Below are 57,671 nucleotides of genomic sequence, written 5' to 3' on the forward strand. Positions count from 1 at the left end.
ACGTTAAGAATCCATGTCACTTTGAGTGCCCACACAGATTGTCTGATAAATTGTTAAAGAGCAGTGCCGCTTCGTTTTCGCTGCGGCGCGGGGTGTGCATATTACGCCTTCCCGCTTCAGAGTCAAGCGTTTATTTTCGCTATTCTCTGCTGACCCGGCGGCGTGTGTGCCGTTGTTCCGTGTCAGTGGAGGCGCATTATAGGGAGTTATTCTGATGTGACAAGAGGAAATTTAAAAAAAGTTTCCATCCGCGTTTTTTTTCACCAATAGAGGTGAAATCAAGCTACAAATTGTTCTATTTGATGTATCTGCAACCACAATCACATTCACGGTGGCATAATTATCAGCATGAATCTTTAAGGAATAAAAGCGATGCCATTAAGCGCGCAACAGCTGGCCGCCCAAAAAAACCTGTCTTATGTGCTGGCCGAAAAGCTGGCTCAGCGGATTTTAGCGGGTAAATATGCCCCGGGAAGCATCCTGCCGGGTGAAATGGAGCTGGGTGAGCAGTTTGGGGTGAGCCGTACCGCCGTGCGCGAAGCGGTGAAAACCCTGACGGCGAAAGGAATGGTGCTTCCGCGTCCTCGTATTGGCACACGCGTGATGCCACAGAGTAACTGGAATTTTCTCGATCAGGAGCTGCTATCCTGGTGGATGACAGAAGACAACTTTCATCAGGTGATCGATCACTTTCTGGTAATGCGCAGTAGCCTTGAGCCTCAGGCATGTCTGCTTGCTGCCACGCTTGGAACAGCGGAGCAGAAAGCGCAGCTTAATGCGTTGATGGAAGAGATGGTGTTCCTGAAAAAACACTTCAACCGCGAACGCTGGGTTGAGGTCGATATGGCCTGGCATGAACATATCTATATGATGAGCGCCAATCCGTTCCTCACCTCTTTTGCCTCGTTATTCCATTCGGTGTACCACACTTACTTTACCTCTATTACACAAGACGACGTGGTAAAACTGGAATGGCACCAGGCGATAGTGGATGCCATTCAGGAAAGCGACGGGCAGCGAGCCCTGAGTGCGTGCCAGGCATTGCTGGCTGCGCCAACCCACCAGCAGGTAAATAAATGACAAAGAAAAAAGCGCGCAGCATGGCCGGATTGCCGTGGATTGCAGCCATGGCGTTTTTTATGCAGGCACTGGATGCCACCATCCTCAACACCGCGCTTCCCGCTATTGCGCAAAGCCTCAACCGTTCCCCGCTGGCGATGCAGTCCGCCATCATCAGCTATACCCTGACGGTCGCGATGCTGATCCCTGTTAGCGGCTGGCTGGCCGACCGCTTCGGCACCCGCAGAGTTTTCATGCTGGCCGTAACGCTCTTTACGCTCGGTTCGCTGGCCTGTGCGCTCTCCTCGTCCTTAACGGAGCTGGTTATCTTCCGCGTATTACAGGGCATTGGCGGCGCGATGATGATGCCCGTGGCGCGCCTTGCCTTATTACGAGCCTACCCTCGAAGCGAACTGCTTCCCGTGCTTAACTTCGTCACCATGCCGGGTTTGGTAGGGCCGATACTTGGCCCGGTACTCGGTGGCGTGTTTGTCACCTGGGCAAGCTGGCACTGGATCTTCCTGATTAATATTCCGATTGGCGTAGCGGGGCTGCTGTATGCCCGCAAATATATGCCGAACTTCACCACGCCAAGGCGCAGTTTCGATATGGGCGGCTTCTTCCTGTTTGGCCTGAGCCTGGTGCTCTTCTCCAGCGGGATGGAGCTGTTTGGCGAGAAGATCGTCGCGACGTGGATGGCGCTCTCCGTTATCCTCGCCGGGATTCTGCTTTTCCTTCTTTATATACGTCATGCGCGCCGCCATCCGATGCCGTTAATCTCTCTTGGGCTCTTCAACACCCGAACGTTTTCCGTCGGGATCGCGGGAAACATTGCCTCGCGTCTGGGGACGGGCTGCGTACCGTTCCTGATGCCGCTGATGCTGCAGGTTGGTTTCGGCTATCCGGCACTGATTGCCGGCTGCATGATGGCGCCCACGGCGATGGGCTCGATTCTGGCAAAATCGACCGTGACGCAGGTGCTACGCTGGTTTGGCTATCGCAAAACGCTGGTTGGCGTGACGGTCTTTATCGGTCTGATGATTGCGCAGTTCTCGCTGCAGTCCGCCTCGCTTCCCGTCTGGATGCTGATCCTGCCGCTGTTTGTGCTGGGCATGGCGATGTCGACGCAGTTCACATCGATGAACACCATCACCCTTGCGGATCTGACCGACGAGAACGCCAGTAGCGGCAACAGCGTGCTGGCAGTCACACAGCAGCTGTCGATCAGTTTAGGGGTTGCAGTGAGCGCGGCGGTACTGCGGTTTTATGAAGGTTTCGACAGCGCGAACACCGTCGAGCAGTTCCACTATACCTTTATCACCATGGGCGCACTCACCGTCGTTTCAGCGCTGGTCTTTATGCTGTTAAAACCGAAAGACGGCCGAAACCTGATTAAAGAGCGTCACAAAGAGAAAGCTAAACCGAACCGCGTTCCATCAGAACAGGAGTAAGCTGCAGGCGCTGCTGCTGCAGCGTGGGCTGAGCCATTCGGTGGATCAACACATCGATGGCCAGCTCGCCCAGTTCATCTTTTGGCTGATGAATGGTGGTGAGCGGCGGCGTCATATAGCTGGCCAGCTCGATATCATCGTAGCCGATTACCGCCATATCATGGGGAACGCGCAAACCGGCCTGATATAACGCCTGATAGGCGCCAAACGCCATGGCGTCGTTGCCGATAAACACCGCCTGCGGACGCTGCGGTTGCGCCAGCAGCGTCTGCATCGCTTCAAAACCACCGTGAAACTCAAAATCACCGGTAATACGATACCCTTCCGGCACGGAAAGTCCCGCCCGCGCCATCGCGGCGAGATATCCTTCCAGACGCAAACGCGCCGGGGTTTTGTCCAGCGGACCGGTAATGCAGGCAATGCGGGTATAGCCTTTATCGATCAGATACTGGGTGGCCATATCACCCCCCAGCAGAGAATTATCCTGAATGAGGTCGCTGGTGCCGTCGAACGGCGCCCAGTCCATCATCACCGTGGGAATGGAGGGATAGCGCTGGATAATCTCTTTCGACGGCTGGTGCGTTTCGGTACACAGCAGCAGTAGCCCGTCGACGCGTTTTTGCATCAGCGTTTCCAGGTTACGGTTCATGCGCTGCTCGTCCCCTTCGGTATTGCACAGCACCAGGCTGTAGCCACGCTCGAAGCAGCTGCGCTCCACGCCGCGAACCAGCTCAGAATAAAAGGGGTTGGTACTGGCGGTGATCAGCATACCGATCGTACGCGTCTGGTTGAGCTTAAGGCTGCGCGCCAGTGCAGACGGCGCATAGTTGAGATCTTTTACTGCCGCTTCGACTTTTTCCCGAATCGCCTCGCTGACGAAGCGATCGTTATTAATGACGTGAGAAACCGTCGAGGTAGAAACGCCCGCCAGGCGGGCGACATCTTTCATTGTGGCCAAGCGTTACCCCTGCTGACTTAAGAATTCATCGATCTCTTTACGCCACGGAACGGATGGCTGAGCGCCCTTGCGCGTCACCGCAATCGCGGCAGCGGCATGCGCGAAGCGGATCGCATCATCCATTTTCTTGCCTTCCAGCAGCGCGGTCACCAGCGCACCATTGAAGGTGTCTCCCGCTGCGATGGTATCAATCGCCTTCACCTTAAAGCCCGGCACGCGACGGCCTTCACCGTTTACGCTTGCCCATACCCCACGGCTGCCCAGGGTGATGATCACGGTTCCGATGCCTTTGTCGTGCAGCGCACGCGCGGCTCGCGCGGCATCGTCATCGTTTTCTACGCGAATGCCCGTCAGCTTTTCGGCTTCGGTTTCGTTCGGCGTGATGATATCCACCAGCGCCAGCAGCTCGTCAGATAATACACGGGCAGGGGCCGGGTTAAGTACGACAGTGGTATGATTTTCATGCGCAATTTTGGCCGCGGCCAGCACGCTTTCAACCGGCGACTCCAGCTGCATCAGCAGGGCCTCGGCGCCGCCAATGATTGCACGTTGCGCTTCCACGCGCTCCGTCGTCAGCGCTGCGTTAGCGCCAGCATGAATACCGATGACATTCTCACCTTCTGCGTTGACGAAAATCAGCGCCACGCCGGTAGATTCCCCTGCAACAACGCTGACAGGTGCGATATCGATGTTGTCGCTCGCCAGCTGCTTGCGTACGCGCTCGCCGGTATCGTCATCACCCGTGCAGGCGATAAACGCAATATTCGCCCCGCTGCGACCGGCAGCGACGGCCTGGTTTGCCCCTTTACCGCCGAATGCGACCTGATACTGGTTACCCGTGACGGTTTCGCCCGGTGTAGGGAACGATTCAAGGTTAAGAATGTGATCGGCATTGATACTGCCAAGGACGACGAGGTTGCCTGCGGTTTTCATGGTTGGGTTGTCCATCTGAGAGCGCCACCGGTGTTACCCGGTGGCGTATGCCACACTTTTCTTTATTGGTGTCCCTCAGGCCGCCAGTGACGGCCTGATTCGCCTTTTACTGCTTGATAACCAGTTTCAGGTCAACAGGGTATTTAGCCTGAACTTTTTCGCCCTTCAGCACTTTGTCGGCAGTTTCAACGCCAGTCGCGCCAATCTGCTCAGGCAGCTGAGCGATGGTCGCAGCCAGTTTGCCATCGTTTACTGCTTTTTCACCATCCGGCGTGCCGTCAAATCCGACAACCATCACATCAGATTTACCTGCAGTCTGCAGAGCGCGCAGCGCACCCAGCGCCATTTCGTCGTTCTGAGCGAATACCGCCTGCACGTCAGGATGTGCGGTCAGCAGGTTCTGCATGACGTTCAGACCTTTAGTACGGTCGAAGTCTGCCGGCTGGCTAGCCAGCACGTTGAATTTGTGCGCTGCAACCGCCTGCTGGAAGCCTTCGCCACGCTCGCGGGCGGCAGACGTACCGGCAATCCCCTGCAGTTCGATGACTTTCGCGCCTTCACCGGCTTTCTTCGCAATGTAGTCACCCGCGATTTTGCCGCCCAGCACGTTGTCAGACGCGATATGGCTCACTACGTCGCCTTTGGTTGCCTGACGGTCCAGGGTGATCACAGGAATTTTCGCCTGGTTTGCCATCTTCACGGCGTTGCCTACGGCATCAGAATCGGTTGGGTTGATCAGCAGAATTTTGGTACCACGAACGGTTAAGTCCTGAACGTTAGCCAGCTCTTTCGCCGGGTTGTTCTGTGAATCCAGTACCACCAGGTTGTAGCCCAGTTTATCCGCTTCTTTCTGCGCTCCATCCTTCAGGGAGACGAAGAACGGGTTGTTCAGGGTAGAGACAACCAGCGCGATGGTATCTTTCGCCATGGCGTTAGCACTTACGGTTGCGCTCAGCGCGACAGCAGAAACCAGGGTAGCCAGTTTTTTCATGTTCATATCTAAGATGTCCTGTAGTGTCGTCAGTTACTGTTTTTTGTTGTCTACCAGTACCGCCAGCAAAATCACCACTGCCTTAACGATCATCTGGTAATAGGAGGAAACACCTAACAAATTCAAACCATTATTCAGGAAACCGAGAATCAGTGCGCCGATCAATGTCCCAACAATGCGACCTTTACCGCCCGCCAGACTCGTACCGCCCAGAACCACTGCTGCAATAGCATCCAGCTCATACCCCGTACCCGCCGTCGGCTGCGCGGAAGAGAGGCGCGCCACTTCGATGATGCCCGCCAGTGACGCCAGCAGACCGCACAGGGAGTACACGATAACTTTGACTTTATTAACGCTAATCCCGGACAGGCGCGTTGCCGCTTCGTTACCGCCCAGCGCATAGATATAACGACCCAGACGGGTATGGTGCAGCATGTACCACGCCGCCAGGAAGACGATAGCCATGATCCAGACCGGGGTCGGGACACCCAGCGGGCGACCGATACCGAACCAGCCAAACAGATCGGCGTTATCGGTGAAGCCGGTATTGACCGGGCTGCCGTTGGTATACACCATGGTCACCCCGCGCAGCAGCAGCATCATCACCAGCGTCGCGATGAACGCCTGAACGCGGCCTTTTGCCACAATCACGCCGGTGACGGCGCCAATCGCCGCGCCTGCCGCCAGAGCCGCGGCCACGGCCACCAGCGCGTTGACTTCAATCCCGACAAGCGAAGCGGCGATCGCACCGGTGAGCGCCAGCAGGGAACCGACGGACAGATCGATCCCTGAGGTCAAAATCACCAGCGTCATGCCGACCGCCATAATGGCGTTCACAGACGTCTGCTGCAGAATGTTGAACAGGTTATTTACGGTGAAGAAATTCGGGCTCATGGTCGACACAATCGCGATCAGCACCAGCAGGGCAATGAGCGATTTTTGTTCCATCAGCCACGCCTTTGTGAAATAGCGGCGACCAGAAACAGCCTGGATAGTCATCTTCTTACTCCTGATTCACGCGATTAAGCTTGCCCACAGCGGCAGCCATCAGAACTTCCTGGGTGGCCTGCTCGCGAGTGAATTCACCGCCGAGATGCCCTTCATGCATGACGATAATGCGATCGCTCATGCCCAATACTTCTGGCATCTCGGAAGAGACCAGAATGATGCTCAGACCGTCGGCCTTGAACTGGTTAATCAGCTGATAGATCTCTTTCTTCGCCCCCACGTCTACGCCGCGGGTTGGCTCATCAAGGATCAACACTTTCGGGCGCGTCATCAGCCCGCGCGCAATTGCCACTTTCTGCTGATTCCCGCCGGACAACAGGCCAATCGCCTGCTCCATCGACGGCGTTTTAACATTAAAGAGACGGATAAAATCACTGACCGCCTGCTGCTCGTCTTTATGCTTCAGGCTGCCGCCGCTATGGCTGAAATAGCGCAGCGCGGTCAGGGACATGTTCTCTTTTACCGACATGCCCAGCACTAAGCCGTCGCGTTTGCGGTCTTCGGAGATATAGACGATGCCGTTCGCCAGACCATCCTGCGGGGAGCGGGTGACCACTTCATGGCCGTCGAGGGTGACATAACCGCTGGTGCGCGGCAGTGCGCCGTACAACACTTTCATCAGCTCGGTACGTCCCGCGCCCATCAGGCCCGCCACGCCCAGGATCTCGCCCTGGCGCAGGGTAAAGGTCACGTCGTTCACACCCGGGCCGCAGAGGTTATCCACCTTCAGGCGGATCTCACCCGGCGCTTTATCCAGATGCGGATACTGATCTTCAAGCTTGCGTCCCACCATCATTTCGATGAGCGTATCTTCCGTCAGCGTGGCCACTTGTCGCTCGGCAATAAACTGCCCGTCGCGGAAGACGGTGACGTCATCGCAGATTTCAAAGATCTCTTTCATGCGGTGAGAAATATAGACAATCCCGCGCCCCTGCGATTTCAGCTCGCGGATAACGCGGAACAGGGATTCGGTTTCGGTATCGGTCAGGGCGTCGGTCGGTTCATCCATAATGATGACCTTCGACTCAAAGCTCAGCACCTTCGCGATTTCCACCATCTGCTGATCGCCGATGGAGAGATCGCCGACCAGCCGGTCGCTCTTAAAGCGCAGGTTCAGCTTCGCCAACAGCTTGTCGGCTTCGGCATACATGGTTTTCCAGTCGATCTTGCCGAAGCGGTTCACGAACTCACGGCCGAGGAAGATGTTCTCCGCAATGGTGAGCTGCGGGATCAGGTTCAGCTCCTGGTGAATAATGCCGATACCCGCTTCCTGAGAAGATTTCGGGCCAGTGAAGGTGGTTTCTTTACCCAGCCAGAGGAGTGAACCGGCATCGCGTTGATAGATACCGGTCAGCACCTTCATCATGGTGGATTTGCCGGCGCCGTTTTCGCCCACCAGCGCCATTACGCGCCCGGGGTAGACGTTCAGCGCCGCGCCGGAGAGGGCTTTTACGCCTGGGAACGACTTATCGATCCCTTTGAGTTGCAGTAATGCGTCCATGATGGCCTCAGAAGGTGACGCCAGCACAGAGAATGATATTCGCATACGGGGAACACTCCCCGCTGCGAATCACCGCCTGACTGTCTGCGGTTTGTTGTTTGAATTGTTCGTGCGTTGTGTAACGAATTTCGATGGTGTTTCCCTGGTGTTGTTGCAGCTGCTCAAGATGGCTGAGCAACGTTTCGTGGAGCTGCGGATTATGTTGTTTGATTTCCGCCGCGAGAATGGCCGCCTCAACCTGCATCTCCGCGGTCACCACGTCCAGTACTTGCATAAACGAAGGAACACCCTGCGTTAACGCCATATCAATACGGGTTGTGCTGCGCGGAACCGGTAAGCCTGCATCGCAAACCACCAGCGTATCGGTATGCCCAAGACGGGAAATAACCGACGAAATTTCTGAGTTGAGTACAGTGCCTTTCTTCATTTTCTTGCTCCACTGGCGAAACGTTTCGCTAAAAGGAGTGTAGCGCCAGAAATGTTCAGAAAACCACCATGACGTAACAGATTTGTGATCGACGTCGAAACGTTTCGCTAAGTGAAATATTGTGGGGGAAATTGCCCGGCGGCGCTTCGCTTGCGCGGGCCTACGGGTTTGGTAGGCCGGGTAAGCGCAGCGCCACCCGGCATTTTGGAAAGGACTTAAATCTCGACCTGCGTACCCAGCTCTATCACGCGGTTAGGCGGGATCTCAAACTGGTCAGGCGCACGCAGGGCGTTACGCTGCAGGATGAGATACAGCTTGCCGCGCAGGCGCAGGTACCACGGGCGCTTACCGATGATCAGCGACTCGTGGGACATAAAGAACGACGTCTCCATCATGCGGCAGCTTAAGCCTTCCAGACCACAGCGGTGGAACACCTCTTCCACGTTCGGCGTTTCGCGCCAGCCGTAGCTTGCCACCACGCGCCAGAAGGTCGGGGAGAGCTGCTCGATTTGCACGCGACGCACGTTATGAACGTAAGGCGCATCTTCGGTGCGCAGCGTCAGCAGGATCACGCGCTCGTGCAGCACTTTGTTGTGCTTGAGGTTATGCATCAGCGCGAACGGGATGACGTTCAGGGCGCGAGACATATACACCGCGGTGCCCGGCACGCGGACCGGCGGAGATTTCTCCAGAGAAGCGATCATCGCCTCCAGAGAATTCCCGTGCTCATGCATACGGCGCAGCAGGCGGAAGCGCTCGCTTTTCCACGTGGTCATGACGATGAACATCACCAGCCCCAGCGTCAGCGGCAGCCAGCCGCCGGAGACAATCTTGTCGAGGTTCGCGGAGAACAGCGGTACGTCAATGCACAGGAAGCCCACCAGAATCATCGCCACGAGGAATTTATTCCAGTGCCAGTTACGGTACGCCACCGTGGTGGAGAGAAGCGATGTCAGCACCATGGTGCCGGTTACCGCAATACCGTACGCCGCCGCCAGGTTGCTGGAGTGCTCGAAGCTGACAATCACAATCACAACAGCGAAGTAGAGCAGCCAGTTAACGAACGGGATGTAGATCTGGCCCGATTCCATCTCTGAGGTATGAATGATGCGCATCGGTGAGAGATACCCCAGACGCACGGCCTGGCGCGTCAGAGAAAACACGCCGGAAATCACCGCCTGAGAGGCAATGACGGTCGCCAGCGTCGCCAGGATCAGCATCGGCACCAGCGCCCAGTCAGGTGCCAGCAGGAAGAACGGGTTCTTGATCGCTTCTGGATTTTTGAGCAACAGCGCGCCCTGGCCGAAGTAGTTGAGCACCAGCGACGGCAGCACAACCAAAAACCAGGCCACGCGGATAGGCAGCTTTCCGAAGTGACCCATATCCGCATACAGCGCTTCCACACCGGTGATGGAGAGCACGACCGCCCCCAGCGCCACGAAGGAAACTACTTTGTATTCGAGGAAGAAATGCACGGCCCAGTATGGGTTCAGCGCATGCAGCACTTCCGGGTTCGCGATAATGCTGCGTAAACCGAGCGCCGCCAGGATCAGGAACCAGGCCAGCATAATCGGCGCAAACAGTTTTCCCACCAGCCCGGTACCGTGCTTCTGGATCACAAACAGCAGCGTCAACACGATTATCGCCAGCGGGACCACCCACGTATCAAGCTGTGGCGCGATGATCTCCAGCCCCTCTATCGCCGAGAGGACCGAAATCGCGGGCGTGATAACCACCTCTCCGTAGAAGAAGCTGCCGCCAATCAGGCCGATAATCACCAGCACGGAGGTCATTCTGGCGGAGGTGTTGCGCCCTGCAAGGGACATCAGGGTCAGGATACCGCCTTCGCCCGCGTTATCAGCGCGCATAACGAAGGAGAGATACTTAACGGAAACGACCAGAATCAGCAGCCAGAAGATGAGGGACAGGAAGCCAAACACGGCATCGCGCTCAACACCAAAGCCAAACTGGCCGGACAAACATTCACGAAGCGTATAAAGCGGGCTGGTGCCGATATCACCGTAGACAACCCCGATCGCCGCAAGCGTAATTGCGGGTAATGATTGCTTATTATCAGTGCTCATAGACTAGTCTTTTCGTTTAAATAACAAATGTGTTCCTGGTCCCTTGGCCCACAAAAAGCGCACAGTATGCACGATTCATTGCAAAATCGTACCCCTAAATGCAACCGCATTAATGTAGCGCAAAGAAAATTGCGCCGCACTTCAGCCTATTACCAGCCCTGACTGAAACGTCTATACTCGCTTCAATTGGCCGCCACGACGGCGAAAGGATGCAAAACTATTATGGCTCACTCACATTTATTAGCAGAAAGAATTTCCCGCCTCAGCAGCGCGCTGGAGAAAGGCCTTTTCGAGCGTAGCCACGCCATTCGCCTCTGTTTACTGGCAGCATTGAGCGGTGAAAGCGTGTTTCTGCTTGGGCCGCCGGGCATCGCCAAAAGCCTGATTGCCCGCAGGCTTAAGTTTGCTTTTAAGAACGCCCGCGCGTTTGAATACCTGATGACCCGCTTTTCCACCCCGGAAGAGGTGTTTGGCCCCCTTTCCATTCAGGCGCTGAAAGATGAAGGACGCTACGAGCGCCTGACGACGGGGTATCTGCCTGAGGCAGAAATTGTCTTCCTTGATGAGATCTGGAAAGCCGGCCCGGCCATTCTGAACACCCTGCTCACGGCGATAAACGAACGTCGGTTCCGCAACGGCGCCAGTGAAGAGAAAATCCCGATGCGCCTGCTGGTGGCCGCCTCAAACGAACTGCCTGAAGCCGACAGCAGCCTGGAAGCGCTGTATGACCGTATGCTGATCCGCCTGTGGCTGGACAAAGTGCAGGATAAGTCCAACTTCCGTTCCATGCTGGTCAGCCAGCAGGATGAGAACGAGAACCCGGTAGCAGCGTCATTGCAGGTATCAGACGAGGAGTATTACCAGTGGCAGGAAGAGATCGGTAAAATTAAGCTGCCTGATTCCGTCTTCGAGCTGATCTTCATGCTGCGCCAGCAGCTTGATTTACTGCCCTCTGCCCCCTATGTCTCCGATCGCCGCTGGAAAAAAGCGATCCGCCTGCTGCAGGCCAGCGCCCTGTTCAGCGGTCGCGATGCCGTTGCGCCCATCGATCTGATCCTGCTGAAAGACTGCCTCTGGCACGACGCGGAAGGCATGAATCTGATGCAGCAGCAGCTCGACGTTTTGATGACCGGACACGCCTGGGGACAGCAGACGATGCTCAATCAGCTGGGGGCGATTGCCCAGCGGCGCATCCAGCTTCAGCAGCAGCAAAGTGATAAAACCGCGCTGAAAGTGAATCGCCTGGGGGGGATGTTCGCCCGCAAACCGCACTATGAATTACCCGCCGAACTCACCAGCACGACGCTGACCCTGCTGCTCCAGCAGCCGCTCAAGCTGCATGACATGCAGGTGGTGCACGTGACGATTGAGCGCGAGGCGCTGGCGCAGTGGCTGGATAAGGGCGGAGAGATCCGTGGAAAGCTCAACGGCATCGGTTTCGCGCAGCCGCTGACCATGGAAGTGGACAGCAGCCAGCACCTGGTGATCCGCGACGTCAGCCTGCAGGGCTCGCGTCTTGCGCTTCCGGGAACCGCCTCTGAGAGCGTCCCCGAAGAGATTAAGCAGCAGCTGGACGCGCTGGACACCGAATGGCACCAGCAGCACACCCGCTTTAGCGAACAGCAAAAATGCCTCTTTATCCATAGCGACTGGTTAGGCCGCATCGAAGCCAGCCTGCAGGACGTCAGCGCGCAGATCAAACAGGCGCGTCAATGCTAACCCTGGATACGCTTAACGTCATGCTGGCCGTCAGCGAGGAAGGGTTGATCGAAGAAGTGGTGATCACCCTTCTGGCTTCACCGCAGCTGGCGGCCTTCTTTGAAAAATTTCCGAAGCTCAAAAAGGCGATGACCGACGATCTTCCGCGCTGGCGGGATAACCTGCGTCAACGGTTTAAAGAGACCGAAGTCCCCCCTGAGTTAACGGAAGAAGTGGCCTGCTATCAGCAGTGCCAGCGACTTTCCACGTCGCAGTTTATCGTCCAGCTTCCGCAAACCCTGACGTTGCTCGACAAGGTCCACTCCCCGTTTGCCAGCCAGGCCCGGGGGCTGGTCACGGACAACGCCACGTTCACTCCCGCACTGCACACCCTCTTCTTACAGCGCTGGCGTCTCAGCCTGGTGGTGCAGGCCACGACGCTAAACCAGCAGTTGCTGGATGAAGAGCGCGAACAGCTGCTCAGTGAAGTTCAGGAACGCATGACCTTAAGCGGCCAGCTTGAGCAGGTGCTGGTGGAAAATGAGAACGCGGCAGGGCGTCTCTGGGACATGAGCGCGGGCCAGCTTCGGCGCGGGGACTATCAGCTGATCGTCAAGTACGGCGATTTTCTGGCGCAGCAGCCCGAGCTGATGAAGCTTGCAGAACAGCTGGGACGTTCAAGGGAGGCAAAGTCGGTTCCAAAGAAAGATGCCCCGATGGAAACCTTCCGTACCCTGGTGCGTGAGCCGGCCACCGTACCGGAGCAGGTCGACGGGCTCCAGCAGAGCGATGATATTCTGCGCCTGCTGCCCACGGAGCTGAGCACGCTGGGGATGACCGAGCTGGAGTATGAGTTTTACCGTCGGCTGGTGGAAAAACAGCTCCTCACCTACCGGCTGCACGGCGAAGCCTGGCGCGAGAAAATCAGCCAGCGGCCGGTCATTCATCAGGATTTTGACGAACAGCCGCGCGGGCCATTTATTGTCTGCGTGGATACGTCCGGCTCCATGGGCGGGTTTAACGAGCAGTGTGCAAAGGCGTTCTGTCTGGCGCTGATGCGCGTGGCGCTCGCCGATCGCCGTCGCTGCTTCATTATGCTGTTCTCCAGCGAAGTCGTGGGCTATGAGCTGACGAACCAGCAGGGGATCGAGCAGGCAATCCGCTTCCTGAGCCAGCGCTTTCGCGGCGGAACCGATCTGGCCAGCTGTTTTCGCAGCATCGTAGAGCGGATGCAGGGCGGCGACTGGTATGACGCTGACGCGGTAGTGATATCCGATTTTATTGCCCAGCGGCTGCCGGATGACGTGGTCAATAAAGTGAAGGAATTACAGCGTGTGCATCAGCACCGTTTTCATGCGGTGGCGATGTCCGCCCATGGAAAACCCGGCATCATGCGCATCTTCGATCATATCTGGCGCTTTGATACCGGGTTGCGTAGCCGCCTGCTCAGACGCTGGCAGCGTTAATTACAGAAGAGAACCGACGCTTTCACGCACCTGCTGCGGCCAGACGCCACACTGCACCTGACCAATATGGGGCAGCTGAAGCAGCAGCATGGTCAGACGGGACTGGCCGATACCGCCGCCAATCGTCTGCGGCATTTCCCCACGCAGCAGCGCCTGGTGCCACTCCAGTTTGAGACGATCTTCATCTCCAGTCACCGCCAGCTGGCGCTTCAGCGCCTCAGCATCCACGCGGATCCCCATAGAAGAAAGCTCGAATGCGTCTTCCAGCACCGGGTTCCAGACAAGAATATCGCCGTTCAGACCGGCAAATTCCCCCTCACCGGTGGTGCTCCAGTCATCATAATCCGGCGCACGAACGTCGTGGCGTTTGCCATCAGACAGCTTGCCGCCGATCCCAATCAGGAACACCGCCCCGAGCTCTTTGGCGATCGCCCGCTCGCGGCCTTTGGCATCCAGATCCGGGAAACGGGTCAGCAATTCCTGGCTGTGTACAAAGTGGATCGTTTCCGGCAGGAACGGTGCCAGACCAAACGCTTTGCTTACGGCCGCTTCGGTCGCTTTGATCCCGGCGTAGATCGCCTCAACGGTAGACTTCAGCGTGCCAACGTGGCGCTCGCCATCACCCATCACGCGCTCCCAGTCCCACTGGTCAACGTAAACGGAATGAATGGGAGACAGGCGGTCTTCATCGGGGCGAAGGGCTTTCATGTGCGTGTAGAGCCCTTCGCCCGCGCTGAAGTCATGTTGTCCCAGGGTCTGACGCTTCCACTTCGCCAGTGAATGAACCACTTCGAACTGGGCGTCTGGCAGCGTTTTCACTTTCACCTGTACCGCTTTTTCGCATCCAGAGAGGTTATCCTGCGTTCCGTCACCCACGCGGCTGAGGATCGGTGCCTGGACTTCAATCAGCCCAAGCTTCTCTTCAAGCTGGCGGGAAAAATGGGATTTTACGAAACTGATCTGGCGTTGTTTTGCGATGTAAGCGGTTTTCATTATTTATACTCCTGCGTCCTGTTGATATTGATTAAGCAACAGAAATGGCACCTTATTCAATAACCCATCAACAAAAAGCCGCCTTCACTTTTGATTCGATAAAATAAGGCGCTAGAATAGAGTGATTCATTAATCTTCATAAGAAAAAGCTATGGAAAATTATCAGATCGACAATCTCGACCGCGGCATTCTGGAGGCGTTAATGGCCAATGCCCGTACCGCCTACGCCGAACTGGCGAAGCAGTTTGGCGTCAGTCCGGGCACCATCCACGTTCGCGTAGAGAAGATGAAGCAGGCGGGGATCATTACCGGCGCGCGCATTGACGTCAGCCCGAAGCAGCTGGGTTACGACGTCTGCTGCTTCATCGGCATCATTCTAAAAAGCGCAAAAGACTACCCCTCCGCCCTGGCGAAGCTAAACGCGCTGGATGAAGTCACCGAGGCGTACTACACCACCGGGCACTACAGCATCTTTATTAAGGTCATGTGCCGATCCATCGACGCCCTCCAGCAGGTACTTATCAACAAGATCCAAACAATCGATGAAATTCAGTCCACCGAGACACTGATCTCCCTGCAAAACCCGATCATGCGTACCATCCGCCCGTGATCGGGCAAATCCATTCCCACATTTTCCACAGGTAGATCCCAGCTCGTTCACAGCGTACAATGGCCGTCTCTTTATCTGAGCGAGCGATCAATGGCGGACATTACCCTTATCAGCGGCAGCACCCTGGGTGGTGCAGAATACGTAGCGGAACATCTGGCTGAAAAGCTGGAAGAGGCGGGCTTTTCTACGGAAACCCTGCACGGCCCGTTGCTGGAAGATCTCCCGACTGACGGGGTCTGGCTGCTGATCACCTCCACGCACGGCGCGGGCGATCTGCCGGACAACCTGCAACCTTTATATGACGAACTGCTGGAACAGCAGCCCGACCTGTCAAACGTCCGTTTTGGCGCAGTGGGGATCGGCAGTCGTGAATATGACACCTTTTGCGGGGCAATAGAGAAAGTCGAAGCCGCTGTGACCTCCTGCGGAGCAAAACAGCTGGGTGAAACGCTCAAGATCAACATCCTCGATCATGACATTCCGGAGGATCCAGCCGAGATCTGGCTCGCGGAATGGAAAAATTTACTCAAAAACGATTAAAGATCGCGCGAACAGATGTGGATAACTCTGGTTAAAAGCTCGTATTAACCCGTAGTTATCCAAAGAACAACCGTAGCGCCGTTTTTGGCCTGTGTATAAAGTCGCGATCTGATCCCAGCTTATACGGTCCAGGATCACCGATCATTCACAGCAAACGATCCTTTCTAACTGCATGATCTTCTTTATGAGATCGCACTTATCCACACGGGTTCGCGATCCTAATAAGAGATCACAATAGAACAGATCTCTAAATAAAAAGATCTTCTTTTTAATAGCCCAGGATCCCAATGCTTTCTCGAAAGACTAAAGTTGAGTAGAATCCACGGCCCGGGCTTCAATCCATTTTCTTACCGCTTTACGCGAGGCAGACCACCATGTTTTATCAGGATCCTTTTGACGTCATCATCATTGGCGGGGGTCACGCAGGCACTGAGGCCGCAATGGCCGCAGCGCGAATGGGTCAGCAGACCCTGCTTTTGACACACAATATCGACACGCTGGGACAAATGTCCTGTAATCCGGCGATTGGCGGCATTGGGAAAGGACACCTGGTAAAAGAAGTGGATGCACTTGGCGGCCTGATGGCGAAAGCGATCGATCACGCAGGCATTCAGTTTAGGATACTAAACGCCAGTAAAGGCCCCGCTGTGCGTGCGACCCGTGCTCAGGCAGACCGCGTACTTTATCGCCAGGCGGTACGTACCGCGCTGGAGAACCAGCCGAACCTGATGATCTTCCAGCAGGCGGTTGAAGATCTTATCGTTGAGAACGATCGCGTCGTGGGCGCCGTGACCCAGATGGGCCTCAAATTCCGCGCTAAAGCCGTGGTGTTGACCGTGGGTACCTTCCTTGACGGTAAAATTCATATTGGTCTGGATAACTACAGCGGCGGCCGTGCAGGCGATCCGCCGTCTATCCCATTGTCTCGCCGTCTGCGCGAGCTGCCGCTGCGCGTCAGCCGCCTGAAAACCGGTACGCCGCCGCGTATTGATGTGCGCACCATCGATTTCAGCGTGCTGGCGCAACAGCAGGGTGATAACCCAATGCCGGTCTTCTCGTTTATGGGCAATGCGGCACAGCATCCGCAGCAGGTGCCGTGCTACATCACGCACACCAACGAGAAAACCCATGACGTGATCCGCAATAACCTCGATCGCAGCCCGATGTACGCCGGCGTGATCGAAGGGATCGGTCCACGCTACTGCCCGTCGATCGAAGACAAAGTGATGCGCTTTGCCGATCGCAACCAGCACCAGATCTTCCTGGAGCCGGAAGGGTTGACCTCAAACGAAATTTACCCGAACGGCATCTCCACCAGCCTGCCGTTCGACGTACAGATGCAAATTGTTCGCTCAATGCAGGGTATGGAGAACGCAAAAATCGTTCGCCCTGGCTACGCTATTGAGTACGATTTCTTCGATCCGCGTGACCTGAAGCCGACCCTGGAGAGCAAATTCATCCACGGTCTGTTCTTCGCGGGTCAGATTAACGGCACCACCGGCTACGAAGAAGCGGCTGCACAGGGCCTGCTTGCCGGTCTGAACGCCGCGCGCTTCTCTGCTGAGAAAGAGGGCTGGGCTCCGGCGCGTTCTCAGGCTTATCTGGGCGTGCTGGTTGACGATCTCTGCACGCTGGGTACCAAAGAACCGTACCGTATGTTTACCTCTCGCGCGGAATATCGCCTGATGCTGCGTGAAGATAACGCCGACCTGCGTCTGACCGAAATGGGTCGCGAGCTGGGTCTGGTCGATGACGAGCGCTGGGCGCGCTTCAACGAGAAGCTGGAGCGCATTGAGCAGGAACGTCAGCGTCTGAAAACCACCTGGGTGAATCCGCAGGCGGAAACCGCTGCTGAAGTGAACGCTCACTTAACCGCGCCGCTGTCGCGCGAAGCCAGCGGTGAAGATCTGCTGCGCCGTCCAGAAGTCACCTACGAGAACCTGGTCAAACTGACCGCGTTCGCGCCGGGCCTGGAAGACGCTGAAGCGGCAGAGCAGGTCGAGATCCAGGTGAAGTACGAAGGTTACATCGCCCGTCAGCAGGATGAGATCGAAAAACAGCAGCGTAACGAAAACACGCTGCTGCCGGAAATGCTGGACTACCGCCAGGTGACGGGCCTTTCCAACGAAGTGATCGCCAAGCTGAACGATCACAAACCGGTGTCGATCGGTCAGGCATCCCGCATCTCGGGCGTGACCCCGGCGGCGATTTCGATCCTGCTGGTGTGGCTGAAAAAGCAGGGCATGCTGCGCCGTAGCGCGTAATTGACATTGCTTTTGGCGGGTGGCGCTTCGCTGACCCGCCCTACTTATTCGTAGGCCCGGTAAGCGGCAGCGCCACCGGGCAAAAAAACTCTCAACAGGTATTCACCGTGCTCAACAAACTCTCTCGTCTGCTGGATCAGGCAGGTATTTCGCTCACCGATCACCAGAAAAATCAGCTGGTGGCCTATGTCGATATGCTGAACAAATGGAACAAAGCGTACAACCTGACGTCTGTTCGCGACCCCAACGAGATGCTCGTTCGCCACATTCTCGACAGCATCGTGGTTGCTCCCTGGCTGAAAGGTGAACGCTTTATCGACGTGGGGACGGGCCCTGGTCTGCCGGGTATTCCGCTGTCGATTGTTCGCCCTGAGAGCCATTTCACGCTGCTGGATAGTCTTGGCAAACGCGTGCGCTTTTTACGCCAGGTACAGCATGAGCTGAAGCTTGAAAACATCACGCCCGTGCAGAGCAGGGTAGAGGAGTTCCCGGCAGAGCCGCCGTTTGACGGGGTTATCAGCCGCGCATTTGCGTCGCTCAACGATATGGTGAGCTGGTGCAAGCACTTACCTGCGGAGAATGGCCGCTTTTATGCGCTGAAAGGGCAGTTGCCAGGCGATGAGATTGAACAGCTTCCGGACGGTTTTGCTGTCGAGTCTATTGAGAAATTACAGATTCCTCAGCTCGAAGGCGAACGTCACCTGGTGATAATTAAGCCAAACAATTTTTAAAAAATTAATAAAAAATGTGGAATTCGTGCTGTTCTTATCATGTTAAAAAACAGCACAACTACCAGGGATTTACCGAGGAGCTTTTAACCTCTGCTTCACTAAGGTTTTTCTTCCGGTTAACGAAGCAATCGTTATTCACCGAGAAGATAGTCATCTTTGAAAATATAAGTCTGCTAAAAGTGGAAGGCAGTAACCAGAACGCAATGTTAATTATTTATTAAGAATGTCAATAAATGGTTTTTATTGTGTACTGGGCTGTTTTGAAAATAGTTGCGACATTTTGCGTTTACTTTCATAAGGATAAATTTCTGCGATTTGCGCCTTTGATAAATACAACCTTATCGCAAATGTGTGTTTTGTGATCTCGTGCACGCTTTATCGACAACGTTTTCGCGCTGTTTGCAGTTTTGGGCGAAGGTTGACGCTTTCAGCGAAAGTTAAAAAATAGCGGTGGGGAAAAATATTTAAACATTTATTCACCTTTTCGCTACTTAATGTTTGAAATCACGGGTGCGCACCGTATAATTTGACCGCTTTTTGATGCTTGACTCTGAGCCTTAAAGGACGTTTTATACGACACGCGGCATACCTCGAAGGGAGCAGGAGTAAAAACGTGATGTCTGTGTCGCTCTTGAGTAGAAACGTTGCTCGTAAGCTTCTGTTCATTCAGTTTCTGGCTGTGATAGCAAGTGGACTGCTGTTTAGCCTCAAAGACCCCTTCTGGGGCATCTCCGCCGTGTGCGGGGGTTTGGCGGTTGTGCTGCCAAACGTGTTGTTTATGATTTTTGCCTGGCGTCATCAGGCGCATACACCTGCCAAAGGCCGCGTGGCCTGGTCCTTCGCCCTCGGCGAAGTGTGTAAGGTGTTGCTGACCTTTGCTCTACTGGTGATGGCGCTGGCGGTTTTGAAAGTGGTCTTCATGCCGCTGATAGCAACGTGGGTTTTGGTGCTGGTGGTACAAGTTCTGGCTCCAGCTGTAATCAATAACAAAGGGTAAAAGGCATCATGGCTTCAGAAAATATGACGCCGCAGGATTACATAGGTCACCATCTGAATAACCTTCAGCTGGACCTGCGTACATTCTCGCTGGTGGATCCACATAACCCCCCGGCCACCTTCTGGACGATCAACATCGACTCCATGTTCTTCTCGGTGGTTTTGGGTCTTCTGTTCCTGGCCATGTTCCGCGGTGTTGCTAAACGAGCGACCAGCGGTGTACCAGGGAAATTCCAGACCTTCATCGAAATGATCATCGGCTTCGTCCATGGCAGCGTCAAAGACATGTACCATGGCAAGAGCAAGCTGATTGCTCCGCTGGCGCTGACCGTGTTCGTTTGGGTCTTCCTGATGAACCTGATGGACCTGCTGCCAATCGATCTGCTGCCGTTTATTGGCGAGCACATCTTCGGCCTGCCTGCACTGCGTGTTGTACCGTCTGCGGACGTGAACATCACCCTGTCGATGGCGCTGGGCGTGTTTATCCTGATTCTTTTCTACAGCATCAAAATGAAAGGCGTAAGCGGCTTTGTGAAAGAGCTTACCTTGCAGCCGTTCAACCACTGGGCGTTTATTCCGGTCAACCTGATCCTGGAAGGCGTTAGCCTGCTGTCCAAACCTGTTTCACTGGGTCTGCGACTGTTCGGCAACATGTATGCGGGTGAGCTGATTTTCATTCTGATCGCGGGTCTTCTGCCGTGGTGGTCACAGTGGGTTCTGAATGTGCCGTGGGCCATTTTCCACATCCTGATCATTACGCTGCAAGCCTTTATCTTCATGGTTCTGACGATCGTCTATCTGTCGATGGCGTCTGAAGAGCACTGATTTTTTACCAACACTACTACGTTTTAATTGAAACAAACTGGAGACTGTCATGGAAAACCTGAATATGGATCTGCTGTACATGGCTGCCGCTGTGATGATGGGTCTGGCGGCTATCGGTGCTGCGATCGGTATCGGCATCCTCGGGGGCAAATTCCTGGAAGGCGCTGCGCGTCAACCTGATCTGATTCCTCTGCTGCGTACTCAGTTCTTTATCGTTATGGGTCTGGTGGATGCTATCCCAATGATCGCTGTAGGTCTGGGTCTGTACGTGATGTTTGCTGTCGCGTAGTAGTAGTTTTAAAACCCTAAGCCACAGATATTAAAGAGGTATTGTGCTGTGAACATGAACGCAACAATCCTCGGCCAGGCCATCGCGTTTATTCTCTTTGTCTGGTTCTGCATGAAGTATGTATGGCCGCCTTTAATGGCAGCCATCGAAAAACGTCAGAAAGAAATTGCTGACGGTCTGGCTTCTGCAGAACGCGCTAAGAAAGATTTGGACCTTGCACAGGCCAACGCGACAGACCAGCTGAAAAAAGCGAAAGCGGAAGCTCAGGTTATCATCGAACAGGCTAACAAACGCCGTTCGCAGATCCTGGACGAAGCGAAAGCTGAAGCAGAACAGGAACGTACTAAAATCGTGACACAGGCTCAGGCTGAAATTGAAGCTGAGCGTAAACGTGCTCGTGAAGAACTGCGTAAGCAGGTTGCGATTCTGGCTGTTGCTGGCGCCGAGAAGATCATCGAACGTTCCGTGGATGAAGCTGCTAACAGCGACATCGTGGACAAACTTGTCGCTGAACTGTAAGGAGGGAGGGGCTGATGTCTGAATTTGTTACGGTAGCTCGCCCCTACGCCAAAGCAGCTTTTGACTTTGCTATCGAACACCAAAATGTCGATCGCTGGCAGAATATGCTGGCGTTTGCCGCTGAGGTGACGAAAAACGAACAAATGGCCGAGTTGCTTTCCGGTGCGTTAGCACCTGAAACTCTCGCCGCGTCGTTTATCGCCGTGTGCGGAGAGCAACTGGATGCCAACGGCCAGAACCTGATTAAGGTGATGGCAGAAAATGGTCGTCTCCGTGTGCTCCCGGATGTTCTCGAGCAGTTTGAGCACTTACGTGCCCTTAGTGAAGCTACCGCTGAAGTCGAAGTGACTTCTGCGACTGAACTGAGTGACGAACAGCTTGCGAAAATTACCGCCGCGATGGAAAAACGTCTGTCACGCAAAGTTAAGCTGAATTGCAAAATCGATAAGTCTGTAATGGCAGGCGTAATCATCCGTTCGGGTGATATGGTCATTGATGGCAGCGTACGCGGCCGTCTTGAGCGCCTTGCAGACGTCTTGCAGTCTTAAGGGGACTGGAGCATGCAACTGAATTCCACCGAAATCAGCGAACTGATCAAGCAGCGCATTGCTCAGTTCAATGTTGTGAGTGAAGCTCACAACGAAGGTACTATTGTTTCTGTAAGTGACGGTGTTATCCGCATCCACGGCCTGGCCGATTGTATGCAGGGTGAGATGATTTCCCTGCCGGGTAACCGTTACGCTATCGCACTGAACCTGGAGCGCGACTCCGTTGGTGCAGTTGTGATGGGTCCATATGCTGACCTCGCCGAAGGCATGAAGGTTAAGTGTACTGGCCGTATTCTGGAAGTACCGGTTGGCCGTGGCCTGCTGGGTCGCGTTGTTAACACCCTGGGTGCGCCAATCGACGGTAAAGGTCCGGTTGAGCACGATGGCTTCTCCCCAATCGAAGTTATCGCACCAGGCGTTATCGACCGTCAGTCCGTAGATCAGCCTGTTCAGACAGGTTATAAGTCCGTTGACGCCATGATCCCAATCGGTCGTGGTCAGCGTGAACTGATCATCGGTGACCGTCAGACCGGTAAAACCGCGATGGCAATCGACGCCATCATCAACCAGCGTGACTCCGGCATCAAATGTGTGTACGTGGCTATCGGCCAGAAAGCGTCCACCATTTCTAACGTGGTTCGTAAACTGGAAGAGCACGGCGCGCTGTCTAACACCATTGTTGTTGTGGCGACCGCTTCTGAATCTGCTGCACTGCAATACCTGGCACCATACGCCGGTTGTGCAATGGGCGAATACTTCCGTGACCGCGGTGAAGATGCGCTGATCGTATACGATGACCTGTCTAAGCAGGCTGTTGCTTATCGTCAGGTTTCCCTGCTGCTCCGTCGTCCACCTGGACGTGAAGCGTTCCCTGGCGACGTATTCTACCTCCACTCTCGTCTGCTGGAGCGTGCTTCCCGCGTTAACGCGGAATACGTCGAGAACTTCACCAAAGGTGAAGTGAAGGGTAAAACGGGCTCTCTGACCGCGCTGCCGATCATTGAAACCCAGGCGGGTGACGTTTCTGCGTTCGTTCCGACCAACGTAATCTCCATTACCGATGGTCAGATCTTCCTGGAAACCAACCTGTTTAACTCCGGTATTCGTCCGGCGGTTAACCCGGGTATCTCCGTATCCCGTGTGGGTGGTGCTGCACAGACCAAGATCATCAAGAAACTGTCCGGTGGTATCCGTACCGCGCTGGCACAGTATCGTGAACTGGCTGCGTTCTCTCAGTTCGCATCCGATCTGGACGAAGCAACCCGTAAACAGCTGAGCCACGGTCAGAAAGTGACCGAGCTGCTGAAGCAGAAACAGTACGCACCAATGTCTGTTGCTCAGCAGGGCCTGGTACTGTTCGCGGCTGAACGCGGTTACCTCGAAGATGTGGAACTGGCGAAAATCGGTAGCTTCGAAGCCGCTCTGCTGGCTTACGTCGACCGTGATCACGCTCCGCTGATGCAAGAGATCAACCAGACCGGTGGCTATAACGACGAAATCGAAGGCAAGCTGAAAGCTATCCTCGATTCCTTCAAAGCAACCCAATCCTGGTAATCGTCCGGCGGCTTGTCTCAGGACAAGCCGCCTGGCATTGAGGAGAAGCTCATGGCCGGCGCAAAAGAGATACGTAGTAAGATCGCAAGCGTCCAGAACACGCAAAAGATCACTAAAGCGATGGAGATGGTCGCCGCTTCCAAAATGCGTAAATCGCAGGATCGCATGGCGGCCAGCCGTCCTTATGCAGAAACCATGCGCAAAGTGATTGGTCACCTTGCAAACGGTAATCTGGAATATAAACACCCTTACCTGGAAGAACGCGACGTTAAGCGCGTGGGCTACCTGGTGGTGTCGACCGACCGTGGTCTGTGTGGCGGCTTGAACATTAACCTGTTCAAAAAACTGCTGGCGGATATGAAAGCATGGTCTGAAAAAGGCGTTCAGTGCGATATCGCAATGATCGGCTCTAAAGGCGTCTCTTTCTTTAACTCCGTTGGTGGCAACATTGTCGCTCAGGTGACCGGTATGGGTGATAACCCGTCCCTGTCCGAACTGATCGGCCCGGTTAAAGTGATGTTGCAGGCCTATGATGAAGGCCGTCTGGACAGACTGTACGTTGTCAGCAACAAATTCATTAACACCATGTCTCAGGTTCCAACGCTCACTCAGATGCTGCCGTTACCGGCATCAGAAGATGACGAGCTGAAGCAAAAAGCCTGGGATTACCTGTATGAACCCGATCCGAAACCGCTGCTGGATACCCTGCTGCGTCGTTACGTTGAATCTCAGGTTTATCAGGGCGTTGTAGAAAACCTGGCCAGCGAGCAGGCCGCACGAATGGTGGCGATGAAAGCCGCGACCGATAATGGCGGCAGCCTGATTAAAGAGCTGCAGTTGGTTTACAACAAAGCTCGTCAGGCCAGCATTACTCAGGAACTCACCGAGATCGTCTCGGGGGCCGCCGCGGTTTAACCAGGTTTACGAATTACGTAGAGGATTCAAGATGGCTACTGGAAAGATTGTCCAGGTAATCGGCGCCGTGGTGGACGTCGAGTTCCCTCAGGACGCCGTACCACGCGTGTACGACGCGCTTGAGGTACAGAATGGTAACGAGAGCCTGGTGCTGGAAGTTCAGCAGCAGCTCGGCGGCGGTATCGTGCGTACCATCGCGATGGGTTCTTCCGACGGTCTGCGTCGTGGTCTGGAAGTAAAAGACCTTGAGCACCCGATCGAAGTCCCGGTAGGTAAAGCAACACTGGGTCGTATCATGAACGTATTGGGTCAGCCAATCGACATGAAAGGCGACATCGGTGAAGAAGAGCGTTGGGCTATCCACCGCGCGGCACCTTCCTACGAAGAGCTGTCCAGCTCTCAGGAACTGCTGGAAACCGGTATCAAAGTTATCGACCTGATGTGTCCGTTTGCGAAGGGCGGTAAAGTGGGTCTGTTCGGTGGTGCGGGTGTAGGTAAAACCGTAAACATGATGGAGCTGATCCGTAACATCGCGATCGAGCACTCCGGTTACTCTGTGTTTGCGGGCGTAGGTGAACGTACTCGTGAGGGTAACGACTTCTACCACGAAATGACCGACTCCAACGTTCTGGACAAAGTATCCCTGGTTTACGGCCAGATGAACGAGCCACCTGGAAACCGTCTGCGCGTTGCGCTGACCGGCCTGACGATGGCTGAGAAGTTCCGTGACGAAGGCCGTGACGTTCTGCTGTTCGTTGATAACATCTATCGTTACACCCTGGCCGGTACTGAAGTATCTGCACTGCTGGGTCGTATGCCTTCAGCGGTAGGTTATCAGCCAACACTGGCGGAAGAGATGGGTGTTCTTCAGGAACGTATCACCTCTACCAAAACCGGTTCTATCACCTCCGTTCAGGCGGTATACGTACCTGCGGATGACTTGACTGACCCATCTCCAGCCACCACCTTTGCGCACTTAGATGCAACCGTGGTACTGAGCCGTCAGATCGCGTCTCTGGGTATCTACCCAGCCGTTGACCCGCTGGACTCCACCAGCCGTCAGCTGGATCCACTGGTTGTTGGTCAGGAACACTACGACACCGCGCGTGGCGTACAGTCCCTGCTGCAGCGTTACCAGGAACTGAAAGACATCATCGCCATCCTGGGTATGGATGAACTGTCTGAAGAAGACAAACTGGTGGTAGCACGTGCGCGTAAGATCCAGCGCTTCCTGTCCCAGCCGTTCTTCGTTGCGGAAGTATTCACCGGTTCTCCGGGTAAATACGTTTCCCTGAAAGACACCATCCGTGGCTTTAAAGGCATCATGGAAGGCGAATACGATCACCTGCCAGAGCAGGCGTTCTACATGGTTGGTTCCATCGAAGAAGCTGTGGAAAAAGCCAAAAAACTTTAACGCCTTAATCGGAGGGTGATATGGCAATGACTTACCACCTGGACGTCGTCAGCGCAGAGCAACAAATGTTCTCTGGTCTGGTCGAGAAAATCCAGGTAACGGGTAGTGAAGGTGAACTGGGTATTTTCCCGGGTCACGCACCGCTGCTCACCGCCATTAAGCCTGGTATGATCCGCATCGTTAAACAGTTCGGTCACGAAGAGTTTATCTATCTGTCCGGCGGCATTCTTGAAGTGCAGCCTGGTAGTGTGACCGTTCTGGCCGATACCGCTATTCGTGGCCAGGATCTCGACGAAGCGCGAGCCCTGGAGTCGAAGCGTAAGGCTGAAGAGCACATTAGCAGCTCTCATGGCGACGTGGATTACGCTCAGGCGTCTGCGGAGCTGGCCAAAGCGATCGCGAAACTGCGCGTTATCGAGTTGACCAAAAAAGCGATGTAACACCGGCTTGAAAAGCACAAAAGCCAGTCTGGATACCAGGCTGGCTTTTTTTTTCGGCCTTAATTCATGATGAAAAAGATGTAGAATTTTAAGCATCAAACGTTTTTACTTCTCACTCAAACTACCGTCAGGATGCGTATGTCAAACAGTGCGATGAGCGTGGTGATCCTTGCCGCAGGCAAAGGGACCCGCATGTATTCCGACCTGCCTAAAGTGCTTCACACGCTTGCAGGAAAGCCAATGGTGCAGCACGTCATTGATGCAGCGAATGAATTGGGCGCCAGTCAGGTCCACCTGGTCTACGGCCACGGCGGCGATCTGCTTAAAAAGACGCTGAGCGACGACAAGCTCAACTGGGTGCTTCAGGCCGAGCAGTTGGGTACAGGCCATGCCATGCAGCAGGCAGCGCCCTTCTTTGCGGATGACGAAGACATTTTGATGCTCTACGGCGATGTCCCGCTGATCTCCGTTGAAACGCTGACTCGCCTGCGTGAAGCCAAACCGCAGGGCGGCATCGGTTTATTAACCGTCGTGCTGGACGATCCAACCGGTTATGGCCGTATCACCCGTGAAAACGGCAACGTTACGGGTATTGTTGAGCATAAAGATGCCAGCGAGGCGCAGCGTCAGATTCAGGAGATCAACACCGGTATCCTGATTGCCAATGGTGCGGATATGAAGCGCTGGCTGTCGAAGCTCAATAACAATAACGCCCAGGGTGAATACTACATCACCGACATTATTGCGATGGCATACCTGGAAGGGCGCGAGATTGCGGCGGTCCATCCGGCGCGCATCAGCGAAACCGAAGGGGTGAACAACCGTCTTCAACTCTCCCGTCTTGAGCGCGTTTATCAGTCCGAACAGGCCGAGAGACTCCTTCTGGCTGGCGTGATGCTGCGCGATCCGGCGCGTTTCGATCTGCGTGGCACGTTATCTCACGGGCGCGACGTTGAAATTGATACTAACGTTATCCTCGAAGGTCACGTCACGCTGGGCAACCGCGTCAAAATTGGCGCTGGCTGCGTGATCAAAAACAGCGTCATTGGTGACGACTGTGAAATCAGCCCGTACAGCGTGGTGGAAGATGCCCGTCTGGATGTGGCCTGTACCATCGGCCCGTTTGCGCGTTTGCGCCCGGGTGCTGAGCTGCTGGAAGGCGCTCACGTGGGTAACTTCGTGGAGATGAAAAAAGCGCGTCTGGGTAAAGGCTCTAAAGCCGGTCATCTGACCTATCTGGGCGACGCGGAAATTGGCAATAACGTGAATATTGGTGCAGGGACGATTACCTGTAACTATGACGGCGCCAATAAGTTTAAAACGATCATTGGTGATGACGTGTTCGTTGGCTCCGATACGCAGTTGGTGGCGCCTGTTACCGTGGGTAACGGGGTGACCATTGCCGCTGGAACAACCGTAACGCGCGATGTGGCCGAGAACGAGCTGGTATTAAGCCGCGTTCCGCAGGTCAGCAAGCAGGGCTGGAAACGCCCGGTGAAGAAAAAGTAACAACAAGGCGGGGGGCGCTACGCTTACCCGCCCTACGATTGAGTAGGCCTGATAAGGCGTAGCCGTCATCAGGCAAACCCGGGAGAGGAGATAAATATATATCTCCCCCCACAAGCAGTACCCATAAAAATAACCCCACTCTCTACAAGGCTCGGGGTGCCCGGAAAGGGCAAATACAGGTCAGCGACAACGCAGGCATAATGCCTAAATTCGGAATATAAATTATGTGTGGAATTGTTGGCGCAGTTGCGCAGCGTGATATTGCTGAAATCCTTCTCGAAGGTTTACGTCGTCTGGAATACCGTGGTTACGACTCTGCCGGTCTGGCTGTCGTCGATGCAGAAGGTCATATGACCCGTCTGCGTCGTCTCGGTAAAGTGCAGATGCTGGCCCAGGCCGCGGAAGAACATCCGCTGCACGGGGGAACCGGTATTGCGCATACCCGCTGGGCGACGCACGGCGAACCGTCTGAAGGCAACGCGCACCCGCATGTGTCTGAACACATCGTGGTTGTGCACAACGGCATTATCGAAAACCACGAACCGCTGCGCGAAGCACTGAAAGCGCGCGGCTACACCTTCGTCTCTGAAACCGACACCGAAGTGATTGCTCACCTGGTGCACTGGGAGCTGGAGCAGGGCGGTACACTGCGTGATGCGGTGCTGCGTGCTATCCCTCAGCTGCGCGGTGCGTACGGTACGGTGATCATGGATTCCCGCGATCCGTCCACGCTGCTGGCTGCGCGTTCCGGTAGCCCAATGGTTATCGGTCTGGGCATGGGTGAAAACTTTATCGCCTCTGACCAGCTGGCGCTCCTGCCGGTAACCCGCCGCTTTATCTTCCTGGAAGAGGGGGATATCGCCGAAGTGACTCGCCGCAGCGTGACCGTGTTCGATACCAAAGGCGAGCAGGTGAAGCGCCAGGAGATCGAATCTAACCTGCAGTACGACGCGGGCGACAAAGGCGCTTACCGTCACTACATGCAGAAAGAGATTTACGAGCAGCCAAACGCCATCAAAAACACCCTGACCGGGCGCATCAGCCACGGTGAAGTGGATCTGAGCGAGCTGGGTGCAAATGCGAATGAACTGCTCAGCAAGGTTGAGCACATTCAGATCGTGGCCTGCGGCACCTCCTACAACTCCGGTATGGTCTCTCGCTACTGGTTTGAATCCCTGGCGGGCGTGCCGTGTGATGTGGAAATTGCGTCTGAATTCCGCTATCGCAAATCTGCGGTGCGTCGTAACAGCCTGATGATCACCCTTTCCCAGTCTGGTGAAACGGCGGATACCCTGGCTGCGCTGCGACTGTCTAAAGAGCTGGGTTACCTGGGCTCTCTGGCCATCTGTAACGTCCCGGGCTCATCGCTGGTGCGTGAATCCGATCTGGCGCTGATGACCAAAGCGGGTACCGAAATCGGCGTGGCCTCCACCAAGGCGTTTACCACTCAGCTGACGGTTCTGCTGATGCTGGTGGCGAAACTGGCGCGTCTGAAAGGTGAAGATGCCTCTGTTGAGCATGACATCGTTCACGGTCTGCAGGCGCTGCCGAGCCGTATTGAGCAGATGCTCTCTCAGGACAAACGCATTGAAGCTCTGGCGGAAGATTTCTCTGACAAACATCACGCCCTGTTCCTGGGCCGTGGCGATCAGTATCCGATTGCGCTGGAAGGCGCGCTGAAGCTGAAAGAGATCTCTTACATTCACGCTGAAGCCTATGCGGCAGGCGAGCTGAAACACGGTCCGTTGGCGCTGATTGACGCGGATATGCCGGTTATCGTCGTGGCACCGAACAACGAACTGCTGGAAAAACTGAAGTCCAACATCGAAGAAGTCCGCGCCCGTGGCGGCGTGCTGTACGTCTTTGCTGATAAAGATGCCGGTTTCGCCAGCAGCGACAACATGCACATCATCGAGATGCCGCATGTGGAAGAGGTGATTGCGCCGATCTTCTACACCGTTCCGCTGCAGCTGCTGGCCTATCACGTGGCGCTGATCAAAGGCACCGACGTTGACCAGCCGCGTAACCTGGCGAAGTCCGTTACCGTAGAATAATCTCCAGCCTACCCGAGGCTGCCAGTATTCTGGCAGCCTTATAGTCCTCCCCTCAGCGATTACTTCTTTTTATCGCAGCCTGTTTCTTTTTTCATGTTTCCTTACATTATTGCGTCATCTGATTGTCTCGCCGATTTCTGCTTAAAAAATAATCTTATTTAGCGGTGGCAAAGAAAAGATATTGATAAATTCTCAAAAAAACAGAAAAGAGGCATCAATAGCATTTTTTAATTATTTTTTATTCTTATTTGTAAGGGGTTTTTTATTTTTCGTTTTTATTATTTTATTTTAAAGATATTTCATGAGAGAAAACGTGTTTGTCATAGGGCAGGAATGAATTGTACTATCGCCACGCTTTAAAGGATGGTGTGTTTTATTTGAATGTGTAAATGAAACGCATACAAATAATATAAATTATGGAGAGTTTCATGAAATTAAACGTTATAGCCACTTCGCTGGTTTTATCTTCCGCCCTGTTTTCAGGTGCGACATTAGCGGCTGACGGTACTGTTCATTTCCGTGGCGAGGTGATTGATTCTACCTGTACAGTCACGACTGATACCAGCAACCAGACTGTTAATATTGGTCGTGTGGCGGCCACTACTTTCGCAGGTATTGATTCCACCGCGTCTGTTAAAGATTTCCACATCCGTCTGGAAGGCTGCCCGGCAACCTATACTCAGGCGGCAGTACGCTTTGACGGGACGGAAGATAAAGATACCATCGGTAAAGGTTATCTCTCAATCGGTACGCCGGTGAACGGCGAAAGTGGTACGGATGGCGAGTTCACTGGCAGCGGCGATGCCATTGCGGCGACGGGCGTGGCGATTAAACTGTTCAACCTGAGCGATGATACCGCGATCCCGTTGTACAACAATTCTAAATACGTTGCCATTGCTGATGGTAAAGCGGATATGGGATTCAAGGCGAAATTCGTCCAGACTCTGGCAACAGTGACGCCGGGTACTGCGAATGCTGACTCTCAGTTTACTATTGAATATCTGAAATAATCAGCGATTATGGATTCGGAGTCTGTTAAGAACTTATTAACAGGCTCCTTTATATATAAGGACATTGGATTATGCCAGGGCGTATAGTGAATGTATTAATAGCGTGTTGTCTTACGGGTATTTCTACACTGGCATCGGCAGGTGTGGTTATTGGTGGCACACGAGTGATTTATTTGAGTGATAAATCCGACACAACCATTACTGTCAAAAATAACGAAGCGGCTATCCCTTATCTTATTCAAACATGGGTTGACCCCTTCAATAATACAGGAACCGCGAAAAAACCACCGTTTACCGTCATTCCACCGGTATCTCGTCTGGAGGCTGGGCAGGAAAAAATTCTGCGCATTATGAAAACCGAGGGCAATTTACCGCAGGATCGGGAGTCGGTGTTCTGGCTGAACATCAAAAATATTCCCCCGGCGAGCAATAAGCCGAACGCGATGGAAATCGCCATCAAGACACGTATCAAGCTGTTCTGGCGTCCGGCCTCGTTGAACATCACCCCGGAGCGCGCCGCCACGCAGGTGAAGTGGCACAGAGAAAATCGGCAGTTGGTAGTTGAAAATCCCACGCCGCTAAATATCAACGTTATGAATGTGACAGTGGACGGCAAAGATGTGCCACTCAATATCGTCCATCCCTTTGAAACCCTGCGTTTACCCTTACCGGAAGGCGTGAATGGCCATGCGCTGGTGTGGCGGTATGTGAATGATTTCGGTGCGATTAGTCAGGATTTAAAAGCAGCGCTTTAAGCAAAGGATGGTTTATTTATGGAGTGTTCCCGTATTTTCATCGCGTTTGCTTCCGGGGTGGTGCTTGGTTTATCCGCCGAGACGGCAGCGAGGGATATGTTTAACCCTGCGTTGCTTGAAATCGATCATCCTGTGGACGTTGATATCCACCAGTTTAACCGCGCGAACAATCTACCTGCCGGGAACTATAAGGTCAGTATTCATGTTAACGGCGAATATGTTGACCGCCGGGAGGTAACCTTTGTCGAAGATACTGCCACCAGCAACCTTCATCCTTGCTTCTCAGACGTCAAAACCGTGCTCGCTGAGCTTGGGGTAAAAGTGGCGGCTATCAAGGCCCTTAACGACATAGATGACAAAGCCTGTCTGAACCCCGCGCCGCTCGTTCCCGGCTCAACCTGGACGTTTGATACGGATAAACTCCAGCTTAACGTCACGTTGCCGCAAATCTATATTGATGTATCGGCGCGCGGCTATATCAGTCCCTCACGCTGGGATGAGGGCATCAATGCGCTTATGGTGAACTACGATTTTTCCGGCTCCAGCACGGTGCATTCGAACGAGGATGTTAACGACGATTTTTATTATCTGAACCTGCGCAACGGTGCCAACCTGGGGGCATGGCGTTTACGTAACTACAGTACGCTAAACGTGGCCGATGGCGAGTCTTCGTATCATTCGATCAATACCTATTTACAGAGCGATATCGCCGCGTTACGCAGCCAAATCATGCTGGGGGATACGTGGACCGCAAGCGACGTGTTTGACAGCACGCAACTGCGTGGTATGCGTCTCTACACGGATGATGACATGCTGCCTTCGAGCCTGACGGGGTTTGCGCCAGTGGTTCGCGGCGTGGCGAAAAGCAATGCGACCGTTATTGTGCGGCAAAACGGTTACATCATTTACCAGTCTGCCGTACCGCAGGGAGCGTTTGCGCTCAAGGATTTAAACACTACCAATTCGGGTGGCGATCTGGATGTTACCATCAAAGAAGAGGATGGCAGCGAGCAACATTTTACCCAGCCTTACGCCTCACTGGCGATCCTGAAGCGTGAAGACCAAACCGATGTCGATATCAGCGCGGGTGAACTGCGCGATCAAAACGATTTTCAGCCGACCGTTTTTCAGGCGCAGGTGTTACACGGTTTTCCTGCGGGTATTACCCTCTACGGGGGCGTGCAGGGAACCAGCGATTACACCTCCGCCGCGCTTGGCGTGGGGAAAGATATGGGTTCGCTGGGCGCCCTTTCGCTGGACGTAACGCATGCCCGCGCGCGGTTTGAGGACGATGACGAAAGCGGGCAATCTTACCGTTTTCTCTATTCCAAACGTTTTGATGAAACTAACACAACGTTTCGGCTGGTGGGCTACCGCTACTCCACAGAGGGCTACTACACCCTGAACGAATGGGCGTCCCGGCAGAATAACGAGAGCGACTTCTGGACGACAGGTAACCGACGTAGCCGTCTGGAGGGAACATGGACGCAGACCTTTGGCGACGGGATGGGAAATATTTATCTTACCCTTAGCCGCCAGCAGTACTGGAAGACGAATGAAGTCGAGCGGCTGGTGCAGCTGGGCTACAGCAATAGCTGGCGCTCTATTTCCTGGAACGTCTCCTGGAACTACACCGATTCACTCACCTCGGCCCAAAATAGCACCGACACTGACATCAGCGACAGCCAGGGAAGCGAACAGATTTTTATGCTCTCTCTCTCCATACCGTTGTCAGGCTGGCTGCATGATAGCTACGTCAACTATGGGTACACCCAAAACAACCATGGAAAAGGGATGCACCAGGTGGGGCTGAGCGGTAACGCGCTGGATGCGCACAACCTCTCCTGGAACGTTCAGCAGTCTTACGATGCGGATAACGAAGATTACAACAACAGCGCAGGGGTGGGCTATGACGGCACATATGGTTCGGTAAACGCCAGTTACGACTATACCCAGGACAACCAGCGCCTCAACTATGGAATGAAGGGCGGGATTCTGGCCCACAGCGATGGCATAACTTTCTCTCAGGAGCTGGGGGAAACCGTCGCGCTGGTTAAAGCCCCGGGAGCTTCAGGCCTGGCGCTGGAGAATGGTACGGGTAAGGCGACGGACTGGCGCGGCTATACGGTACAGACGCAGCTCAATGCCTACGATGAAAACAGAGTGGAGATCGACAGCGATTACTTTGCGAAGGCCAACGTCGAAATCGACAACAGTATCCTCAGCGTTATCCCGACGCGCGGCGCGGTGGTACGGGCGGAGTTTGTCACTCACGTGGGCTATCGCGTCCTGTTCAATGTGCGGCAGAAGAGTGGCAAACCGGTGCCGTTTGGCGCAATGGCCTCGGCTGATTTACCCCAAGGCAGCGTAACCGGCATTGTGGGCGAAAATGGCGAGCTTTATCTGTCCGGCATGCCGGAAGAGGGGGCGTTTGTCCTGAAGTGGGGTGCAGATAACACGGTGACCTGCCCGGTTAACTACCATTTTACCCCGCCAGAAGGCGTTGAACTGATACAAATATCGGCAGTATGCCAATAGGGAAATAAGATGAAATTCAGGACACCTCTGTTTTTAAGCGCGTTGATAATATTTATGACGCCAGTATGCAAGGCGTACACCACGGGCGACGGGATTTGTCACTCCGAAGGTGGCGCTTATATCTATAACCTTAATCTGAACGGGCAGTCGATCCCGGCGGATAAAAATAAAGCAGGTACAGAGATCAGGGATCTGGAAACGCTCAGTTCATCTACGAGTTACAAAGCGCAATGCAACTGTCTTACGCATTACTCTACGGGCTTTCGCCAAATCTACTACACCGCACGATCGCCGTTAAGTGAAGATGTGGTAAAGAACGGGTATACCTATTTTACCCTTAATAACAACCTCAGCATCGCCACGTCGATACTTGTGCTTGGCAGAGAATATATACCGGTACCTTTCAGCGCAGAACCAAACGTAATGTCTCATAGCTCCTATTGTTATGCGCCTGGCGAGGAAGGGAGCGAACCAACACTCAATACCGGTTCACAAATAAAAATATCATTCTTAATTAACAAGCCGTTTATTGGCCGGGTGAGTGTGCCAGGTACGATAGTCGCCGATCTTTATGGAGGGCTGGATGCGGCCTCCTCGACCTCCAGCACCGAAAAAATGGCAGAGATCAAAATCGCTGGCGATATCGTCGTGCCGCAAAACTGCGAGATAGCGCCCGGGCAGACGCTTGAGATAGATTTTGGCAAAATCCCGGCCCCGGAATTTTCCGCTACCAAAGGCACCGCCGTGACGAGTCACAAGGTAAAAAAGACGATTCAGGTACAGTGCACAGGCATGCTGGATGAGAATATTGTCTACTCCACTTTCCATGGAGACCCTGTTGACGCCGATGCCACGATGATGAAAGTCAACGGCAATGATGATGTAGGCATTGTGGTATACGACAAGTGGGATCGTCAGGTCAGCGTCAACGGCGGCAGGATGGACATGGATAGGGGCGAAAACAACAACGGCGCCGAAAACAATTCGCTTACCTTTTCCGCTGCGCCTGCAAGCGCAACGGGGGCTCAGCCAAAACCTGGAACGTTTGAAGCGTACGCGACGGTCACGCTGGAAATTGAACATTAATCACCCGACGGCTGTTTATGACAGCCGTTGTCATTTTCCCCCTTTTGTACCAGGCTTATCCCTTTCTGTATGACAAATCTATGACGCCATCCTGAATAAATATCATTTATTATCAATGAGTTATTTTTAACGCCTGCATTGTCATAAAACTGTCATAATTCGTACATTTATCTGTCACCTGTTTGTCCTATTTTGCTCATCGTAGCCACTAAACAACGATTTACGAAAATCTTGCAGGAGACATTATGAAAGTTATGCGTACCACTGTCGCAACTGTTGTCGCCGCGACCTTATCTCTGAGCGCGTTCTCTGTATTTGCAGAAGCAAGCCTGACTGGCGCTGGTGCAACCTTCCCTGCGCCGGTGTATGCCAAATGGGCGGATACCTACCAGAAAGAAACCGGTAACAAGGTTAACTATCAGGGTATCGGCTCCTCCGGTGGCGTAAAACAAATTACCGCGAACACGGTTGATTTCGGCGCATCAGATGCTCCGCTGTCTGATGACAAACTGGCTCAGGAAGGCCTGTTCCAGTTCCCTACCGTGATCGGTGGCGTGGTTCTGGCGATCAACCTGCCGGGCGTGAAGTCGGGTGAGTTGGTGCTGGACGGCAAAACCCTGGGTGACATCTACCTGGGCAAAATCAAAAAATGGGATGACGAAGCGATCGCCAAACTCAACCCAGGCCTGAAGCTGCCTTCCCAGAACATCGCCGTGGTTCGCCGCGCGGATGGTTCTGGTACCTCTTTCGTGTTCACCAGCTACCTGGCGAAAGTGAACGAAGAGTGGAAATCTAAAGTCGGCTCCGGCTCTACCGTTAACTGGCCTACCGGTCTGGGCGGTAAAGGTAATGACGGTATCGCCGCGTTCGTACAGCGTCTGCCTGGCTCCATCGGCTACGTAGAGTATGCGTACGCGAAGCAGAACAACCTGTCCTACACCAAACTGGTGTCTGCCGACGGCAAACCGGTTAGCCCGACCGAAGAGAACTTTGCTAACGCCGCCAAAGGCGCTGACTGGAGCAAATCCTTCGCGCAGGATCTGACTAACCAGAAGGGCGAAGGGGCGTGGCCAATCACCTCTACCACCTTCATCCTGGTGCACAAAGAGCAGAAGAAACCTGAACAGGGCGCTGAAGTGCTGAAGTTCTTCGACTGGGCATACAAAAACGGCGGCAAACAGGCTAACGCTCTGGATTACGCCACCCTGCCAGACAACGTGGTTGAGCAGATTCGCGCTGCATGGAAAACCAACGTGAAAGACAGCAGCGGTAAAGCGCTGTACTAACAGGATATATTTAACGAAGATGGCGGGGGGCGCTGCGCTTACCCGCCCTACGGTTTACTCTGTAGGCCCGGTAAGCGTCAGCGCCACCGGGCATATTCGTAAAAACGTCTCAAACAGAAGAGTAATTTATGGCTGCAACCAAGCCTGCATTTAACCCTCCGGGTAAAAAAGGTGACATGATTTTCAGCGCGCTGGTCAAACTGGCTGCGCTGATTGTGCTATTGCTGCTGGGCGGCATTATCGTGTCTCTGATTTTCTCCTCCTGGCCGAGCATCCAGAAATTCGGTTTCTCCTTCCTGTGGAGTAAAGAGTGGGATGCGCCGAACGATATCTACGGTGCACTGGTGCCGATTTACGGCACGCTGGTGACCTCGTTCATCGCCCTGCTGATTGCGGTTCCGGTAAGTTTCGGTATCGCCCTGTTCCTGACGGAGCTGGCGCCGGGCTGGCTGCGTCGCCCATTGGGTATCGCCATCGAACTGCTGGCGGCCATCCCAAGTATCGTCTACGGCATGTGGGGCCTGTTTATCTTTGCGCCGCTGTTCGCCACGTACTTCCAGGAACCGGTGGGTAACGTCCTCTCTGCCATTCCGTTTGTGGGGGCCCTGTTCTCTGGCCCGGCTTTCGGTATCGGCATTCTGGCGGCGGGTGTGATCCTCGCCATCATGATTATTCCGTACATTGCGGCGGTGATGCGCGATGTGTTCGAACAAACGCCGGTGATGATGAAAGAGTCGGCCTACGGTATCGGCTGCACCACCTGGGAAGTGATCTGGCGCATTGTTCTTCCGTTCACCAAAAATGGGGTGATCGGGGGCGTGATGCTGGGCTTAGGTCGTGCGCTGGGTGAAACCATGGCGGTTACCTTTATCATCGGTAACACCTACCAGCTCGACAGCGCGTCGCTCTACATGCCGGGCAACAGTATTACCTCTGCACTGGCAAACGAATTTGCGGAAGCGGAATCCGGCCTGCACGTTGCGGCGCTGATGGAGCTGGGTCTGATTCTGTTCGTTATTACCTTCATTGTTCTGGCGATTTCCAAGCTGATGATTATGCGTCTCGCTAAAAATGAGGGAGCACGCTAATGGCCACTCTCGAAATGCAAGCTACTGCTGAACTGGCGGAATCCCGCCGCAAAATGCAGGCCAGACGCCGCATGAAAAACCGCATTGCCCTGACGCTCTCTATGGCGACGATGGCATTCGGTCTGTTCTGGCTTGTCTGGATCCTCTTTTCAACGGTCGTTCGCGGGATTGACGGAATGTCACTCTCGCTGTTCACCGAAATGACGCCGCCGCCGAACACGGTGGGTGGTGGCCTGGCGAATGCCCTGGCGGGCAGCGGGTTGCTGATCCTCTGGGCCACGGTCTTCGGCACGCCGCTGGGCATTATGGCGGGTATCTACCTGGCGGAATACGGTCGTAAATCCTTGCTGGCGGAAGTGATTCGTTTCATTAACGACATTTTGCTGTCAGCCCCGTCTATCGTCGTGGGTCTGTTCGTTTACACCGTGGTGGTGGCGCAGATGGAACACTTCTCCGGCTGGGCGGGCGTCATTGCGCTGGCGCTGCTGCAGGTGCCGATTGTGATTCGAACCACCGAGAACATGCTAAAACTGGTGCCGGACAGCCTGCGTGAAGCGGCTTACGCGCTGGGTACGCCAAAATGGAAGATGATCTCTGCGATTACGCTGAAGGCGTCGGTCTCCGGGATCATGACAGGTATCCTGCTGGCGGTGGCGCGTATTGCGGGTGAAACGGCACCGCTGCTGTTTACGTCCCTCTCCAACCAGTTCTGGAGCACGGACATGATGCAGCCGATCGCCAACCTGCCGGTGACGATCTTTAAATTTGCGATGAGCCCCTTCGCGGAATGGCAGCAGCTGGCCTGGGCCGGGGTGCTGATCATTACCCTTTGCGTACTGTTGCTGAACATTCTGGCGCGCGTCATTTTCGCGAAGAAGAAACACGGTTAATTTTTTACGGCGCGGCAGCTCGCGGCGCCGAATGAGGAAATGAGTCAATGAGTATGGTTGATACTGCCCCGGGTAAGATTCAGGTTCGTGATTTGAACTTCTACTACGGCAAATTCCATGCCCTGAAGAACATCAACCTGGATATCGCGAAGAACCAGGTCACGGCATTTATCGGTCCGTCCGGCTGTGGGAAATCCACGCTGCTGCGTACCTTTAACAAAATGTATTCGCTCTATCCGGAGCAGCGCGCTGAAGGGGAAATCATCCTCGACGGCGAAAACATTCTGACCCAGGCTCAGGATATCGCCCTGCTGCGCGCGAAAGTGGGGATGGTGTTCCAGAAACCCACGCCGTTCCCGATGTCTATTTATGACAACATCGCCTTTGGCGTTCGTCTGTTTGAAAAGCTCTCCCGTGCCGATATGGATGAGCGCGTGCAGTGGGCTTTGACCAAGGCCGCATTATGGAACGAAACCAAAGATAAGTTGCACCAGAGCGGGTACTCTCTCTCAGGTGGTCAGCAGCAGCGTCTGTGCATTGCGCGCGGTATTGCGATTCGCCCGGAAGTGTTGCTGCTGGATGAGCCGTGTTCAGCGCTGGACCCGATTTCAACCGGTCGTATTGAAGAACTGATCACCGAGCTGAAGCAGGATTACACCGTGGTTATCGTGACCCACAACATGCAGCAGGCTGCGCGTTGCTCCGATCACACGGCGTTTATGTACCTGGGTGAATTGATTGAGTTCAGTAACACGGACGATCTGTTCACTAAGCCCGCGAAGAAACAAACCGAAGATTATATTACTGGCCGCTACGGTTGATTTGCCTTAGTGCATGTGGAGAAACCATGGACAACCTCAATCTTAATAAACACATTTCCGGCCAGTTCAACGCAGAGCTGGAAAGCATTCGCACCCAGGTGATGACCATGGGCGGCATGGTCGAGCAGCAGCTTTCTGATGCGATTACGGCGATGCACAACCAGGACAGCGAGCTGGCGAAGCGCGTCATTGAAGGCGATAAAAACGTCAACATGATGGAAGTGGCTATCGACGAAGCCTGCGTGCGCATTATCGCGAAACGTCAGCCGACGGCGAGCGACCTGCGTCTGGTGATGGCGATCATCAAAACCATCGCCGAGCTGGAACGTATTGGTGACGTCGCCGATAAAATCTGCCGCACCGCGCTGGAGAAGTTCTCTCAGCAGCATCAGCCGCTGCTGGTCAGCCTGGAGTCACTGGGCCGCCACACCGTGCAGATGCTGCACGACGTGCTGGATGCCTTTGCGCGGATGGATCTGGACGAAGCGGTGCGTATCTACCGTGAAGACAAGAAGGTCGATCAGGAGTATGAAGGCATCGTGCGCCAGCTGATGACCTACATGATGGAAGATTCCCGTACGATCCCGAGCGTGCTGACGGCCCTGTTCTGCGCGCGCTCTATCGAGCGTATCGGTGACCGCTGCCAGAATATTTGCGAATACATTTTCTACTTCGTGAAGGGTCAGGACTTCCGTCACGTGGGCGGCGACGAGCTGGACAAGCTGCTGGCGGGTAAAGATCCGAAAGAGTAATCCTGTCATCTGATAACAACGCCGGTACTCACCGGCGTTGTTATTTCTAGGGTAATCACAATTTTCCCCTTCATCCGTTGCCTGACGTTCGAAACGCGCTAACGTGAGACGAAAAAACAGCAAAGGATGGTATATGAAAAATTCATTAGCGTGCCTGGCGATGGCCATCAGCATCGGGATCGGTACTGGAACAGACGTGATTGCCGCACCGTTGCCGGTCACACCTGACCAGACTACCCCGGTCAGCCACTATGTGACCCAGGTTAATGCGGATAAAAGCATTACGTTTCGCCAGTTTGCACCCGGCGCAACGCGAGTCTCCGTGGTGACGGGGTCAATGCCTGAAAGCCAGGTTTCCCATGATATGACGAAAGAGAAAAATGGCGTCTGGTCATGGAAAAGCGAGCCGATGGCACCGAATCTGTACGAATATTATTTCGACATCGATGGTTTCCGTTCAGTTGACACGGGAAGCCGCTATCAAAAACCCCAGCGGCAGGTGAACACCAGCCTGATTCTGGTTCCGGGCAGTATTCTCGACGATCGTCCTGTACCGCATGGCGATCTGACGACCTTGACCTGGCACTCGCCGTCGCTCAAGTCAGAGCGCCGCGTCTATGTATGGACTCCCCCTGGCTACAACGGCACAGGGGAACCCTTACCGGTGCTCTACTTCTACCATGGCTTTGGGGATACCGGGCTCTCTGCCATCGACCAGGGCCGTCTGCCGCAAATCATGGATAACCTGATGGCCGAAGGGAAAATCAAACCGATGCTGGTGGTGGTACCCGACACCGAGACGGAGAGCACTGAGGCCATCCCCGAGAACTTCCCACCGGTAGAACGACGGAAGTCTTTCTATCCGCTCAATGCGAAAGCCGCAGACCGTGAACTGATGAGCGAGATTATTCCGCTGGTGGATACACGCTTCAACGTGCGTAAAGATGCGGCAGGCCGGGCACTGGCGGGATTGTCACAGGGCGGTTATCAGGCGCTGGTCTCCGGGATGAATCATCTGGAGAGCTTCGGCTGGCTGGGAACGTTCAGCGGCGTTACCACGACAACCGTGCCTGACGAAGGCGTGGCCGCACGCTTTAAGCAGCCTGAGGCCATTAACCGGCAGCTGCATAACTTCACCGTCGTTGTGGGAGAGCGCGATTCGGTGACCGGCAAAGATATCGCCGGTCTGAAAGCGGAGCTGGAAAAGCAGGGCATCAAATTCGACTATAAAATGTACCCCGGTCTGAACCACGAAATGGACGTCTGGCGTCCGGCGTATGCTGAGTTTGTTCAAAAGCTCTTCAGATAAACCTGTCGCCCTCCCTGCCGGGAGGGGCGGCTTAACGCGTAATATTCCACCCGCGCGCCTTCCACAGCGCGGGTAGCTGCGCCAGATCGGTGAAGGTCGTGACTTTTGGATGATCGATCGGCTTGTTGTGCGGGTCGGCGCAGAAGTAAAACACCTCCATCCCCGCATCAATCCCCGACTGCGCGCCCGCAGACGAGTCATCCACCAGAATGCAATGCTCTACGTTAACGTTCATCGCCTTTGCCGCATGGAACATCAGTGCCGGGTCCGGCTTCCAGCGCTGGATATCGTAGCCGCTGAACAGTTTTTCCGGGAAGTGGTGCAGCATCTCAAGCTTGCCGAGCGAGTGCTGCATTTTGCTGACCGGCCCGTTGGAGACCACGCAGATCGGCACCGTCATGGCATCCAGCAGCGCGTTTGCGCCCGGAATCACCTCCAGCTCCGAATCGAACAGGCGTGCAACCTCGGCGCGATACACCGGTTCCAGAGCCGTTTTATCCAGAACGACGCCGTGTTCTTCGTTAATGATGTCGATGATCTCGTAGAGCTTCACGCCCTTAAAGCGCTTAAACACCTCGTCGAGTTCCAGCGTAATGCCAAATTCCTGGAACATGGCGACATACGCGCGGGAACAAATGACCTCACTGTCGACCAGCGTACCGTCGCAGTCGAAAAATACCGCTTCAATTCCGGACATGCCTTTCCCTTTTAACCAGTTTAACGTTTACGTACGGCAGTTCACCGGAACGCAATCGTTGCCGTATAAGCAAATTCAATGAAAAAAGTATCACGTAACCGCCACTATTGTCGCATTTTGGTATAGGATAGCGACGAATTTTCCCTCCTTGTTCGGAAATTGATGATGAGTCAACAACACACTACCCAGACATCTGGTCAGGGTCTGCTTGAGCGCGTGTTTAAACTGCGCGAGCACGGCACGACGGCACGCACCGAAGTGATCGCCGGTTTCACCACCTTCCTGACGATGGTCTATATCGTTTTTGTTAACCCTCAAATTCTGGGCGTTGCTGGCATGGATACCAGCGCCGTCTTCGTGACTACCTGTCTGATCGCGGCCCTCGGCAGCATTCTGATGGGTGTGTTCGCTAACCTGCCGGTCGCGCTGGCCCCGGCGATGGGTCTGAATGCGTTCTTTGCCTTCGTGGTGGTTCAGGCGATGGGGCTGCCGTGGCAGGTGGGTATGGGCGCCATCTTCTGGGGTGCGATTGGCCTGCTGCTGCTGACCATTTTCCGCGTGCGTTACTGGATGATTGCGAACATTCCCGTGAGCCTGCGCGTGGGCATCACTAGCGGTATCGGTCTGTTTATCGGGATGATGGGGCTGAAAAACGCCGGCGTGATCGTGGCGAACCCGGATACGCTGGTGAGCATCGGTCACCTGACCTCGCATAACGTGCTGCTGGGCGTGCTGGGCTTCTTTATCATCGCCATCCTGGCTTCCCGCAATATTCATGCGGCGGTGCTGGTCTCCATCGTGGTGACCACGCTGCTGGGCTGGATGCTGGGCGACGTTCACTATAACGGCATCGTTTCCGCGCCACCGAGCGTCTCTACCGTTGTTGGTCATGTTGATCTGGCGGGTTCCCTGAACCTGGGCCTGGCGGGCGTGATTTTCTCCTTCATGCTGGTGAACCTGTTCGACTCCTCCGGTACGCTGATCGGCGTGACCGACAAAGCGGGTCTGGCAGATGAGAAAGGCAAATTCCCGCGCATGAAGCAGGCGCTGTTTGTGGACAGTATCTCCTCTGTGACCGGCTCATTTATCGGGACCTCGTCTGTGACCGCTTACATTGAATCCTCTTCCGGCGTCTCCGTGGGCGGCCGTACCGGCCTGACGGCGGTTGTCGTGGGTATTCTGTTCCTGCTGGTGATCTTCCTCTCGCCGCTGGCGGGCATGGTGCCTCCGTACGCTGCAGCGGGTGCGCTGATCTACGTGGGTGTGCTGATGACCTCCAGCCTGTCTCGCGTGAAGTGGGATGATTTAACCGAAGCGGTGCCGGCGTTTATTACCGCCGTGATGATGCCGTTCAGCTTCTCGATTACCGAAGGTATCGCGCTGGGCTTTATCTCTTACTGCGTAATGAAGATCGGTACCGGCCGCTTCCGCGACCTCAGCCCGTGCGTCATCGTTGTGGCGCTGCTGTTTGTACTGAAGATTGTGTTTATTGACGCGCACTAAGGTGCGGTTTGTGGTGTCAGGTGGCGCTTCGCTTACCTGACCTACTGACGAGTGTAGGCCCGGTAAGCGCTAGCGCCACCGGGCTTTTTTATCAGGCTTTAACCCGCTTAATATAATCCCCGAACGCCGTCAGCTGGCCAGAGAGATGGTCGCGCGTGCTCTGATCCACCACTTCACCCGTTTGCGGGTCGACCTTGTTCTGAATCACTCCGCCCATAAATTCCGGCTTGTTCATCACCATCGCATCGAGGAAGACCAGGATCTGACGCAGGTGATACTGGCAGCGCGCGCCGCCAATCGCGCCCATGGAGCTGGTCTGGATCAGCACCGGTTTGCCTGACAGCGGCTGCTCAGGTAAACGGGACAGCCAGTCGATGGCATTCTTCAGACCACCGGGTACAGAGTAGTTGTACTCTGGCGTGACGATGACCACGCCGTCAGCCTGGCGGATCTGTTCGGCCAGCGCCTCAACGCTCTGCGGGAACCCTTCTTCCTGTTGTACGTCAGCATCATAAAGCGGAATATCGCCAATAGACGGCAGGGCGCTAATTTCCATACCTGCAGGTGCCAGCTGTGGCAGCGTGCGGGCTACCATCCCGTTAAATGAACCTTTGCGCAGGCTTCCCAGTAACGTAACAACTTTCAACGTATCAGACATGATTACTCCTGTTTCATCATGATGACCCTGATTGGATCAGCTAAGGGTGAATGCTTTTTCTGCCGGTAAACTGGTTAATCGCATCAGACGTGCGGCGGGCTCGTTGGCGCGCTCGGGCACATCAGGAAGGCTACGCCATCCCTGTTGACTGTCAAATTCCCAGATTTTCATGCGTTCGATGGCGGGGGTCACCGCGATGGACCAGATGAGCACATCCTCCGCGTCGCAGAGCGCTTCAACCAGCGTGGCCTGGGCGGCGCGCAGACGTCCGGAACCAGGCAACAGCTGCAGCAGGCTGGCGTCGTCTGAGGCGCATCCGCAGAGCTTGCGAATGCTCTGGCGCAGGGTAATGAGCTGGGCTCTGGCTTCAACAGGATCGTTCTGGTTGCGTACCCACAGCTTCTCATTGCTGGAGAGCGGATAGTCTTGATGCGCGTTACCACCGTGGAAGCTGCGCGTCGCGCGCTGAAGCTCCATATCGAGCCCACAGTCCCCTTCGGTGGTTAGCGCGACCCCAATGATATTGCCCGTGTAGGCAATGGAAAAACGAGGGAGATCCGGGTCCGCAAAGACCGGGCGGCCTTCTGGCTGGGTAATGATGTCCGGCAGCTCGCTGGTGCCGTACAGCATAAACATCAGTTCTGCGAGAAGCGCTCGGGACGCTAAAAACCGCGACCTGCGATGCTCCGGAAGAGTGAGTGCTTCACGGTGACAGGCTGAAGAAATTCTTGCCGATACGAGACGTCCTTCTGTAAGTATCCCTCTTGCAAAGTGCGTAGCCATTTTTCGCTCCTTGATAATGGTCGTAATCGGTTAAACGGTTACATGATTATCGCTTAACTTGCCTCCTGTTTTAATCAGTAAATGGAAGTAAGAGAAGCCTTAGGACCGAACTTTACATTTTCTTAGGCAAAAATTGGATCGCTCGCACCGTACAGCGCCTTGATGGTCTCCCGCAGCCAGAGAATTTTGGGATTATGGCTGTTCCGTTTATGCCAGATCAGCGTGAAGGGCACGGTCAATTTATCCGCCTGCTCCTCATCAATGGGGATCGGAAGCGCGATCAGCTTACGCTGGTGGAGTTCATTGTAGTGGTGACAGTAGTGCGGCGCGGTGGCGATATAGTGATGGCCGGGCTGCGCCGCCATAAACATCGCCTGTTCGAAGCCTGGCAGGCTCATGGCGATAGTACGATCGCGTCCCATCTCCTTTAACACTTCATCAAGCGCCCAGGTATCGCTGCGTTCCCAGAAGATGCTGATGTGGGGATAGCGCAGGAAGGTCTCCAGATTCCACTCTTGCTGAAGCGCCGGATGATCCTCGCGCAGATAGACGCAGGGGCGGTCGCTGAACAGGATTTCGTAGTCGATAAACCACGGCATCAGCTTAAGCAGCTCGCGGGATCGCGGATGCGTTTCACGCCCGGTGAAGCCCAAATCCACCTCGCCACGCGTAATCGCGTCCAGCGAGTCGTAATCCCACTGGCGCATTTTCACCGTCGCCTGCGGATAGCGCTGGTTCACCTGCTCCAGCAGGGTATTGAAGCGGATCAGCATCAGCGGCGTTTCCGCGGCCAGCACGAACGTCAGCCCGCCCGGAGAATCATGATGGAATTTATCGAGGATCTGGTTGCCGATTTGCATCCAGTCAGCCAGATCCTGCTCCAGGCTCACCGTCAGCGGCGTCGGCAGCAGCCCTAACGGCGTTTTGACAAACAGCGGGTCGTCAAACCAGTCACGCAGCTTGGCCAGTGATTTACTCACCGCCGACGGCGTCACGTTCATCCGCTTCGCCGCTTTGGTAACGCTGCGCTCCTGCAGCAAAAGCTGCAGGCACAGCAACAGGTTAAGATCGAGACTGCTGATGGGCTTCTTCATAGTGCGCCGCGGACTGGATGACCATAAGTAAGGTAATGCAGACTATGCTACAGCCAATCAGAACCCCGATCAGCATATTCAGCGCGTTCAGGCCAACTACGGCTGCCAGCCAAATCCACAGCGACGAGCCGCAGACCTGCGCGATCCCCAGCACCGAACTCGCCACGCCTGCCCGCAGCGAGAAGGGACCAAGCGCCTGGCTCATCGCCACGCCAAAGCCAACCGAGAACCCGGCGCAAATGAGCGTAATGCCCACCAGCATCACCGCATGTGAGCTGGTGGTCGCCAGGATCGCGCCTGCGGCAAGGAATAAAACCTGTGAGGTCACCATCAGCGTGCGCTGGCGGAAGATATTCAGCGCAAACGGCGTCGAAAACGAAACGGCCATACTGACCATCGCGGTTAATGCCATCACCGTGGAATACTCACCGCGATCGAAGCCCATGGTCTCCATCAGCAACACCGGGGAAACGTTTACATAGGTCAGGATCACCGCCACGCTTAACGTGGTCACGGCCAGACGGCTGAGGAAAAAGCGGTTGAGAAGCTTCTCTGCCGGGTGAAGGGTTGCGGTATGGCCGGTATTCTGCGAGCCCGGGTGGGTCTCTTTCAGCACGGCAATCGACAGGACAAACACCAGCGCGCCCATGGTCGCCATGGTCCAGAACAGGCTCTGCCACGGGAATTTCAGCATGATCAGATAGCCCACGACCGGGGCCAGCACCGGGATGATACAGGTAATGCCGTTCAGCATCGACAGCACTTTGGCGCGACGCTGGGCGCTTAAGGTGTCGCGCAAAATGGCAAACGCCACCACGTAGCAACCGCCCGCACCGATGCCCTGGATAAAGCGCCCGGTCAGGAACACGGTGCTGTTTTGCGCCTGTGAGCAGAGAAGGGACGCCAGGGCAAAAACGATGGCACCGGCGATTGCGACAGGCTGACGGCCTGCTTTATCCGCGATCTTCCCGGCAAAGACCATCGACGACGCCATCCCCGCGAGGTAGGCCGAAAACGCAATATGCAGCTGCGCTTCGCTGGCGCCCAGATCGCGGGCGATATGCGGTAATCCCACCAGATACATATCAATACCGGACGGATAAAGCAGAACTAATGCGAAACTACAAAACAGAAAACGCGCCATAAACCCCCCATAGATGCAGGCATGCAGGATAGGGGGTGAAAAGGGATTAGGCGAGTTGCCATTTGGACAATGGTGATTTCCCAGGAGGAAATCACCATGGATTAGCGGGAACAATACAGAAGCTGGAAAATCGAGCTAACTCGTTAATCTATCAGCGATACGTTACTTTGAAGTCATGGCTATGGGCACATTCAAGGACACAAAAGCGGGATGTTTGCTGATCCAGATGACAACATTACCCCCAGACTCTCGCCATTCCTTCGCTTTCCGGCCGGACTAACTCAAAACCAAACTTCGCGTAGAGTTCCGGTACATCAGCCACCAGAGAGACATAAGCCCCTTTATAAGCGTTGCTGTCCAGCCATCGAATAATTTTTTCCATAATGATTCGGCCAAGTCCACGCCCCTGATGGGCGGGGTCGACGGCTATATCGACTATCTCGAAGTTTAATGCACCATCTCCAACGATACGCCCCATGCCGACAGGCACTCCTTGCCAGAGAATGTGTACGCCATAACAGCTTCTCGGCAAACCCACCCTGGCAGCCTCAAGCGGTCGTGCTGACAACCCTGATATACTTCGTAAACGACAAAAATCTTCGGCAGAGGGAACAGATTCAACAACGGTATATTCGGTAGTCATGGCCATCACCATTAGCAAACAATCAACATAGTTAGCAGGCTGACTCTGTAGTGGCAATAGCTTTTGCCAATGAATCTTGCCTTCTTAATAACTGAATATAAGATTTTATGCGGCACGCATAAGCCCTCTGTTATGAGGCGATAAGCATAGTTTTTGCGTACTGACTTGCGCTATAGTCCCCACGTTGCGGCAAAACCGCAACCGGAATTGGCGTTCCGAATTATCACGAGTGTCGGTAGCGATGTTTGCAGTGCTACTGGCGCGGCCTGCGCTCGCCCCTTCAATGGTGGCTCAGGCAGGGGCTTCGATAGAAGCGCCGGGTCGTGATAACCGGTACGCCAACCCTGTCTGGGTCACCACCAGTGAGCCTGGCGTCTCCGGTGGTGGCGTTAACCTGCTTATCACGAAGCGGAGCGCTGCGTATGTGTCCTGTCCCTGAATTTCCCATTGCATCAGCCTCGGCCGGAGGTATCTATGAAAATCACCGTAGAACAACCCTCAGCCAGAGAACTGGTCGATCGCTCGCGAGTCCTGGTGCATGTGATGCTTGAGCATCCTGACGATATCGGCCCGAATTATGCGTTGCTTCTCATCCTTGCCGACCAGCTACAACTATTAAGGGATGCTTTTGAAGAGGATGAGATCAGACGGCTTAGAGACGAGAAATTACCTCAGTAATTCTTACAGCGACCACAGCATCAGGGACAGATGTTGTGGTTGATTCCCCCACCTACTTTTTCCTGGCTGGCTCCCCCATATTCTCTGAGGTGAATTCCATGAGCACAGCAATGGCACGGGTTGAAAGGGCATCCCCCATCTTTCGCTGTTAAAGATGAATAATGTGGGGGGAGTCGAGTACCTGCCAGTGTATCCACCACATATTCCGGGTTCCACCATCATTCCCCCGTATCCGGGAGCCGGATCTGTTTTCCATCGAGCACAATCAGTTGCTCGCGCAGCAGTTTCTCCAGCCAGCGCGAAAATTTCTTCTCGACGTTAATTCCCTTTGCGCGTAGATCGTCGCGCAAGAGCGCGCGGGTACAAGGCTTATTCTGGCTGATGCGTTGGTTAATACAGCGCCATAACGCCGTATGGTTGCGGGTGATATGAGGAACGTCGGGTGGTATGCCACTACTCAGTAAGTCATCGTCAGGTTGCCTGGGCTCGTCATTCAGCACCAGTGAGGTCACTGGTTCGCCATCGCTATCGGTATAGATAACGACTTCCTCAAGATCGTAGGCGGTGACCTCCGGCATCTCCGCATCTTTCATCTTTGTACAACTCAGGGTGATAGCGTTGCGACGTCCCTCGCGCCTGACGTTAAACTCGGCATCTAGCGCGGCCTGAAAAGCACTTGAACCGCGTGCGCCCCGTTCCTGATCCTTACCCGAGTGATGAACGATCATCATCGCTGCGCGCGTATGATACCGAATGGCGTCGCAACCCTGGATAAATGCGCCCATATCCCGCGCGGTGTTTTCATCTGAGTTACCAAAACAGCGGGCCAGCGTATCGAGGATGATCAGCCGTACCGGCATTCCGGTCATGTTCTGAATGTCCTTTGCCGCCAGGATCTCCTGCTCGATGCTTCCCGGAGCGGCTGGAAAGATCGGGCAGTCGACGCGAAACAGGTTATCGAGCGCCATCTCGTCATTAACGCTGAGTTCCCAGGCGCGGATCCGCCGCGATACACCGGTTCCTCCTTCTCCGGCGATAAACAGCACAGCCCCTTGATTGACTCGCCTTCCGCCCCATGACGTACCGCTGGCAATATGGCACGCCAGCGATACCGCCAGAAAGGATTTAAAAGAGCCGCCGGGGCCGTAAATACTGCACAGCGCCCCGGCGGGAATGAGTCCTTTAACCAGATAATCCTGACTCGTGTTAAAACCTTCCGAGCCCCGGCGCAGCGGAAGGGTGGTGGTGAGAGTACGGTCTGATGCTGTCATGGCTTACGACCTGAGATTTGCAGGAAGCTGCTGGTTGAACACAATCCGGGAAATGGATTCACCGTAGTGACGGTAAAATTCATCCCAGTCGCTCAATGTGGTGTCTGCAGGGAGAACCACACAGCCCTTCACTACCTCGGCAGCGGCGGTTGCATTCAGCAACCCGGTATTTTTCTCCTGACTGCAATCATTATCGCCAGCCAGGATAAGGTGGCATTCAGGCCACTGCGCCCGGAAAGCGATGGCCACATTTTTCAGGTTGTGTGCCGACAGGGCAGCAACGACCGGAAAATGATGAAGGCATGAGACCGCAAGCGCGGTTGCATATCCTTCGGTAATGATGATGCCTTCCAGTGGTTTGTTGTCCGGTGCCCAGGGTTCCTGTCTACCGTTGCGGCTCGCCTGATGTACCGGGCAAAAACAATCCTTCAGATGGCTACCGGGCAGCAGGTACTTTTTCCCTCCTGGATGAATGAACTGCGCACCTGTCAGCTGCGCGCCTGTATTTCGAATTGGCAATACCAGCGTACCCGCCCCGAAATGCACGCCGCAGATTGTCCGGCTACTACGCTCAGTCAGAAGCCACTGGGCTCGTCGCCAGCCTCGCGTTGTCAGATACGGCGCTTCTCCGGATTCGCAATGACGAAGCAGTGTCTTAATACGCGATTCCATATTCAAAGCCTGTGATTTTTCCCTGGCTGGCGGAACCAGCGGTACAGGATCCATGTCCTGCACCATTCCGGCGGCCGCAACCAGTGCGCAACCGAAGAAGCGGGAAACCAGATCCAGTCCGTCACCTGCGCCGCACTGATTGCAGAACCATGTGCCGCGCCCCTCCAGATCATCCATCCTGAAGCGATCCTTACCCCCACAACAGGGACACGGGCCATGCCGATGATTTGGTGGAATGAAAATGCCAAGTTGTTCAAATATTTTCGGCCAGTTATTGCGTGCCCGATCGGATACGGCAGAAACGTAATAGCTCATGATTGCCTCCCATACACCTGCTGGATGTAGCGCCCTCGACCATCGCCATGACCGAGATCCATCGCAACCATCGCCCTGGCTTCCTTTATACTCAGCCCCTGTCGCTGGTAGTGCGCCATCGCCTCTTGCGCCCATGAATAGCGCAGACTGTGTGGTGCATAGGGGCCAGTCAGTCCTGCGCGAACTGCGCTGCCACGCCAGTAATTCATTGCGGTGCGCAGATCGGGTTTATTGAGCAAACGTCCCCCGCGTTGTGTCATCAGGGGGATAGCCTGGTTCATGATGCTGCGTAGCCTTTCAGGTTCGAGCACCACCGTCTGACGGGAACGTGATCCTTTGGTGCCAAAAACCACCTGCAATCGATTTTCTCCACGCTCTAACGCAGCGGCCCATGTCTTCAGAGACTGACAACACTGCACCGCTTCCTGTGAACGCAAACCCATTGCTCTGGCAAGCTCCAGCGTCAGAGCCAGCCCTTCATCCTTTTCATGAAAAGCAGACAGCGCCGACAACCAGCGTTCTGAGGTTAATGGCAGATGCGTTCCTGCCCGGCTGGCGTTACCCAGCCCGAGCGCTTTATTGCTGATGCGCTCCGATTGGGCAAATTTTTGACGTCCAGACTGAGCAAGGATGGTGCGCAGGGCGGCCATCTCGTTTTGTAGCGTGCGTGGCGTAATTCCTGCTTCCCGTCGTGCCATCACGTAGCTTTCGATATGTGACGATTTCATATGCTGGAGATCCTGAATCTGGATATTCAGCTTGTGCAGATGCTGGCTTAAACGCCCGGCGATACGGAGGCGATCATGGACTGTTTTAAAACTGCCGCCAGCCAGCAGGGCGAGTTTTTCCATGCGTTTTGTAAGTTTCGACATAGCTATTCTCCACTCAATTCTCCGACGCGCGGTTGGGCACAGCGTGCTGTGCTGAACGATACCGGTGCGCCGGAGAATGCGCGGATGAGGTATGACGGGGTACGGTGATGCACGAATGCAGCCGCCTGCTCAGGCAGGTATATCCCCACAGGTAAAATGACCTGTCCTCCGGTATCGGTTCGGTAGTGCTGGTTTCTCCTCTGGGTAAGTGAATTTCTGACATCTGTTTGAGTGTCAGCCTGTTTGTTGCAGTGGAATTGCAGGCAGTAGCTGGGTTGAAGCTGATCTGCGCGCTGGCGTCACTTTTACTCGCTTGCGCTCTTAAAAGTGACGCCGCGTTTTGCACATTCAGCAGGAAGTACGGACGCAAAGCCTTCGGCAATGCCGTCCGACTTCTCTACAGCGTTCTGTCTGTCGCTACGCTTGCAACAGGGTAGCGATATAGGGTGTGGTCACCTGTATCGAGACAGGAGGTCAGTTTCAGACTACGCTTCGTTCCCTGGTTGACCGGGGGGCTGACCGCCAAAGGCGCTTCTTACAGGTCGCAGTTCGTCTTAGAACAGGAAGCTTTTAGGGGTACTGCTAAGAGTTGGGGATAGGGTAGAGCGTGGGGAAGCGGAAAGATGCGGGAAACTGTTTTTGGGATTTGAAAGTTTTATAATTAAGCAAAATGATGATTTCTTTAAGGTATGTTAATACTTCATATTTATATGAGATATGATATTTATCATCCTATTTAGAGGGGCGCTTTATAATAAGCACCCTCTAATGTACTATTCGATTTTTTTATTTTCAGCTTGTTTTAATGCTTTAACTGTTGATGATTTCAAAAATGATTCATCTGAGGGGTTTCTATCTAATATATCGTATATAAGTTCTCGTGTTAATGATACGAGAAATGTACAAGCTTGAGTATACTTATCTAGTTGGTGAGCTTTTTCATTAAGTTGGATTCTTGGTTCTTTACACCATGAATTTAAATTGTTGAACACATTTTCTCTGAAATTCTTAGATTTTTCATGTGGATACCAGGTTCCATGTTTGTGCTGGTAGTTAATCTCATTCCGAAGTCTGGACAACCAATTTGCACGATGATGACAAGGATGTGACTTCATTATTTTTACTAGGGTGTCAATCTTTCCAAAAAGATCTTGTTTTTTTTGATTGCTTACAGGATTTTTGTCTATTAAAAAATCTGTAGAGATTTTTGTTAATAATTCGGAAAGAACTAACCAAGTGTCTTCATGAGAGCCGTTATTTAACTTTTGTATGGAGAATGATGTCAGATCTTTATGGAAAATGACTAAATGAAGGCCGTCACCGATGCTACTCTTCGGTGGAATTGCATGATATTTTAATGCATTTCCTAACTTATCAGACTGACCTTTTTCTAATTGAATGACAGCATAACCAAATATTCTTAAAATAGTATGAGCTGCAAAAAAAGCCGCATAATAAGATCTTATTAATGGCCACGCAGTGGATCGTGGTAATTCGTGTTCCGAAGATATGTAATATATGGATTCAAATGTGGCAATTGACATTCTGGAAATATCAAAAGCAATTGAGCGTAGTAATTTCTCTTTATCACCTATATAAAATGTAAATTTTTTAATAGTCTCATCATAACTATCAAGAATTTGAGGCTCTAATTCTATCCATGTTTTAAAGGTGGTGTCTGTAACACCACTCATGTTTGCTAAACCATCAATGTAATATGGTCTTAATACATCAGATGCCGCTGACATAGTAATATTTCCTTAAAGTTGGAAATTTTTTGTCAATGAGTTGTTTAGTGTATCAAGGAGTACTTTGTAAGAGCGTTTAGATTTCGATATTATGCCTTTGTTTAGTGCGGGCATAACAGGTTGAATTATTTCAGAAAAGTTATCAATGCTGTATTCTGCATTAAATTTATATTTAACTCTGGATGCGACTTCTGGGAAAAATGAAATAATTGCTTTAAAAATATTTGGCGTTGTTATTTCATCTTTAACTCCTGATTTTTCAAAAATATCCATAACGGCTCCCAGATAAGAGTTAAATATAGAGTATAATTCTGTTGTATCTTTGTTTCCAAGAACGCCAATTATATTTGAAAAACTGGTGTTAAAAGTAGTTCTGCTTATTTTACCTTTAAGTTTCTCATTAGGGCTTAATAATCCATTTAATACACTAAACTTGTCTTTCTGAAACTGATTAAATAAATCTCTAAGAAGACTTTCTGTATCGCCTTCTAATTCAGCGAGTTGTTTAATATCGAGCAGTAACTCACTTGGAACAGGTCTTTGTTTTGTATTTATATCAATAAATAACCTTGTTTCTTCTGCTTTTGTTAATCCTGTATAAATTACTACTGGGATACGTAGTTTACTTTTCGCTAATTTATAACCCCACACTCGGTGTTGGCCATCCAAAACTAGAAATGCTTTTGGATGCATTTTTATCGTTAATGCACGCCCACCTTTTTTGACAGTTAATTCTGCTTCTGGCTGTGCAGATAGCACGACAGCATTAGGGATTGTACCAAAACCACTATCAATATAGTCCGCAATTTCTTGGGCCCGTCTTTGATCTAGTCGGCGTTGAAAACCTTCTAAGGGATCTTCATATCTTGTTGTCACAAAACAAGTTTCAGCTAGAACATCAGAATATAGTGTTAAAGAATAGAATTTATGTCGACCTTGGGTGATCAAACTAAATGTATAACTATTAACATCATAATCATTGTCAGACATAATCATCTCCTATTTTTATGTATTTTTAACTCGTTTTTCAGCAATGTTTAAATAGCTTTTAGAAATATCAATACCGATTGATCTATAACCTAACTTACAAGCAACAGCCGTTGTTGTGCCTGTTCCAACAAAAGGATCAAGAACTATGCCATTAGGAGGACATGTTGATAATATAGGAATTATACAAACCTCTTCAGGATATGGAGCAAAATGAGCTCCTCGCTTTTGAGCATCCTCAGGGGGGATTTCCCATACGTCGCTAGGTTTACTTCCTTTTGGATGATATTTAAGGAAATAAAATCCTTTATCTCGCAGTTCTCGAGCTCGACCAGAAATCTTCTCACTATCTGAATGTGTAATTCTATGCTGTCCTCTAATAACCATTCGGAAATCAGATATTTTATTTTTGGCTATTTCTTCAAGGATATTTTCAAGAGCTGTAAATGCTAGGTTTTTTTCTTCGTCAGATAGTGTGGTTGATAGTTCAATTCTTCTCTTATAATTCACACCAGTGATGCCAGTTGCTGATACTACAGCGCCATTTTTTATGGATGCTTTCCGTGAAGTTGTTCTGATAGCATCAATGTTGTAGTAATATTTTGCATTTTTCACAAAATGAAAAATATTTTCATGGATATTATTTAATCTGTCTTTTGAACTATCCATACCACCCTTAAGTTTGTTCCAGATGATATCATTGCGCAAAATCCAGTCTTGCTCATCCATCATAGCAATGGCGACACGCCAGGGAATTCCTGATAAACTTTTCTTATTATAAGTGTCGTTTATGTTGAGCCAAAAAGAACCGTCATTAGTTAACACTCTCTTAATTTCAGAGAAAATTAGAAGAAGGCTTGCAATATAATCTTCTTTCTTCCTTTCTTGGCCAAGACCTCCACTCTCATATTCTCTTTGTAACCAATACGGAGGCGAAGTAATGACGCAATTAACTGAGCTATCAGGAATTAACTTCAGAACAGAAAGGGCATCTCCCTGCAATAGGAGGGGGTTACGATCTGTAACGCTAAGATACTCATTAATATTTTTCTTGCTCTGCTTTTTCAATGTGTTAGCTCATTAAATTAGGTACGTCCAATGAGCCTATTATGCACATCGTACGTAAATTTCTCAACCTTTCTATTTTTATAAAAATTTAAATTTTTCAATCTGTTATGTAACTTTCTTAAGGTGAAGGTGATTCTCATACTAAGCTATTTTAGACTGAATTTTTCCTAACTATCTGTTTCTAATGTTTATCTCATAAGCCTTCCCAAACTTCCCGATAACCACTTTCCGCCCCTCCTCAATCTGCGCATCAACAAAATCCGCCCAGGACTGAAGCATCTCCCGGCGCTGATTCAGGTACTCCGCACGATTGTAAACACCGCGAACGCCGCCGATCTTATGCGCCAGGCATTTCTCCACCCAGTCTGAGTTGTAGCCTTGCTCATGGAGCAATGTGCTGGCAGTACGCCGGAAGTCATGAATAACAAAATCCCTGACGTTCAGATCCAGTGTACGCACTGCGCAGTTAAGCGTTGTTTTGGAGATTGGGCGTCGGTGGTCGTTTCGGCTGGGGAAGACGTATGGAGAATCTCCGGCCAGAAATTTTAGCTCTTCGAACATCGCCAGCGCCTGCTTTGACAGCGGAACAATATGCGGGTTATCCATCTTCATTCTTTCGCCGGGGATACGCCATTCCAGCGCGTTGAAGTTAACTTCGCTCCATGTCGCTTCAATCATCTCCGATTTACGCACCATGCAGATGATCAGCAGGTGCAAAGCCAGCTTGTGGCGTCGGTTCATGTTAGAGGTGTAGATCCCCCGTAATAGGATTCCGATCTCTTCTGCGGTTAGCGCCACGTCGCGGCTTGTTGCTTGTGCGATATAACGGGCCTCGATAGCGGCTGCCGGGTTGTTGAATATGATTCCCCTGGAAATCGCATAGGCCAGCATGCGTTTAAGCACGTTTCGCGTCAGTAGCGCGACGTGATCCGAACCTCGTTGCTTGATGCGGTCGAGCACGACCTGAATATGGGCAGTTGTGAGTTCTTCGAGTTCCAGCTTCCCGATGATGGGAATGATGTCCTTCTCGATAACGCGAGTGATGTTGCGCGGATCGCGGTTACTTTTTTCAACGATATCGGTCAGCCAGCGTTTGGCGAATGTTTTGACTGTCGTTGGGTCTTTCTGTTTAAGCTTTTCTTCCTGCTTTTTCTGCGCGGGATTGATGCCATGGGCAACCATTGAGCGGCACTTTTCACGCCAAAGCCGCGCTTCTGCAAGTGAGAAAGCCGGGTATTCGCCCAGCGTGATCTTTTGCGATTTGTTGTCAAAGCGGTAGCGGAAACGCCAGATTTTTCGTCCGGTGGGAAGAACTTCAATCACCAGCCCGTCATGATCGGCAAGTTGCCAAGGGCGGTTTCTGGGGGCAAGTGTGCGTAGTTTGGTATCTGAAAGTGCCATATCTCACCTCTACAGTGTGTCCATGAGCATCCTTTCTAATAGATTATTTAATATTGGATTATTGACGCCTTCTTTTTCACTGTGTCCATGAGAAGGCAGATTTGAGCGTTTTTTATACCGTTTTTTGTGTCCATTTGATGTGATTTTTAGCTCAAAAAATAAACAATGACACGCGAGGGATTTAAAGATGGTCACAATTCAGGACACAAAAATCGCGGATGAACCCGCACGACTATGGACGAGTATGGAAAGTATAAACCCGCATTAACAGGCAGTTAATGCGGGTTAGTGAACGTTCACGGACGAGGGTGGACTAAAACTTACTTGCCAATACAGAAGCTCGTGAAGATCCGTCCCAGCAGATCGTCCGACGTAAACTCCCCGGTGATCTCGCTCAGATTCTGCTGTGCCAGACGCAGCTCTTCCGCCAGCAGTTCACCCGCCCACGCGCCGATCAGCTGCGCTTTACCCTGAACAAGGTGGTTTGCCGCCTCTTCCAGCGCCTGCAGGTGACGACGACGCGCCAGGAAGCCGCCTTCCATGCTGGTATCAAAGCCCATGCTCTGCTTGAGATGGTTACGCAGGTCATCCACGCCTTCACCGGTCCGCGCCGACAGGCGAATCAGTGAGTGACCATTCACATCGCTGATACCGAGCGTTTCGCCGGTCACGTCCGCTTTGTTACGCACCACGGTGATCGGCAGTTTGGCCGGCAGACGGGCAATAAAGTCCGGCCAGATCTCTGCCGGGTCAACGGCGTCGGTCGTGGTGCCGTCCACCATAAACAGCACGCGGTCGGCCTGCTCGATCTCCTGCCAGGCGCGT

General features: G+C 53.3%; 53 protein-coding genes and 1 pseudogene (1 of these 54 running past the window's edge). 32 read left to right on the top strand and 22 right to left on the bottom strand.

Going from position 1 to position 57,671, the window contains the following annotated elements; all coding sequences use genetic code 11:
- The first annotated feature begins 372 nt into the window (after window positions 1–372).
- Together ACOTXI_RS19875 and mdtD are read left to right on the top strand one after the other, a co-directional pair.
- On the top strand, window positions 373–1,080 hold the full coding sequence (locus ACOTXI_RS19875; protein WP_021242652.1) for a FadR/GntR family transcriptional regulator: 708 nt from the start codon (window positions 373–375) through the stop codon (window positions 1,078–1,080).
- Window positions 1,077–2,510: a multidrug transporter subunit MdtD gene (mdtD, locus tag ACOTXI_RS19880; RefSeq protein WP_023326354.1), complete on the top strand. Its 1,434-nt coding sequence runs from the start codon at window positions 1,077–1,079 to the stop codon at window positions 2,508–2,510. Before ACOTXI_RS19875 ends, mdtD begins: the two co-directional genes overlap by 4 nt.
- Here the strand turns inward: mdtD and rbsR are convergent.
- The 7 genes from rbsR to kup all read right to left on the bottom strand — a co-directional run bounded on the left by rbsR (window position 2,476) and on the right by kup (window position 10,412).
- Window positions 2,476–3,468: a ribose operon transcriptional repressor RbsR gene (rbsR, locus tag ACOTXI_RS19885; RefSeq protein WP_021242654.1), complete on the bottom strand. Its 993-nt coding sequence runs from the start codon at window positions 3,466–3,468 to the stop codon at window positions 2,476–2,478. The two genes, mdtD and rbsR, sit on opposite strands and share 35 nt — an antisense overlap.
- 3 nt (window positions 3,469–3,471) lie before the next feature.
- On the bottom strand, window positions 3,472–4,401 hold the full coding sequence (gene rbsK / locus ACOTXI_RS19890) for a ribokinase (RefSeq protein WP_046091982.1): 930 nt from the start codon (window positions 4,399–4,401) through the stop codon (window positions 3,472–3,474).
- 106 nt (window positions 4,402–4,507) lie between these two features.
- Window positions 4,508–5,398 carry a ribose ABC transporter substrate-binding protein RbsB gene (gene rbsB / locus ACOTXI_RS19895; RefSeq protein ID WP_008503498.1) on the bottom strand — a complete coding sequence of 297 codons (891 nt, stop codon included), beginning with the start codon at window positions 5,396–5,398 and terminating at the stop codon, window positions 4,508–4,510.
- 27 nt (window positions 5,399–5,425) lie between these two features.
- Entirely contained in the window at window positions 5,426–6,391 is a 966-nt protein-coding gene (rbsC, locus tag ACOTXI_RS19900) for a ribose ABC transporter permease (RefSeq protein WP_058653736.1), read from the bottom strand.
- 4 nt (window positions 6,392–6,395) lie between these two features.
- Window positions 6,396–7,901 carry a ribose ABC transporter ATP-binding protein RbsA gene (gene rbsA / locus ACOTXI_RS19905; RefSeq protein WP_008503496.1) on the bottom strand — a complete coding sequence of 502 codons (1,506 nt, stop codon included), beginning with the start codon at window positions 7,899–7,901 and terminating at the stop codon, window positions 6,396–6,398.
- Between the two features lie 7 nt (window positions 7,902–7,908).
- Window positions 7,909–8,328, bottom strand: a complete 420-nt coding sequence (rbsD, locus tag ACOTXI_RS19910; protein WP_008503495.1) for a D-ribose pyranase — start codon at window positions 8,326–8,328, stop codon at window positions 7,909–7,911.
- Window positions 8,329–8,543: 215 nt separating this feature from the next.
- Window positions 8,544–10,412, bottom strand: a complete 1,869-nt coding sequence (gene kup, locus ACOTXI_RS19915) for a low affinity potassium transporter Kup (RefSeq protein ID WP_021242659.1) — start codon at window positions 10,410–10,412, stop codon at window positions 8,544–8,546.
- Between the two features lie 222 nt (window positions 10,413–10,634).
- Here kup and ravA point away from each other — a divergent pair, with 222 nt between their 5' ends.
- Together ravA and viaA are read left to right on the top strand one after the other, a co-directional pair.
- Window positions 10,635–12,131 (top strand): ATPase RavA, encoded by a 1,497-nt coding sequence (gene ravA / locus ACOTXI_RS19920; RefSeq protein WP_058653735.1) that lies wholly within the window; start codon window positions 10,635–10,637, stop codon window positions 12,129–12,131.
- Window positions 12,125–13,576, top strand: coding sequence for an ATPase RavA stimulator ViaA (gene viaA / locus ACOTXI_RS19925; RefSeq protein ID WP_021242661.1), 1,452 nt, complete (start codon window positions 12,125–12,127; stop codon window positions 13,574–13,576). Before ravA ends, viaA begins: the two co-directional genes overlap by 7 nt.
- On the opposite strand, the gene asnA is transcribed toward viaA, so the two are convergent.
- Complete coding sequence (asnA, locus tag ACOTXI_RS19930; RefSeq protein ID WP_023345140.1) at window positions 13,577–14,569, bottom strand: aspartate--ammonia ligase; 993 nt, start codon at window positions 14,567–14,569, stop codon at window positions 13,577–13,579.
- 151 nt (window positions 14,570–14,720) lie between these two features.
- On the opposite strand from asnA, the gene asnC reads away from it, so the two are divergent.
- The 25 genes from asnC (at window position 14,721) to ACOTXI_RS20055 (ending at window position 41,312) form a co-directional block, all read left to right on the top strand.
- Window positions 14,721–15,179, top strand: coding sequence for a transcriptional regulator AsnC (asnC, locus tag ACOTXI_RS19935; RefSeq protein WP_008500198.1), 459 nt, complete (start codon window positions 14,721–14,723; stop codon window positions 15,177–15,179).
- A gap of 90 nt (window positions 15,180–15,269) precedes the next feature.
- Window positions 15,270–15,719, top strand: a complete 450-nt coding sequence (mioC, locus tag ACOTXI_RS19940) for an FMN-binding protein MioC (protein ID WP_008500197.1) — start codon at window positions 15,270–15,272, stop codon at window positions 15,717–15,719.
- A gap of 374 nt (window positions 15,720–16,093) precedes the next feature.
- A complete protein-coding gene (mnmG, locus tag ACOTXI_RS19945) occupies window positions 16,094–17,983 on the top strand; it encodes a tRNA uridine-5-carboxymethylaminomethyl(34) synthesis enzyme MnmG (RefSeq protein ID WP_421633961.1) in 1,890 nt (629 codons plus the stop codon).
- A gap of 107 nt (window positions 17,984–18,090) precedes the next feature.
- Window positions 18,091–18,714, top strand: coding sequence for a 16S rRNA (guanine(527)-N(7))-methyltransferase RsmG (gene rsmG, locus ACOTXI_RS19950; protein WP_008500195.1), 624 nt, complete (start codon window positions 18,091–18,093; stop codon window positions 18,712–18,714).
- Window positions 18,715–19,330: 616 nt separating this feature from the next.
- Window positions 19,331–19,711, top strand: coding sequence for a F0F1 ATP synthase subunit I (gene atpI, locus ACOTXI_RS19955; RefSeq protein ID WP_008500194.1), 381 nt, complete (start codon window positions 19,331–19,333; stop codon window positions 19,709–19,711).
- An 8-nt stretch (window positions 19,712–19,719) separates the two neighbouring features.
- Window positions 19,720–20,535, top strand: a complete 816-nt coding sequence (gene atpB, locus ACOTXI_RS19960; protein WP_008500193.1) for a F0F1 ATP synthase subunit A — start codon at window positions 19,720–19,722, stop codon at window positions 20,533–20,535.
- Window positions 20,536–20,584: 49 nt separating this feature from the next.
- Complete coding sequence (gene atpE, locus ACOTXI_RS19965; protein ID WP_000429386.1) at window positions 20,585–20,824, top strand: F0F1 ATP synthase subunit C; 240 nt, start codon at window positions 20,585–20,587, stop codon at window positions 20,822–20,824.
- 48 nt (window positions 20,825–20,872) lie between these two features.
- Window positions 20,873–21,343 (top strand): F0F1 ATP synthase subunit B, encoded by a 471-nt coding sequence (gene atpF, locus ACOTXI_RS19970; protein WP_003862370.1) that lies wholly within the window; start codon window positions 20,873–20,875, stop codon window positions 21,341–21,343.
- A 14-nt stretch (window positions 21,344–21,357) separates the two neighbouring features.
- The gene (gene atpH / locus ACOTXI_RS19975) at window positions 21,358–21,891 is read left to right on the top strand and encodes a F0F1 ATP synthase subunit delta (RefSeq protein WP_008500192.1); all 534 of its coding nucleotides are present in this window, start codon (window positions 21,358–21,360) and stop codon (window positions 21,889–21,891) included.
- A gap of 12 nt (window positions 21,892–21,903) precedes the next feature.
- The gene (gene atpA / locus ACOTXI_RS19980; RefSeq protein WP_003862367.1) at window positions 21,904–23,445 is read left to right on the top strand and encodes a F0F1 ATP synthase subunit alpha; all 1,542 of its coding nucleotides are present in this window, start codon (window positions 21,904–21,906) and stop codon (window positions 23,443–23,445) included.
- A gap of 51 nt (window positions 23,446–23,496) precedes the next feature.
- Window positions 23,497–24,360 carry a F0F1 ATP synthase subunit gamma gene (gene atpG / locus ACOTXI_RS19985; RefSeq protein WP_008500191.1) on the top strand — a complete coding sequence of 288 codons (864 nt, stop codon included), beginning with the start codon at window positions 23,497–23,499 and terminating at the stop codon, window positions 24,358–24,360.
- A gap of 31 nt (window positions 24,361–24,391) precedes the next feature.
- A complete protein-coding gene (gene atpD / locus ACOTXI_RS19990; RefSeq protein ID WP_003862362.1) occupies window positions 24,392–25,774 on the top strand; it encodes a F0F1 ATP synthase subunit beta in 1,383 nt (460 codons plus the stop codon).
- 20 nt (window positions 25,775–25,794) lie between these two features.
- Window positions 25,795–26,214: a F0F1 ATP synthase subunit epsilon gene (locus tag ACOTXI_RS19995; protein ID WP_006177560.1), complete on the top strand. Its 420-nt coding sequence runs from the start codon at window positions 25,795–25,797 to the stop codon at window positions 26,212–26,214.
- Between the two features lie 138 nt (window positions 26,215–26,352).
- Window positions 26,353–27,723 carry a bifunctional UDP-N-acetylglucosamine diphosphorylase/glucosamine-1-phosphate N-acetyltransferase GlmU gene (gene glmU, locus ACOTXI_RS20000; protein WP_058653733.1) on the top strand — a complete coding sequence of 457 codons (1,371 nt, stop codon included), beginning with the start codon at window positions 26,353–26,355 and terminating at the stop codon, window positions 27,721–27,723.
- Window positions 27,724–27,947: 224 nt separating this feature from the next.
- Window positions 27,948–29,777: a glutamine--fructose-6-phosphate transaminase (isomerizing) gene (glmS, locus tag ACOTXI_RS20005; protein WP_008500188.1), complete on the top strand. Its 1,830-nt coding sequence runs from the start codon at window positions 27,948–27,950 to the stop codon at window positions 29,775–29,777.
- A 428-nt stretch (window positions 29,778–30,205) separates the two neighbouring features.
- Window positions 30,206–30,787, top strand: a complete 582-nt coding sequence (locus ACOTXI_RS20010; RefSeq protein WP_045353382.1) for a chaperone-usher fimbrial major subunit — start codon at window positions 30,206–30,208, stop codon at window positions 30,785–30,787.
- 71 nt (window positions 30,788–30,858) lie between these two features.
- A complete protein-coding gene (locus ACOTXI_RS20015; protein WP_058653732.1) occupies window positions 30,859–31,542 on the top strand; it encodes a fimbrial chaperone in 684 nt (227 codons plus the stop codon).
- An 18-nt stretch (window positions 31,543–31,560) separates the two neighbouring features.
- Entirely contained in the window at window positions 31,561–34,080 is a 2,520-nt protein-coding gene (locus ACOTXI_RS20020) for a fimbria/pilus outer membrane usher protein (protein WP_087855327.1), read from the top strand.
- Between the two features lie 9 nt (window positions 34,081–34,089).
- Window positions 34,090–35,166: a fimbrial protein StgD gene (gene stgD / locus ACOTXI_RS20025; protein ID WP_023326365.1), complete on the top strand. Its 1,077-nt coding sequence runs from the start codon at window positions 34,090–34,092 to the stop codon at window positions 35,164–35,166.
- 245 nt (window positions 35,167–35,411) lie between these two features.
- Window positions 35,412–36,452: a phosphate ABC transporter substrate-binding protein PstS gene (pstS, locus tag ACOTXI_RS20030; RefSeq protein WP_008500186.1), complete on the top strand. Its 1,041-nt coding sequence runs from the start codon at window positions 35,412–35,414 to the stop codon at window positions 36,450–36,452.
- Between the two features lie 128 nt (window positions 36,453–36,580).
- A complete protein-coding gene (gene pstC, locus ACOTXI_RS20035; protein ID WP_008500185.1) occupies window positions 36,581–37,540 on the top strand; it encodes a phosphate ABC transporter permease PstC in 960 nt (319 codons plus the stop codon).
- The gene (gene pstA, locus ACOTXI_RS20040) at window positions 37,540–38,430 is read left to right on the top strand and encodes a phosphate ABC transporter permease PstA (protein WP_058653729.1); all 891 of its coding nucleotides are present in this window, start codon (window positions 37,540–37,542) and stop codon (window positions 38,428–38,430) included. Before pstC ends, pstA begins: the two co-directional genes overlap by 1 nt.
- 47 nt (window positions 38,431–38,477) lie before the next feature.
- A complete protein-coding gene (gene pstB / locus ACOTXI_RS20045; protein ID WP_008500183.1) occupies window positions 38,478–39,251 on the top strand; it encodes a phosphate ABC transporter ATP-binding protein PstB in 774 nt (257 codons plus the stop codon).
- A gap of 26 nt (window positions 39,252–39,277) precedes the next feature.
- Window positions 39,278–40,003 (top strand): phosphate signaling complex protein PhoU, encoded by a 726-nt coding sequence (gene phoU / locus ACOTXI_RS20050; protein WP_008500182.1) that lies wholly within the window; start codon window positions 39,278–39,280, stop codon window positions 40,001–40,003.
- A gap of 160 nt (window positions 40,004–40,163) precedes the next feature.
- Window positions 40,164–41,312 carry an esterase gene (locus ACOTXI_RS20055; RefSeq protein ID WP_087855335.1) on the top strand — a complete coding sequence of 383 codons (1,149 nt, stop codon included), beginning with the start codon at window positions 40,164–40,166 and terminating at the stop codon, window positions 41,310–41,312.
- A gap of 31 nt (window positions 41,313–41,343) precedes the next feature.
- Here ACOTXI_RS20055 and yieH read toward each other — a convergent pair whose 3' ends face one another.
- Window positions 41,344–42,009: a 6-phosphogluconate phosphatase gene (gene yieH / locus ACOTXI_RS20060; protein ID WP_023326368.1), complete on the bottom strand. Its 666-nt coding sequence runs from the start codon at window positions 42,007–42,009 to the stop codon at window positions 41,344–41,346.
- 165 nt (window positions 42,010–42,174) lie between these two features.
- On the opposite strand from yieH, the gene adeP reads away from it, so the two are divergent.
- Window positions 42,175–43,512 carry an adenine permease AdeP gene (adeP, locus tag ACOTXI_RS20065; protein WP_139152656.1) on the top strand — a complete coding sequence of 446 codons (1,338 nt, stop codon included), beginning with the start codon at window positions 42,175–42,177 and terminating at the stop codon, window positions 43,510–43,512.
- A 91-nt stretch (window positions 43,513–43,603) separates the two neighbouring features.
- On the opposite strand, the gene ACOTXI_RS20070 is transcribed toward adeP, so the two are convergent.
- The 5 genes from ACOTXI_RS20070 to ACOTXI_RS20090 form a co-directional block, all read right to left on the bottom strand.
- Window positions 43,604–44,170: an NADPH-dependent FMN reductase gene (locus ACOTXI_RS20070; RefSeq protein WP_014833835.1), complete on the bottom strand. Its 567-nt coding sequence runs from the start codon at window positions 44,168–44,170 to the stop codon at window positions 43,604–43,606.
- 36 nt (window positions 44,171–44,206) lie between these two features.
- Window positions 44,207–44,953 (bottom strand): 4'-phosphopantetheinyl transferase family protein, encoded by a 747-nt coding sequence (locus ACOTXI_RS20075; protein ID WP_058653727.1) that lies wholly within the window; start codon window positions 44,951–44,953, stop codon window positions 44,207–44,209.
- 122 nt (window positions 44,954–45,075) lie between these two features.
- Window positions 45,076–46,047 carry an HTH-type transcriptional regulator YidZ gene (gene yidZ / locus ACOTXI_RS20080; RefSeq protein ID WP_008500176.1) on the bottom strand — a complete coding sequence of 324 codons (972 nt, stop codon included), beginning with the start codon at window positions 46,045–46,047 and terminating at the stop codon, window positions 45,076–45,078.
- Entirely contained in the window at window positions 46,016–47,191 is a 1,176-nt protein-coding gene (locus ACOTXI_RS20085; RefSeq protein ID WP_058653725.1) for an MFS transporter, read from the bottom strand. The genes yidZ and ACOTXI_RS20085 overlap by 32 nt, the downstream gene beginning before the upstream one ends.
- A 235-nt stretch (window positions 47,192–47,426) precedes the next feature.
- Complete coding sequence (locus ACOTXI_RS20090; protein WP_058653724.1) at window positions 47,427–47,834, bottom strand: GNAT family N-acetyltransferase; 408 nt, start codon at window positions 47,832–47,834, stop codon at window positions 47,427–47,429.
- A gap of 271 nt (window positions 47,835–48,105) precedes the next feature.
- On the opposite strand from ACOTXI_RS20090, the pseudogene ACOTXI_RS20095 reads away from it, so the two are divergent.
- Both ACOTXI_RS20095 and ACOTXI_RS20100 read left to right on the top strand, forming a co-directional pair.
- Window positions 48,106–48,225 (top strand): annotated as a pseudogene (locus ACOTXI_RS20095) (ash family protein); the annotation flags it as partial.
- A gap of 83 nt (window positions 48,226–48,308) precedes the next feature.
- A complete protein-coding gene (locus tag ACOTXI_RS20100) occupies window positions 48,309–48,512 on the top strand; it encodes a hypothetical protein (protein WP_015959185.1) in 204 nt (67 codons plus the stop codon).
- A 218-nt stretch (window positions 48,513–48,730) separates the two neighbouring features.
- On the opposite strand, the gene ACOTXI_RS20105 is transcribed toward ACOTXI_RS20100, so the two are convergent.
- From ACOTXI_RS20105 to mnmE, 8 genes are all read right to left on the bottom strand, one after another.
- Window positions 48,731–49,783, bottom strand: a complete 1,053-nt coding sequence (locus ACOTXI_RS20105) for a helicase RepA family protein (RefSeq protein ID WP_058653723.1) — start codon at window positions 49,781–49,783, stop codon at window positions 48,731–48,733.
- Window positions 49,784–49,786: 3 nt separating this feature from the next.
- Window positions 49,787–50,770, bottom strand: coding sequence for a primase-helicase zinc-binding domain-containing protein (locus ACOTXI_RS20110; RefSeq protein ID WP_058653722.1), 984 nt, complete (start codon window positions 50,768–50,770; stop codon window positions 49,787–49,789).
- A complete protein-coding gene (locus tag ACOTXI_RS20115; protein WP_058653721.1) occupies window positions 50,767–51,642 on the bottom strand; it encodes an integrase domain-containing protein in 876 nt (291 codons plus the stop codon). Before ACOTXI_RS20115 ends, ACOTXI_RS20110 begins: the two co-directional genes overlap by 4 nt.
- Window positions 51,643–52,415: 773 nt before the next feature.
- Window positions 52,416–53,390, bottom strand: a complete 975-nt coding sequence (locus tag ACOTXI_RS20120) for a hypothetical protein (protein WP_126287341.1) — start codon at window positions 53,388–53,390, stop codon at window positions 52,416–52,418.
- Window positions 53,391–53,402: 12 nt separating this feature from the next.
- Complete coding sequence (locus tag ACOTXI_RS20125) at window positions 53,403–54,380, bottom strand: DGQHR domain-containing protein (protein ID WP_065365818.1); 978 nt, start codon at window positions 54,378–54,380, stop codon at window positions 53,403–53,405.
- Window positions 54,381–54,395: 15 nt separating this feature from the next.
- The gene (locus tag ACOTXI_RS20130; RefSeq protein WP_072205815.1) at window positions 54,396–55,445 is read right to left on the bottom strand and encodes a DNA-methyltransferase; all 1,050 of its coding nucleotides are present in this window, start codon (window positions 55,443–55,445) and stop codon (window positions 54,396–54,398) included.
- 171 nt (window positions 55,446–55,616) lie between these two features.
- Window positions 55,617–56,846 (bottom strand): tyrosine-type recombinase/integrase, encoded by a 1,230-nt coding sequence (locus ACOTXI_RS20135; protein ID WP_072205814.1) that lies wholly within the window; start codon window positions 56,844–56,846, stop codon window positions 55,617–55,619.
- 320 nt (window positions 56,847–57,166) lie between these two features.
- On the bottom strand, window positions 57,167–57,671 hold the 3' portion of the coding sequence (gene mnmE / locus ACOTXI_RS20140) for a tRNA uridine-5-carboxymethylaminomethyl(34) synthesis GTPase MnmE (protein ID WP_058653718.1). The gene runs 860 nt beyond the window's last position; 505 of the gene's 1,365 nt are visible here — the last part of the coding sequence; its start codon lies beyond the right edge, outside the window; the stop codon is at window positions 57,167–57,169.

The organism is Enterobacter cloacae complex sp. BZL2005 (assembly GCF_049238885.1).
GTDB lineage: Bacteria > Pseudomonadota > Gammaproteobacteria > Enterobacterales > Enterobacteriaceae > Enterobacter > Enterobacter roggenkampii.

Coding starts and splice junctions, on each gene's coding strand:
- mnmG (WP_421633961.1), top strand. CDS start 16,094: ATGTTTTATCAGGATCCTTTTGACGTCATCATCATTGGCGGGGGTCAC.
- ACOTXI_RS20070 (WP_014833835.1), bottom strand. CDS start 44,170: ATGTCTGATACGTTGAAAGTTGTTACGTTACTGGGAAGCCTGCGCAAA.
- atpH (WP_008500192.1), top strand. CDS start 21,358: ATGTCTGAATTTGTTACGGTAGCTCGCCCCTACGCCAAAGCAGCTTTT.
- rbsD (WP_008503495.1), bottom strand. CDS start 8,328: ATGAAGAAAGGCACTGTACTCAACTCAGAAATTTCGTCGGTTATTTCC.
- pstS (WP_008500186.1), top strand. CDS start 35,412: ATGAAAGTTATGCGTACCACTGTCGCAACTGTTGTCGCCGCGACCTTA.
- atpE (WP_000429386.1), top strand. CDS start 20,585: ATGGAAAACCTGAATATGGATCTGCTGTACATGGCTGCCGCTGTGATG.
- mdtD (WP_023326354.1), top strand. CDS start 1,077: ATGACAAAGAAAAAAGCGCGCAGCATGGCCGGATTGCCGTGGATTGCA.
- ACOTXI_RS20015 (WP_058653732.1), top strand. CDS start 30,859: ATGCCAGGGCGTATAGTGAATGTATTAATAGCGTGTTGTCTTACGGGT.
- ACOTXI_RS20010 (WP_045353382.1), top strand. CDS start 30,206: ATGAAATTAAACGTTATAGCCACTTCGCTGGTTTTATCTTCCGCCCTG.
- adeP (WP_139152656.1), top strand. CDS start 42,175: ATGAGTCAACAACACACTACCCAGACATCTGGTCAGGGTCTGCTTGAG.
- ACOTXI_RS20125 (WP_065365818.1), bottom strand. CDS start 54,380: ATGTCTGACAATGATTATGATGTTAATAGTTATACATTTAGTTTGATC.
- rbsA (WP_008503496.1), bottom strand. CDS start 7,901: ATGGACGCATTACTGCAACTCAAAGGGATCGATAAGTCGTTCCCAGGC.
- ACOTXI_RS20090 (WP_058653724.1), bottom strand. CDS start 47,834: ATGACTACCGAATATACCGTTGTTGAATCTGTTCCCTCTGCCGAAGAT.
- pstC (WP_008500185.1), top strand. CDS start 36,581: ATGGCTGCAACCAAGCCTGCATTTAACCCTCCGGGTAAAAAAGGTGAC.
- asnA (WP_023345140.1), bottom strand. CDS start 14,569: ATGAAAACCGCTTACATCGCAAAACAACGCCAGATCAGTTTCGTAAAA.
- ACOTXI_RS20020 (WP_087855327.1), top strand. CDS start 31,561: ATGGAGTGTTCCCGTATTTTCATCGCGTTTGCTTCCGGGGTGGTGCTT.
- pstA (WP_058653729.1), top strand. CDS start 37,540: ATGGCCACTCTCGAAATGCAAGCTACTGCTGAACTGGCGGAATCCCGC.
- rbsK (WP_046091982.1), bottom strand. CDS start 4,401: ATGAAAACCGCAGGCAACCTCGTCGTCCTTGGCAGTATCAATGCCGAT.
- asnC (WP_008500198.1), top strand. CDS start 14,721: ATGGAAAATTATCAGATCGACAATCTCGACCGCGGCATTCTGGAGGCG.
- pstB (WP_008500183.1), top strand. CDS start 38,478: ATGAGTATGGTTGATACTGCCCCGGGTAAGATTCAGGTTCGTGATTTG.
- ACOTXI_RS20135 (WP_072205814.1), bottom strand. CDS start 56,846: ATGGCACTTTCAGATACCAAACTACGCACACTTGCCCCCAGAAACCGC.
- stgD (WP_023326365.1), top strand. CDS start 34,090: ATGAAATTCAGGACACCTCTGTTTTTAAGCGCGTTGATAATATTTATG.
- atpA (WP_003862367.1), top strand. CDS start 21,904: ATGCAACTGAATTCCACCGAAATCAGCGAACTGATCAAGCAGCGCATT.
- ACOTXI_RS20105 (WP_058653723.1), bottom strand. CDS start 49,783: ATGACAGCATCAGACCGTACTCTCACCACCACCCTTCCGCTGCGCCGG.
- ACOTXI_RS20055 (WP_087855335.1), top strand. CDS start 40,164: ATGGCCATCAGCATCGGGATCGGTACTGGAACAGACGTGATTGCCGCA.
- ACOTXI_RS19995 (WP_006177560.1), top strand. CDS start 25,795: ATGGCAATGACTTACCACCTGGACGTCGTCAGCGCAGAGCAACAAATG.
- atpD (WP_003862362.1), top strand. CDS start 24,392: ATGGCTACTGGAAAGATTGTCCAGGTAATCGGCGCCGTGGTGGACGTC.
- yidZ (WP_008500176.1), bottom strand. CDS start 46,047: ATGAAGAAGCCCATCAGCAGTCTCGATCTTAACCTGTTGCTGTGCCTG.
- ravA (WP_058653735.1), top strand. CDS start 10,635: ATGGCTCACTCACATTTATTAGCAGAAAGAATTTCCCGCCTCAGCAGC.
- atpG (WP_008500191.1), top strand. CDS start 23,497: ATGGCCGGCGCAAAAGAGATACGTAGTAAGATCGCAAGCGTCCAGAAC.
- viaA (WP_021242661.1), top strand. CDS start 12,125: ATGCTAACCCTGGATACGCTTAACGTCATGCTGGCCGTCAGCGAGGAA.
- ACOTXI_RS20110 (WP_058653722.1), bottom strand. CDS start 50,770: ATGAGCTATTACGTTTCTGCCGTATCCGATCGGGCACGCAATAACTGG.
- atpI (WP_008500194.1), top strand. CDS start 19,331: ATGTCTGTGTCGCTCTTGAGTAGAAACGTTGCTCGTAAGCTTCTGTTC.
- phoU (WP_008500182.1), top strand. CDS start 39,278: ATGGACAACCTCAATCTTAATAAACACATTTCCGGCCAGTTCAACGCA.
- ACOTXI_RS20085 (WP_058653725.1), bottom strand. CDS start 47,191: ATGGCGCGTTTTCTGTTTTGTAGTTTCGCATTAGTTCTGCTTTATCCG.
- kup (WP_021242659.1), bottom strand. CDS start 10,412: ATGAGCACTGATAATAAGCAATCATTACCCGCAATTACGCTTGCGGCG.
- yieH (WP_023326368.1), bottom strand. CDS start 42,009: ATGTCCGGAATTGAAGCGGTATTTTTCGACTGCGACGGTACGCTGGTC.
- atpB (WP_008500193.1), top strand. CDS start 19,720: ATGGCTTCAGAAAATATGACGCCGCAGGATTACATAGGTCACCATCTG.
- glmS (WP_008500188.1), top strand. CDS start 27,948: ATGTGTGGAATTGTTGGCGCAGTTGCGCAGCGTGATATTGCTGAAATC.
- ACOTXI_RS20115 (WP_058653721.1), bottom strand. CDS start 51,642: ATGTCGAAACTTACAAAACGCATGGAAAAACTCGCCCTGCTGGCTGGC.
- ACOTXI_RS19875 (WP_021242652.1), top strand. CDS start 373: ATGCCATTAAGCGCGCAACAGCTGGCCGCCCAAAAAAACCTGTCTTAT.
- ACOTXI_RS20075 (WP_058653727.1), bottom strand. CDS start 44,953: ATGGCTACGCACTTTGCAAGAGGGATACTTACAGAAGGACGTCTCGTA.
- glmU (WP_058653733.1), top strand. CDS start 26,353: ATGTCAAACAGTGCGATGAGCGTGGTGATCCTTGCCGCAGGCAAAGGG.
- rbsC (WP_058653736.1), bottom strand. CDS start 6,391: ATGACTATCCAGGCTGTTTCTGGTCGCCGCTATTTCACAAAGGCGTGG.
- rbsB (WP_008503498.1), bottom strand. CDS start 5,398: ATGAACATGAAAAAACTGGCTACCCTGGTTTCTGCTGTCGCGCTGAGC.
- ACOTXI_RS20120 (WP_126287341.1), bottom strand. CDS start 53,390: ATGTCAGCGGCATCTGATGTATTAAGACCATATTACATTGATGGTTTA.
- mioC (WP_008500197.1), top strand. CDS start 15,270: ATGGCGGACATTACCCTTATCAGCGGCAGCACCCTGGGTGGTGCAGAA.
- ACOTXI_RS20100 (WP_015959185.1), top strand. CDS start 48,309: ATGAAAATCACCGTAGAACAACCCTCAGCCAGAGAACTGGTCGATCGC.